Annotated in this window: 51 protein-coding genes, 1 pseudogene and 1 riboswitch (1 of these 53 running past the window's edge); of the genes and pseudogenes, 27 read left to right on the forward strand and 25 right to left on the reverse strand. The window is 69.4% G+C overall.

Translation table 11 applies throughout. The annotated features are described in order from the left end of the window. Positions 1-211: 211 nt before the first annotated feature. Positions 212-514, reverse strand: a complete 303-nt coding sequence (locus ACZ7SW_RS36760) for a YciI family protein (protein ID WP_470234974.1) — start codon at positions 512-514, stop codon at positions 212-214. Positions 515-691: 177 nt separating this feature from the next. On the opposite strand from ACZ7SW_RS36760, the gene trpS reads away from it, so the two are divergent. Then, positions 692-1657 carry a tryptophan--tRNA ligase gene (trpS, locus tag ACZ7SW_RS36765; RefSeq protein WP_470234975.1) on the forward strand — a complete coding sequence of 322 codons (966 nt, stop codon included), beginning with the start codon at positions 692-694 and terminating at the stop codon, positions 1655-1657. Between the two features lie 21 nt (positions 1658-1678). Here the strand turns inward: trpS and ACZ7SW_RS36770 are convergent, their stop codons facing one another. Genes ACZ7SW_RS36770 through ACZ7SW_RS36780 form a run of 3 tightly spaced genes read right to left on the reverse strand, consistent with a single transcriptional unit; the run spans position 1679 to position 4136 of the window. Continuing rightward, positions 1679-2080 (reverse strand): (deoxy)nucleoside triphosphate pyrophosphohydrolase, encoded by a 402-nt coding sequence (locus ACZ7SW_RS36770; protein WP_470234976.1) that lies wholly within the window; start codon positions 2078-2080, stop codon positions 1679-1681. A gap of 23 nt (positions 2081-2103) precedes the next feature. After that, a complete protein-coding gene (locus ACZ7SW_RS36775; RefSeq protein ID WP_470234977.1) occupies positions 2104-3429 on the reverse strand; it encodes a sensor histidine kinase in 1326 nt (441 codons plus the stop codon). After that, on the reverse strand, positions 3426-4136 hold the full coding sequence (locus ACZ7SW_RS36780) for a response regulator transcription factor (RefSeq protein WP_470234978.1): 711 nt from the start codon (positions 4134-4136) through the stop codon (positions 3426-3428). The genes ACZ7SW_RS36775 and ACZ7SW_RS36780 overlap by 4 nt, the downstream gene beginning before the upstream one ends. 145 nt (positions 4137-4281) lie before the next feature. Here ACZ7SW_RS36780 and ACZ7SW_RS36785 point away from each other — a divergent pair, with 145 nt between their 5' ends. The 3 genes from ACZ7SW_RS36785 (at position 4282) to ACZ7SW_RS36795 (ending at position 7360) form a co-directional block, all read left to right on the forward strand. Next, positions 4282-5370: a LolA family protein gene (locus ACZ7SW_RS36785; RefSeq protein ID WP_470234979.1), complete on the forward strand. Its 1089-nt coding sequence runs from the start codon at positions 4282-4284 to the stop codon at positions 5368-5370. Continuing rightward, on the forward strand, positions 5367-6371 hold the full coding sequence (locus tag ACZ7SW_RS36790) for an ABC transporter ATP-binding protein (protein WP_470234980.1): 1005 nt from the start codon (positions 5367-5369) through the stop codon (positions 6369-6371). The genes ACZ7SW_RS36785 and ACZ7SW_RS36790 overlap by 4 nt, the downstream gene beginning before the upstream one ends. Before the next feature lie 110 nt (positions 6372-6481). Then, a complete protein-coding gene (locus tag ACZ7SW_RS36795) occupies positions 6482-7360 on the forward strand; it encodes an ABC transporter permease (protein ID WP_470234981.1) in 879 nt (292 codons plus the stop codon). Positions 7361-7369: 9 nt separating this feature from the next. On the opposite strand, the gene ACZ7SW_RS36800 is transcribed toward ACZ7SW_RS36795, so the two are convergent. The 3 genes from ACZ7SW_RS36800 to ACZ7SW_RS36810 are packed head-to-tail and all read right to left on the reverse strand — an operon-like array spanning position 7370 to position 11054. After that, the gene (locus tag ACZ7SW_RS36800) at positions 7370-8374 is read right to left on the reverse strand and encodes an ABC transporter ATP-binding protein (RefSeq protein WP_470234982.1); all 1005 of its coding nucleotides are present in this window, start codon (positions 8372-8374) and stop codon (positions 7370-7372) included. Continuing rightward, positions 8374-10011 carry an ABC transporter permease gene (locus ACZ7SW_RS36805; protein WP_470234983.1) on the reverse strand — a complete coding sequence of 546 codons (1638 nt, stop codon included), beginning with the start codon at positions 10009-10011 and terminating at the stop codon, positions 8374-8376. The genes ACZ7SW_RS36800 and ACZ7SW_RS36805 overlap by 1 nt, the downstream gene beginning before the upstream one ends. Beyond that, positions 9987-11054: a thiamine ABC transporter substrate-binding protein gene (locus ACZ7SW_RS36810; RefSeq protein WP_470235071.1), complete on the reverse strand. Its 1068-nt coding sequence runs from the start codon at positions 11052-11054 to the stop codon at positions 9987-9989. The genes ACZ7SW_RS36805 and ACZ7SW_RS36810 overlap by 25 nt, the downstream gene beginning before the upstream one ends. A 31-nt stretch (positions 11055-11085) precedes the next feature. Continuing rightward, a riboswitch (TPP riboswitch) is annotated at positions 11086-11197 on the reverse strand. 24 nt (positions 11198-11221) lie between these two features. On the opposite strand from ACZ7SW_RS36810, the gene ACZ7SW_RS36815 reads away from it, so the two are divergent. Continuing rightward, on the forward strand, positions 11222-11512 hold the full coding sequence (locus tag ACZ7SW_RS36815; protein ID WP_470234984.1) for a 4a-hydroxytetrahydrobiopterin dehydratase: 291 nt from the start codon (positions 11222-11224) through the stop codon (positions 11510-11512). Positions 11513-11893: 381 nt separating this feature from the next. On the opposite strand, the gene ACZ7SW_RS36820 is transcribed toward ACZ7SW_RS36815, so the two are convergent. From ACZ7SW_RS36820 to ACZ7SW_RS36830, 3 genes are all read right to left on the reverse strand, one after another. Continuing rightward, positions 11894-12319 (reverse strand): DUF3592 domain-containing protein, encoded by a 426-nt coding sequence (locus ACZ7SW_RS36820; RefSeq protein ID WP_470234985.1) that lies wholly within the window; start codon positions 12317-12319, stop codon positions 11894-11896. 68 nt (positions 12320-12387) lie between these two features. After that, positions 12388-13071 carry a hypothetical protein gene (locus ACZ7SW_RS36825; RefSeq protein ID WP_470234986.1) on the reverse strand — a complete coding sequence of 228 codons (684 nt, stop codon included), beginning with the start codon at positions 13069-13071 and terminating at the stop codon, positions 12388-12390. 93 nt (positions 13072-13164) lie between these two features. Next, positions 13165-14142 (reverse strand): GlxA family transcriptional regulator, encoded by a 978-nt coding sequence (locus ACZ7SW_RS36830; RefSeq protein WP_470234987.1) that lies wholly within the window; start codon positions 14140-14142, stop codon positions 13165-13167. Between the two features lie 103 nt (positions 14143-14245). Between ACZ7SW_RS36830 and ACZ7SW_RS36835 the strand changes: the two genes are divergently transcribed. After that, positions 14246-14839: an isochorismatase family protein gene (locus tag ACZ7SW_RS36835; protein ID WP_470234988.1), complete on the forward strand. Its 594-nt coding sequence runs from the start codon at positions 14246-14248 to the stop codon at positions 14837-14839. Here ACZ7SW_RS36835 and ACZ7SW_RS36840 read toward each other — a convergent pair. After that, complete coding sequence (locus ACZ7SW_RS36840; RefSeq protein ID WP_470234989.1) at positions 14833-15405, reverse strand: hypothetical protein; 573 nt, start codon at positions 15403-15405, stop codon at positions 14833-14835. The two genes, ACZ7SW_RS36835 and ACZ7SW_RS36840, sit on opposite strands and share 7 nt — an antisense overlap. 143 nt (positions 15406-15548) lie before the next feature. Next, the gene (gene ychF / locus ACZ7SW_RS36845; RefSeq protein ID WP_470234990.1) at positions 15549-16631 is read right to left on the reverse strand and encodes a redox-regulated ATPase YchF; all 1083 of its coding nucleotides are present in this window, start codon (positions 16629-16631) and stop codon (positions 15549-15551) included. Between the two features lie 115 nt (positions 16632-16746). On the opposite strand from ychF, the gene ACZ7SW_RS36850 reads away from it, so the two are divergent. After that, the gene (locus ACZ7SW_RS36850) at positions 16747-18156 is read left to right on the forward strand and encodes a DNA-3-methyladenine glycosylase 2 family protein (protein ID WP_470234991.1); all 1410 of its coding nucleotides are present in this window, start codon (positions 16747-16749) and stop codon (positions 18154-18156) included. 13 nt (positions 18157-18169) lie between these two features. Further along, positions 18170-18673, forward strand: a complete 504-nt coding sequence (locus tag ACZ7SW_RS36855; RefSeq protein ID WP_470234992.1) for a methylated-DNA--[protein]-cysteine S-methyltransferase — start codon at positions 18170-18172, stop codon at positions 18671-18673. An 864-nt stretch (positions 18674-19537) separates the two neighbouring features. On the opposite strand, the gene ACZ7SW_RS36860 is transcribed toward ACZ7SW_RS36855, so the two are convergent. Together ACZ7SW_RS36860 and ACZ7SW_RS36865 are read right to left on the reverse strand one after the other, a co-directional pair. Beyond that, a complete protein-coding gene (locus ACZ7SW_RS36860) occupies positions 19538-22501 on the reverse strand; it encodes an AAA family ATPase (protein WP_470234993.1) in 2964 nt (987 codons plus the stop codon). Further along, positions 22498-23652, reverse strand: a complete 1155-nt coding sequence (locus ACZ7SW_RS36865) for an exonuclease SbcCD subunit D (RefSeq protein ID WP_470234994.1) — start codon at positions 23650-23652, stop codon at positions 22498-22500. Before ACZ7SW_RS36865 ends, ACZ7SW_RS36860 begins: the two co-directional genes overlap by 4 nt. 229 nt (positions 23653-23881) lie before the next feature. On the opposite strand from ACZ7SW_RS36865, the gene rmuC reads away from it, so the two are divergent. Both rmuC and ACZ7SW_RS36875 read left to right on the forward strand, forming a co-directional pair. Continuing rightward, on the forward strand, positions 23882-24796 hold the full coding sequence (rmuC, locus tag ACZ7SW_RS36870) for a DNA recombination protein RmuC (protein ID WP_470234995.1): 915 nt from the start codon (positions 23882-23884) through the stop codon (positions 24794-24796). Positions 24797-25868: 1072 nt separating this feature from the next. Next, positions 25869-26759 (forward strand): DUF6542 domain-containing protein, encoded by an 891-nt coding sequence (locus ACZ7SW_RS36875; protein ID WP_470234996.1) that lies wholly within the window; start codon positions 25869-25871, stop codon positions 26757-26759. 216 nt (positions 26760-26975) lie between these two features. On the opposite strand, the gene ACZ7SW_RS36880 is transcribed toward ACZ7SW_RS36875, so the two are convergent. Further along, positions 26976-27986, reverse strand: a complete 1011-nt coding sequence (locus ACZ7SW_RS36880; protein ID WP_470234997.1) for a 4-hydroxy-3-methylbut-2-enyl diphosphate reductase — start codon at positions 27984-27986, stop codon at positions 26976-26978. A 150-nt stretch (positions 27987-28136) separates the two neighbouring features. On the opposite strand from ACZ7SW_RS36880, the gene ACZ7SW_RS36885 reads away from it, so the two are divergent. From ACZ7SW_RS36885 to ACZ7SW_RS36910, 6 genes are all read left to right on the forward strand, one after another. Next, positions 28137-28769 (forward strand): lipid droplet-associated protein, encoded by a 633-nt coding sequence (locus ACZ7SW_RS36885; RefSeq protein ID WP_470234998.1) that lies wholly within the window; start codon positions 28137-28139, stop codon positions 28767-28769. Then, complete coding sequence (gene xseA, locus ACZ7SW_RS36890; RefSeq protein ID WP_470234999.1) at positions 28766-30031, forward strand: exodeoxyribonuclease VII large subunit; 1266 nt, start codon at positions 28766-28768, stop codon at positions 30029-30031. Before ACZ7SW_RS36885 ends, xseA begins: the two co-directional genes overlap by 4 nt. Continuing rightward, positions 30031-30420: a hypothetical protein gene (locus tag ACZ7SW_RS36895; protein WP_470235072.1), complete on the forward strand. Its 390-nt coding sequence runs from the start codon at positions 30031-30033 to the stop codon at positions 30418-30420. Before xseA ends, ACZ7SW_RS36895 begins: the two co-directional genes overlap by 1 nt. 302 nt (positions 30421-30722) lie before the next feature. Further along, entirely contained in the window at positions 30723-30947 is a 225-nt protein-coding gene (locus ACZ7SW_RS36900) for an exodeoxyribonuclease VII small subunit (RefSeq protein WP_020664931.1), read from the forward strand. Between the two features lie 89 nt (positions 30948-31036). Beyond that, positions 31037-32095, forward strand: coding sequence for a class II fructose-bisphosphatase (glpX, locus tag ACZ7SW_RS36905; protein WP_378400880.1), 1059 nt, complete (start codon positions 31037-31039; stop codon positions 32093-32095). 18 nt (positions 32096-32113) lie between these two features. Continuing rightward, positions 32114-32866 (forward strand): S1 family peptidase, encoded by a 753-nt coding sequence (locus tag ACZ7SW_RS36910; RefSeq protein ID WP_470235000.1) that lies wholly within the window; start codon positions 32114-32116, stop codon positions 32864-32866. A gap of 1 nt (position 32867) precedes the next feature. Here the strand turns inward: ACZ7SW_RS36910 and ACZ7SW_RS36915 are convergent, their stop codons facing one another. Beyond that, positions 32868-33251 carry a nucleotidyltransferase domain-containing protein gene (locus tag ACZ7SW_RS36915; RefSeq protein WP_470235001.1) on the reverse strand — a complete coding sequence of 128 codons (384 nt, stop codon included), beginning with the start codon at positions 33249-33251 and terminating at the stop codon, positions 32868-32870. A gap of 16 nt (positions 33252-33267) precedes the next feature. Next, entirely contained in the window at positions 33268-34239 is a 972-nt protein-coding gene (locus ACZ7SW_RS36920) for an NAD(P)/FAD-dependent oxidoreductase (protein WP_470235002.1), read from the reverse strand. A 112-nt stretch (positions 34240-34351) separates the two neighbouring features. Here ACZ7SW_RS36920 and ACZ7SW_RS36925 point away from each other — a divergent pair, with 112 nt between their 5' ends. Next, positions 34352-35749 (forward strand): class II fumarate hydratase, encoded by a 1398-nt coding sequence (locus ACZ7SW_RS36925; protein WP_470235003.1) that lies wholly within the window; start codon positions 34352-34354, stop codon positions 35747-35749. Between the two features lie 3 nt (positions 35750-35752). Here ACZ7SW_RS36925 and ACZ7SW_RS36930 read toward each other — a convergent pair whose 3' ends face one another. Then, on the reverse strand, positions 35753-36652 hold the full coding sequence (locus tag ACZ7SW_RS36930; RefSeq protein WP_470235004.1) for a DMT family transporter: 900 nt from the start codon (positions 36650-36652) through the stop codon (positions 35753-35755). 88 nt (positions 36653-36740) lie between these two features. Between ACZ7SW_RS36930 and pdxR the strand changes: the two genes are divergently transcribed. The 5 genes from pdxR (at position 36741) to ACZ7SW_RS36955 (ending at position 43858) form a co-directional block, all read left to right on the forward strand. After that, complete coding sequence (pdxR, locus tag ACZ7SW_RS36935; RefSeq protein WP_470235005.1) at positions 36741-38102, forward strand: MocR-like pyridoxine biosynthesis transcription factor PdxR; 1362 nt, start codon at positions 36741-36743, stop codon at positions 38100-38102. Between the two features lie 90 nt (positions 38103-38192). Then, a complete protein-coding gene (locus ACZ7SW_RS36940) occupies positions 38193-39872 on the forward strand; it encodes a PstS family phosphate ABC transporter substrate-binding protein (RefSeq protein ID WP_470235006.1) in 1680 nt (559 codons plus the stop codon). 69 nt (positions 39873-39941) lie between these two features. Then, entirely contained in the window at positions 39942-41618 is a 1677-nt protein-coding gene (locus ACZ7SW_RS36945; protein ID WP_470235007.1) for an ATP-dependent DNA ligase, read from the forward strand. Between the two features lie 154 nt (positions 41619-41772). After that, the gene (locus tag ACZ7SW_RS36950; RefSeq protein ID WP_470235008.1) at positions 41773-43074 is read left to right on the forward strand and encodes a S53 family peptidase; all 1302 of its coding nucleotides are present in this window, start codon (positions 41773-41775) and stop codon (positions 43072-43074) included. Positions 43075-43210: 136 nt separating this feature from the next. Continuing rightward, positions 43211-43858: a Pr6Pr family membrane protein gene (locus tag ACZ7SW_RS36955; RefSeq protein ID WP_470235009.1), complete on the forward strand. Its 648-nt coding sequence runs from the start codon at positions 43211-43213 to the stop codon at positions 43856-43858. Here the strand turns inward: ACZ7SW_RS36955 and ACZ7SW_RS36960 are convergent. Next, positions 43818-45038, reverse strand: coding sequence for an NADH:flavin oxidoreductase/NADH oxidase family protein (locus ACZ7SW_RS36960; RefSeq protein ID WP_470235010.1), 1221 nt, complete (start codon positions 45036-45038; stop codon positions 43818-43820). The genes ACZ7SW_RS36955 and ACZ7SW_RS36960 overlap by 41 nt on opposite strands. A 94-nt stretch (positions 45039-45132) precedes the next feature. Between ACZ7SW_RS36960 and ACZ7SW_RS36965 the strand changes: the two genes are divergently transcribed. Continuing rightward, a complete protein-coding gene (locus tag ACZ7SW_RS36965) occupies positions 45133-45756 on the forward strand; it encodes an MBL fold metallo-hydrolase (RefSeq protein WP_470235011.1) in 624 nt (207 codons plus the stop codon). Positions 45757-46506: 750 nt separating this feature from the next. Here the strand turns inward: ACZ7SW_RS36965 and ACZ7SW_RS36970 are convergent. Beyond that, positions 46507-46974, reverse strand: a complete 468-nt coding sequence (locus tag ACZ7SW_RS36970; protein ID WP_470235012.1) for a DUF309 domain-containing protein — start codon at positions 46972-46974, stop codon at positions 46507-46509. 67 nt (positions 46975-47041) lie between these two features. Between ACZ7SW_RS36970 and guaB1 the strand changes: the two genes are divergently transcribed. Beyond that, a complete protein-coding gene (gene guaB1, locus ACZ7SW_RS36975) occupies positions 47042-48481 on the forward strand; it encodes a GMP reductase (RefSeq protein ID WP_470235013.1) in 1440 nt (479 codons plus the stop codon). A 376-nt stretch (positions 48482-48857) separates the two neighbouring features. Here guaB1 and ACZ7SW_RS36980 read toward each other — a convergent pair whose 3' ends face one another. Then, a complete protein-coding gene (locus ACZ7SW_RS36980; RefSeq protein WP_452077072.1) occupies positions 48858-50144 on the reverse strand; it encodes a PhoH family protein in 1287 nt (428 codons plus the stop codon). Positions 50145-50879: 735 nt separating this feature from the next. Between ACZ7SW_RS36980 and ACZ7SW_RS36985 the strand changes: the two genes are divergently transcribed. Further along, positions 50880-51128 (forward strand): hypothetical protein, encoded by a 249-nt coding sequence (locus ACZ7SW_RS36985; RefSeq protein WP_037367894.1) that lies wholly within the window; start codon positions 50880-50882, stop codon positions 51126-51128. Between the two features lie 106 nt (positions 51129-51234). Here the strand turns inward: ACZ7SW_RS36985 and ACZ7SW_RS36990 are convergent, their stop codons facing one another. After that, a complete protein-coding gene (locus ACZ7SW_RS36990) occupies positions 51235-51993 on the reverse strand; it encodes an isoprenyl transferase (RefSeq protein WP_470235073.1) in 759 nt (252 codons plus the stop codon). A 102-nt stretch (positions 51994-52095) separates the two neighbouring features. Here ACZ7SW_RS36990 and trhA point away from each other — a divergent pair, with 102 nt between their 5' ends. Both trhA and ACZ7SW_RS37000 read left to right on the forward strand, forming a co-directional pair. After that, positions 52096-52773 (forward strand): PAQR family membrane homeostasis protein TrhA, encoded by a 678-nt coding sequence (gene trhA / locus ACZ7SW_RS36995; RefSeq protein WP_470235074.1) that lies wholly within the window; start codon positions 52096-52098, stop codon positions 52771-52773. 209 nt (positions 52774-52982) lie between these two features. Further along, a pseudogene (locus ACZ7SW_RS37000) lies at positions 52983-53078 on the forward strand (DUF6959 family protein); the annotation flags it as partial. 98 nt (positions 53079-53176) lie between these two features. Here the strand turns inward: ACZ7SW_RS37000 and ACZ7SW_RS37005 are convergent. From ACZ7SW_RS37005 to ACZ7SW_RS37015, 3 genes are all read right to left on the reverse strand, one after another. Beyond that, positions 53177-55072 (reverse strand): acyl-CoA dehydrogenase family protein, encoded by a 1896-nt coding sequence (locus ACZ7SW_RS37005; protein ID WP_470235014.1) that lies wholly within the window; start codon positions 55070-55072, stop codon positions 53177-53179. Positions 55073-55130: 58 nt separating this feature from the next. Then, positions 55131-55685: a hypothetical protein gene (locus ACZ7SW_RS37010; RefSeq protein WP_470235015.1), complete on the reverse strand. Its 555-nt coding sequence runs from the start codon at positions 55683-55685 to the stop codon at positions 55131-55133. Between the two features lie 94 nt (positions 55686-55779). Then, positions 55780-57053: the 3' portion of a thioredoxin domain-containing protein gene (locus ACZ7SW_RS37015; protein ID WP_470235016.1), read on the reverse strand. It continues 715 nt past the right edge of the window; the window shows 1274 of its 1989 coding nt (coding positions 716-1989); the start codon falls outside the window, past its right edge; its stop codon occupies positions 55780-55782.

Consider the following 57053-nt stretch of genomic DNA (forward strand, 5'->3'; position numbering starts at 1 on the left):
AAACGGGGTTGGAGGACGGTTGGGGGGGGGTTGGAAAAGGAGGAAAAGGCTCGGGAAAAACCCCCCCAAGACCGCATTTTGGCTTCGTATCGGGGTGCGGGGGTGGTGTGGGTGCCTCGCTGGGTGGGTGCGTTGGTGCGGGTTTTGCCGTGGTCCGTGAAGGGGGCTTTGAGGGAATCGTCGTCTCTTGGGGGTTCTCTTACGGAATTCGCTAGTTGTTGTCCAGGAGTTCGTTCACCAGGTTTAGTTCTGGGGACGTGCGGGTGGGCTGGAAGTGGATGACTTCGTAGGTGGCCAGCTGGCCGACCGCGAAGGGGTCGGTGGCGAGGATCGCGTCCAGTTGCGCGCGGTCCATGGGGCGGGTGATCACTACGCCGCCGGTTCGGGGTTTTTGGCCTCCCGAGGCCAGGAAGTGGCCGTCTTCGTACTGCTTCGTCAGCCACTCGTTGTGGGCTGGGAGGGCGCGGTCGATTTCCTCTAGCGGAACGATGTACGTGAGCACGACGACGAACATGGATCGAACCGTAGTCCGGTGCTAGGCTCGCCGCATGCGTTTCCAGAGCACTCAGTGGTGGCCGCTTCTTGGCGGCCCTGAAGCTCTGCGCTGAAAAACCAGCGAAGGCCGCCCGGTGGGCGGCTTTTTTTGTGTCCGCTTCCGGTAGGCCGATCGTCCTAGGGAGAGGAAAATCCAATGGTCCAGCTGTCCGGCATCACCCCGTCCGGTCACGTTCAGCTCGGCAACCACCTCGGCGCGTTGCGGCGGTGGGCCGCTGAGGGCGGGGCGGACGATCTGTACTTCGTTTCCGATCTCCATGCGATGACCACCTCGCACAATCCGGCGAAGTTGCGGTCGCTGGCGACTGAACAGCTCGCGGTGCTGGTGGCCGCCGGGATCGCGCCGGAGCGGGTGTTCGTTCAATCTGATCTTGCTCGGGAGCTGGGGGCGTTGACCTGGGTGCTGGAGTGCACCTGCTCTTACGGCGAGGCGGCGCGGATGATCCAGTTCAAGGAGAAATCCAAAGGGCAGGCCGGGGTACGGCTCAGTTTGCTGACTTATCCGGTGTTGATGGCCGCCGACATTCTGTTACAGGGCGCGGACGAGGTTCCGGTCGGCGAGGATCAGCGGCAGCACGTCGAATTGGCTCGCACGCTTGCCCGTCGGTTCAACTCCACTTACGGCGAGGTGTTCGTCGTGCCGGAGGCTACGTTGCCGCCGGCGGGGGCGCGGGTGAAGGATCTGGCGGAGCCGACGCGGAAGATGTCCAAGTCCGCGCAGAATTCCGTTGGCGTGGTGTTCGTGCTGGACGAACCGGAGCAGATTCGGCGGAAGATCCGCAAGGCTCGTACAGACGGGGATTCGGTGCCGGTGTACGACCCGGAAAATCGGCCGGGGATCTCGAATTTGCTGGAGATCCTGGCTGCTTGCGTGGGCGGTGAGCCCGCGGAGCTGGCGGAGAAGTATCCGTCGTACGGCGTGCTCAAGGACACAGTCGCCGATGCGGTGATCGAGGAGTTGCGGCCGGTGCGGGAAGGCACGCGCGCGTTGCTCGACGACGTCGCCGAGCTGGAGCGGGTTCGCAAGGCGGGCGCGGAGCGGGCGATCGATCGCAGTTCGCACCGGGTTTCGTCGGCGCTGCGGATGGTCGGGGCTGCTTGAAGGGCCTCGTGAGTGCTGGTTCTACTGGGGATCAGCACTCACGAGGGCATGCAGTGCGGGCAGCAGGTCCCGGTCGGCGGGGAGCCAGTCCAAGTCGTTCAGTTCGTCGTGTCCGACCCAGCGCAGCGCGGTGTGTTCGACCGCACGCGGTTCGTCGCCGGGGGACAGCAGCGCGGCGGAGTACACGCGCAGCACTTTTCCGCCCGGCAGAGGGATTTCCGGGCCGACCCGGTCGCCGACGGTGACCACCACGTCCAGTTCCTCGTGGCATTCCCTGGCCAGCGCGAAGGCCTCGGTCTCGCCCTCTTCGACGCGCCCGCCCGGCAGTTCCCACTGGCCCGCGTGATGCGGCGGCCAAGCCCGTTGCTGGGCAAGAAGCTTGCCGTCGCGCACCAGTGCCGCCCCGACGATGACCGCGTCCATGCGCCCAGTCTCCCCCACCGGATTCACCGGTCCGCCCCCGCCCGCCAGGTGACCTCGAACCGGGCACCGCCGTCAGGGGACTCGCCTACCCGGACCTGACCGCCTCGGCGGCGGACGGTTTCGGCGACCATCGCCAGGCCGAGGCCGGTTCCGCCGGACGAGCGCGCCCGGTCGTCGGACACTCGGTAGAACCGGTCGAACACCTTGCTCCGGTGCTCGGGCGCGATGCCCGGACCGTCGTCGTCCACCACGACCCGGACCTTCGACCGCGAGGCCAGCACCGACACCACGATCTGCCCGGACGCGTACCGGCAGGCGTTGCGCAGCAGGTTGTCCAGCACCAGTTCGACCTCCTGGTGCGCCGCCGACGCCCAGGCCTGCGCCACCGCGCTGCTCACCCGCGTATCCGGCGTCCCGGACGGCAGCCGGCGGACGGCCGCGCGAACCTCGGACACCACCTCGACCGGTTCCGCTGGCGGCACCTCGCCGGCGTCGGAGCGAGCCAGCGCGAGCAGGCCGTCGAGCAAGCCGGACAGCCGTTCGGACTCCTCGAGGATGTCCGAGAGCGTCTCCTGCGACAGCTCCGGATCCGGATTCGTGACCGCCACCTCGGCCTGCACCCGGATCGACGCGACCGGCGAACGCAGCTCGTGCGCCGCGTCGCCAGTGAACCTGCGCAGCCGCTGGCTGACCTCTTCCTGGCGTTCGAGCAGCGCGTTGAATTCCTCGGCGAGCGCGCGCATTTCGTCGTGGGATGTCGGCAGCGGCAGCCGCGAACCCGGCGGCAGCGCGCGCACCAGTCCGCGCATCCGCGCCACCGGCCGCAGCGCGAGCCGCACGACCAGCCAGGTCGCCAGGCCCGCCACCAGCGCGCCGACCAGCGCGACCACGACCAGCCACAGCCCGCCGTAATGCACCGCGGCGGCGAACCCGACCAGCCCGGCCCCGGCGACGACCAGCCGCTGGCTGCCGTTCGGCGTGCTGACCACCTGGCCGCGCCAGCGCGATCCGTCGGACTGCACCGGCATGCCCGCCTTGAGCTGCGAGACCTCCTGGTCGGTCAGCTTCGGCCGTGCCTGGCCGTCCACCGGGGCCCCGGAAATGTCCAGCACCCGCACCGAAACCGGATCCGCCGAGGTCAGCGACGTCCCGCCGGAGACCGCGCTGGCCGCCGGGACGAGCGCGGAGGCCAGCTCCTTGTCGACCGAATCGGTGAGCAGCGGGTCGAGCTTGTTCGCCGCCAGCGCGGCGAGGCCGAGCAGGCAGCCCAGGGTGATCGCCGCGGCCAGCACGGTGATCCGGACCTGCAGCGACCGGCCGCTCCACCAGGACGACGGCGAGCCGGTCACCTGACCTCGTCGAGCTGGTCGTCGGAGGCGAGATAACCGTGCCCGCGCACCGTCCGCAGCAGCGAACCCGCGCCGACCGCGTCGAGCTTGCGCCGCACGTAACCCACATACACCTCAACGAGATTCCGCGTGACCGCCTGCTCCTCGCCCCACACCGCGCGCAGCAGTTCGTCCTTCGTCACGACCGTCCCGGCGCGACCGACGAGCACTTCCAGCAACCCGAATTCGCGCGGGCTCAACGGCACTTCCCGACCGTCCCAGCGCACCTGCCGCAGCGCCCGGTCGACCTCCAGCGCACCGAGTTTCAGCGCGCCGCGCGACGCGTCCGGTCCAGCCCGGCGCAGCACCGCCCGCACCTGCGCGACCAGCACGACGAACGAGAACGGCTTCACGAGGTAACCGTCGGCGCCGAGGTCGAGGCCGTCGGCCTGGTCGATCTCTCCGTCCTTCGCGGACACCAGCAGCACCGGCGTGGTCACGTTCTCCGCGCGCAGCCGTTCCAGCACGCGATAGCCGGACAAACCAGGCAGCATGATGTCCAGCAGCACGACGTCGAACGAACCGGTGCGCGCGAGCTGCAACCCGGTCGGCCCGTCCGCGGCGGTGACCACGTCCATGTCCTCCGCGCGCAGGCCGCGCTGCAGCGCCTTGCGCACACCAGGTTCGTCGTCGACCACCAGCACCCGAGGTTTCACGATCCTCATCATGACCGGTTCGCGCAGTTGACGCGCGTACTCTCAGTGCCATCTCAGCTGAGCGGGCCGAACATTCAGGGGTATCTCAGCGTCGGCAGGGGAACGTCTGCACCGGGAGCCGGGCCCGCCAAAGCCCGGGAACACAGGGAGAGACGAGATGGATCCGAAGAAGAAGGCCATCACCGCGGCCGTCGTCGGCACCGCGCTCGGCGTGGGCGGACTGGTCGTGGTGGCGATGCCCGCTTCGGCGGGGGACGCGCCGAAGCTGCCGCAGGTCAGCGCGGAGGACCTGGTCCAGTCCGTGCTGACCGCCAAGCCGGCGGCGTTCGACGGCACGGTGACCGTGAGCAACGACCTCGGCCTGCCGAGCATGGCGGGGAGCGCGATCCCGGGGGCGGGCGCGCTGGGCATCGACTCGGCGCAGGTGTTCAGCGACGGGACGGGCAAGGCGAAGGTGTCGCTCACCAAGGGGCAGACGCAGGAGACGTTCATCCACAACGGCAACACCGTGTGGGACTACGACTCCAAGACCAACAGCGCGACGAAGACCACGATCCCGGCCGACGTCGCGACCAAGCACAACTCGGTCGAGGGCAAGGCCGCCGACCCGTCCGCCGCGGCGAAGGAACTGCTCGCCAAGGTGCGCGAGAGCAGCGACGTCGCGGTCGACGGCACGGCGACGGTCGCGGACCGGCCCGCGTACGAACTGGTCCTCACCCCGAAGCCGACCGAACGCACGCTGCTGCGCGAGATCCGCGTCGCGGTCGACTCGCAGACCCGGCTGCCGCTGCGGCTTTCGGTGCTGAGCAACGGAACCACCGCCCCGGCGCTGGAGCTGGCGTTCAGCAAGATCGAGTTCGGCGACCAGTCCGCGGACCTGTTCGCCTTCACCCCGCCCAAGGGCGCGAAGGTGACCGAGAAGCAGGCCAAGATCGACGAGCGCGACAAGGCGCTCGCGAACGAAGCCATGCAGGCCACCAAGTTCGTCGGGGACGGCTGGGACACCGTGGTCACCGGCAAGGTGCCCGCGGACCTGATGAAGCCGAAGCAGGCGCAGGGCGAGGACAAGCAGGGCGCCGACCCGCAGAAGCTGCTGAGCCGGTTCGCCAAGCGGGTCAACGGCCCGTGGGGCAGTGGCTATCTCTTCACCACCAAGGTGGGCGGCGCGGTACTGACCGACGACGGCCGGTTCGCCGCCGGCGCGGTCCCGGAGCAGGTGCTCTACGAAGCGCTGGGCGCCAAGTGACCAGCACCGCGGTCGAAACCGGGGCGGGCATCTCGGACGAGGTGCCCGCCCCGGCGGTCCCGCTGGCCGCGCGCACCCGAGGGTTGCGCAAGGTCTACCGCAGCACGGTCGCGGTGGACCACGTGGACTTGGACGTGCCCCAGGGCGCCGTGCTCGGCATGCTCGGCCCCAACGGCTCGGGCAAGACGACCACGATCCGGATGCTGCTCGGGCTCGTCCGCCCGACCGAGGGCGAGGTCGAACTGCTCGGCCGGAAGATGCCGGAGGAATCCGCGCACGCGCTGCCGGACGTCGGCGCGCTGGTCGAGGGCCCGGGTTTCCACCCGTTCCTCTCCGGCCGCGACAACCTGCTGCGGTTCGCCGCCGCGGAACCCCGGCTCGCGTCGTCCGCGATCCCCGGCGCGGTCGACGCCGCGCTGGACCGGGTCGGGCTGTCGGTCGCCGCGCGCCGCCGGTACAAGGGCTATTCGCTCGGCATGAAACAGCGGCTCGGCTTGGCGAGCGCGTTGCTGGTGCCGCGCCGGATGGTCGTGCTCGACGAACCCACCAACGGTCTGGATCCGGCGGGTACCAGGGAGATTCGCCGTATCGTCGCCGATCTGCACGCGGACGGCGTGACCGTCGTGGTTTCGTCGCATCTGCTCGCCGAGGTCGAAGCGACCTGCACGCACGTGGCGGTGCTGCAGTCCGGCACCGTGGTCGCCCAGGGCGAACTGGCGGACCTGCTGGAATCGGGGAACGCCGCGCTGCTGGTGCGCACCCCGGACGCCGAGCAGGCGGTGGAAACGTTGCGGGAGCACCGGATCGGGGCCCGGCTGACGCCGGAGGGCATCCGCGCCGACCTCACCGCGACGCCCGCGCCCCGGGTGCTGCAGGTGCTCGTGCAAGCGGGGGTCGAGGTGCACGAGGCGACCCGGGCGCGGACCGGGCTGGAAGACCTGTTCGCGCGGCTGACCGAAGGGGAATCGGCGGCAGGCGACGAATCCGAGGGGGACTCATGACTACCGCCGACGTACTTTTTCCCGCGGAGGCGAAATGACTACCGCCGACGTACTTCTTCCCGCGGAGGCGAAATGACTACCGCCGACGTACTTCTTCCCGCGGAGGCGAAATGACTACCGCCGCTGTTTCGGTGCCGGTGAGCCGGACCGGACACGACACGGTGCCGCTGCCCCGGCTGATCGGCGCGGAGCTGCGCTGGATCTTCCGCAGGCCGCGCACGCTCGCCGTGCTGGGGCTGCTCGCGCTGGTGCCGATCGTCGTCGGGATCGGGCTCACGCTGGTCGGCCAGAACTCCGGGAGCGACGCGCCGGACAACAGCGGCGGCGCGCTGCTGGCGTCGGCGGTGAACAACGCGTTCGTGCTGCCGATCGCCGCGATGGTCATGACTCTCACGCTGCTGCTGCCGCTCGCCTCCGCGATGGCGGGGGCGGACGCGATCGCCGGCGAAGCCGCGCACGGCACGCTGCGCGGCTGGCTCATCGCGCCGGTGAGCCGGGGACGGCTGCTGACGGTCAAGGCGTTCGGCGTGGCGACGGTGTCCGTGGTCGCGGTGCTCGCGATGTGCGTGACCGGCGTGGCCACCGGATTGGTCATCAACGGCACGGATTCGCTGTTCACGCTGTCGGGCACCACGCTGTCGCTCGGCGAGGCGCTGCTGCGGATCCTGCTCGTCGGCGGATGGATCGTGCTGCAGCTGTGGGCGGTCGGCGCGGTCGCGCTCGCGGTGTCGAGCTGGACGGAACACCCGATGCTCGTGGTCGCCTCGGTGCTGGCCGGGAACATCGTGTTCACCATCCTCGGCTTCCTGACCTCGCTGAAGTGGCTGCACCCGTTCCTGCTCACGGAGGGCTGGACGCTGGCCCCGGCCGCCGTCCTGCAGGACCCGATGATGCTGACGAGGCTCGGCGAGGGCGCGGTCCGGGCGGCCTGCTACATCGTGGTGGGGCTTTCGCTCGCCTACGGACGGCTCGCCACCCGAGACGGCTGACCTGGGGGTTCAGCCCACCACGGCGATCCCGTCCGGATCCGGCTGGAGCCGGACGGGGTCGCCCGCCCGGAAGTCCGCTCCGGCCGGGGCGATCGCGTCCACAGTGGACTTCCCGCACCGGACGACGAGCCGCAGATGCTCCCGGCGGTGCACCGCGGCGGTGACCTCGCCGGGTATGCCTTCGTTCGACACCTTCAAGCCGTGCGGGCGCAGCCCGAGCCTGACCGGGCCGTCGTCCACTCCCAGCTCAACGGTGCCGAACTCGGTCCGCACCACGCCGTCGACCGCGGTGCCGTCCAGGAACGTAGTAACGCCAAGGAATCGCGCCACGTCTTCGTCCAAGGGCTTGTTCCACACCGACCGGACCGCGCCCTCCTGCCGGATTTTCCCGGCGTCGAGCACCGCGACGCGATCGGCGAGCGTGAACGCTTCCTCCTGATCGTGCGTCACCAGCAGCGCGGTGATCTTGCTGCGCCGCAACAGATCCGCCAGGTCGATGGCCAGTTGCTCGCGCAGTCCAGCGTCCAATCCGGACAGTGGCTCGTCCAGCAGCAGCAAGCGCGGTTCCGGGGCCAGCGCACGAGCCAACGCCACCCGCTGCGCCTGCCCGCCGGACAGCTCGGTCACCCGCCGCCGTTCGTAGCCTTCCAGGCCGACCAGCTTCAGCAGCTCCTCGACGCGCGCCGCGTGCCGTTCGCGAGGAACCCCGTGCATCCGCAGGCCGAACGCGATGTTCGCGGCGACGTCGCGGTGCGGGAACAGCTGTCCGTCCTGGAACACCAGACCGAATTCGCGCTTGTGCACCGGCACCGCGGCGAGGTCAGTGCCGTCCCAGGACACCGAGCCGGACGAAACCGGCTCCAGCCCGGTGATCGCGCGCAGCAATGTCGATTTGCCCGAGCCGGACGGCCCGAGCAACGCGAGCACCTCGCCGTCGGCGATGTCCAGCTTCGCGTCGCGGACCGCGGCAAACGATCCATAATGGACAGTCAAATCCCGTACCGTGAGCGCCATCAGAACTCCCCGACTGTGCTGCGGCCGCGGACCGAGCCGAACCGGTCGATCAGCGCCACCGCCACCACAGTCACCACCATGAGCAGGGCGCACGCGGCGTACGCCATCTGGTTGTTCAGCTCCCCCGGCCTGCTGATCAGCGTCGCGACGGCCACCGGAAGCGTCGGCGCGTCCGGCCGGGCGAGGAAGCTGGTCGCGCCGAACTCGCCGAGCGCGACGACGTACCCGAAGCCCGCCGCGGCCACCACCGACCGGGCGACCAGCGGAAAGTCGATCTCCCGCCACACCCGCGCCGGGCTCGCGCCGAGCGTCGCGGCGGCCTGGCGCAGCCGGACGTCGACCGCGCGCAGCACCGGCAGGATCATCCGCACCACCAGCGGCATGATCACCAGCGCTTGAGCGAACGGCACGAGCAGCGGCGACGTGCGGAGGTCGCCGGGCAACGCGTCGAGCGTCACGAGATAGCCGAAGCCGACGGTCACCGCTGAGACGCCTAGCGGCAGCATCAACGCGACGTCCATGGTTTCACCCATCCCGCGCGCGAGCCCTCCCGGCGAACGGCGGAGCGCCACCAGCACCACACTCGCGACCAGTCCGACGGCCATCGCCAAGAGCGTCGCATCAGTGGCTGCGGCGAGCGAATTCTGCGCCGCGATCCAGCCGGACACCTGCAGCGCGCCGTTCTGCCCCACGGTGTTCAGCGCGCGGTACCCGGCGAGGCTCCATCCGTCCGAAGTGGACACTGACTCGAGGAGCAGCGAGACGATCGGCGTCAGCAACAGGCCGAGCACTACGGCCGCAGCACCGACTGTCCACCACTCCCCGCCTCGCGGCCGACGCGCCGTGACCTGCGCGGACCGCAGCTTCACCGCGTTCTCCCGCTTCCGGCGTGCCACCGCGCCAAGCACCAGCGCGGCGACCACAGCCGCGAACTGGATCAACGACAGCGCAGCCGCACCGGATAGGTCGAGCAGGTCGACCGTGCGGAGGTAAATCTCGGTCTCCAGCGTCCGGTAGCTACCGCCGCCGAGGATCAGCACCACACCGAAACTGGTGGCGCAGAACAGAAACACCACCGCGGCAGCAGACGCGACAGCCGGGCCGAGCGCAGGCAACGTCACCGACCGGAACGCCCGCCACGGCGAGGCACCGAGCGCCCGCGCCGCCTCGGTCGCGCGCGGATCGAGATGCGCCCACAACCCGGCGACCGTGCGCGCGACGACCGCGACGTTGAAGAACGCGTTGGCCAGCACGAGCGGCAGCACGCCGCCGTCCGGCCAGATCGCCCGGAACGCCAGGCCGACGACGACCGTCGGCAGCACGAACGGAACCAGCACGATCGTCCGCGCCAAGCCGACACCCGGCAGCCGGACGCGGGCGAGCAGATACGCCACCGGCAGCCCGGCGAGCACCGCGACCACCGTCGACGCGGCCGCACTGGCCAGCGTGAACCCGGCTAGCCGCCACGTCTGCGGATCGCCGAGGACAGTGTCGACGCCGCCCGCGGAAAACCCCCGGCCGACGATCGCGACGACCGGCCAGGCGAAGAACACCACCAGGAACGCGACCGGCAGCAAGCCGAGCAGCGTGAGCCCGATGGTGCGCGCGGGGATCACGCGCCCATGAGCGAGCGCCATTCCCCGATCCACTTCTCCCGGCCCGCCTGCACCTTGTCCGCGGGCATGGTGGCCGGCGTCTGCGGCTGCGGTGCCGCGGTGGCCCAGCCCGCGGGCAGTTCGACGCCCTGGCGCGCGGGGTAGACGTACATGTTGGCCGCGACCGTCGTCTGGAACTGCTGCGACAGCAGGAAGTCGACGACCTTCTGGGCCTGCGGGAGCTGCTTGCCGTTGGTGAGCACGCCCGCGTACTCGACCTGGCGGAAGCAGGTGTCGAGCAGCGCCTTGGTGCGCGGCTTGCCGTCCTCGCCGAGCTCCGCGGCCGGCGACGAGGCATAGGACACGACGATCGGCCGCGGGCCCTTGCCCGACGAACCGGAGAAGTCCTTGGTGTAGGCCTCCTCCCAGCCGCTGACGGTCTTGATGCCGTTGTCCTTAAGCTTCTGCCAGTAGCCCTGCCAGCCGTTCTCGCCGTACTTCGCGACCGTGCCGAGCAGGAAGGCCAGCCCCGGCGACGCGGTGGCCGGGCTCTCCGCGACGGTCAGGTCCTTGTACTTGGGGTCGGCGAGGTCGTCGTAGGTCTTCGGCTCCGGGAGGCCCTTGCTCGCGAAGTAGGCCGGGTCGATGTTCACGCAGACGTCGCCGAGGTCGACCGCCGCCAGCCGGTGCTGCGGGTCGACGGAGTAACGCTGTGGGCCGCGGTCGGCCTCCGGGCTGGTGTAGGGCTGGAAGACGCCCTCGCTGAGCGCGCGCGAGGCGAAGGTGTTGTCGACGCCGTACGCGACATCGCCGATCGGGCTGCCCTTGGTGAGCACGAGCTTGTTGGTGAGCGCGCCGGCGTCGCCGGACTTGAGGATCTTGAGCTTGATCCCGGACTGGCGCTGGAACGCGTCGAGCACGTCCTGCGGGGCGGCGAACGAATCGTGCGTGACCAGCGTGACGGTCGGCGTCTGCTGGTCAGAGCTCGCGGACGACCCGCCGGAGTCGCCGCTGGAGAGCGAGCAGGCGCTGGCGAGCACCGAGACTCCTGCGAGACAGGCCACCGTGCGGACGGTCCGCGACATCATTCTTCCCCTCCTGCACTGCGCCGGATGAGGGAGAGCGATACGGCCTCCCTACGCCGGCATGATCCGGATCCAGGTGCGAACGGTCGCGGGTGCGAGGCCCGCCTCTCAGCCCGGCGTACCGGACTCCCGTGGCAATGCCGCAGCGTAGCCGACACCATGGAGTGATGACTCAGCTATTGAACGACTCGGCGGTGGAGCAGGCCCTCGGCGGCGTTCCGGAGTGGCGGCGCGAGGACGGCACCATCGTGCGGACGGTCGAACTCCCGTCCTTCCCGGCGGCGATCGAGGTGGTGGACCGGGTAGCCGAACTCGCCGAGGAGGCCGACCACCATCCCGACATCGACATCCGCTGGCGCACCCTGACCTTCCGCCTCAGCACCCACTATCTGGGCGGCCTGACCGAACGCGACTTCGCGCTCGCCGGGCAGATCGACGAGGTGCTGGCGGCCCGCTGACCAGGTGTGACGTCCGCAACCCTGGCATAACGAGCGACCCTTTCGCGCGTCTCCCGGACAGACGCGATGAGAGGAGGCCGGGATGGTCCAGGCACTCGTGGTGGGGATGGGTTCGTTCGGCCTGATGGTGGCCGCCGCGGGCGGGGTGCTGTGGCACACCGCGCGCAATCGGCGTGACCTTGATCACAAGCGGTAACAGTGAGCTAGATCAAGGCGCTATCCCAGCGGTAATCGTCGGCACTCGCCCCGCTAGGACCCGCCATGAACAGCACATCCGCCCAGCTCACCGCCGCACAGCGCACGTGGGTCGCGGCGTTCTCGACCGCCGTCGTCCTGCTGTCGATGATCGTGCTCGGCCTGCTCGGCTGAGCCCCGGCCGGTTCACGGCAGCGGGAACATCCGGATGAAGAAGAACATGCCGATCCCGATGAGCCCGATCACGATCGACGCGCAGCCGACCAACCCCATCCGGACCGGCCCTTCCGGGACCGACTCCGCCGGGTTCCCGGGGTTCACCGCCACCTGAAGCGTCGCGTTCCGCCGCGGCTCGCTCCAGCCGACCGTCTCGGACTTGCCGCCGTGGACCTGGCCGTCCGGCCCGCGGTACTCGTACCTCGGGTAGTAGACCGTCCGGCTGTCGAGATCGGCCCCGCCGCGGCGCCGGTCGTACCCGGTCACCACCGCCTGGGTCCGCGGCCACGACGCCAGCCCTTTCTTGCGGCGGCTGGCTTTTCTCAGCTGGATCGAGGAACTCACCACGAGGGCGACCATGAATGCGCCCCACAGGGCATAGAGAACGATACGCACCGGGGCATCTTCGCCGGATAATCGGCGCGAGCGGGACGTTTCCCCGAAATTGCCCCTCGCGGGTCAGGTCACAGCTCGCCGGGAGGCGGGGCCGGGACCCGGTGGTGCCACTTCGCGTGCTCGACCCAGCCCGGCGGCAGCCACTGCCCGGTGACGAGCTGCGGATGCCGGGGATGCACCGCGTTCGCCCACGTCACGAAGAGCAGCTCGGCCCACTCCGACTGGATCAGCCAGGACACCGGGCCGCTTTCGCCGTTCCCCGTCACGTGCACGACGCCCGGGGCGACCATCTCCGCACCGGTGACGCCCGCCCAGTGCCACGCGTTCACCTGCGGCGTATGGAGATGGAATCCGTGCTCGCTCAGGTACAGCGCGCCGTGCGCGATCGGCACCCAGCGCGGGACCGCGGCCGCTGCCGCCGCCCGCCGTGCTCGTGACTTAGCGATCGCCCCGCCCGCCAGCGAACCGACCACCAGCCCGGCGCCGAGCGCCCCCGTACCGAACACGAACGGGGTCGACACGCTCCAGCTCCCGTCCCCGAGCGCCCGGAAGTCCGAGACCACGACCGACCCGGTCGCCCAGAACCGCTCCCCGGCCACGTTCCGCCCCGGAAACGGCGCGAGCACTTCCTCGACCTGGCCGAGATCGGCGTCGGCCGCCATCAGCGCCGCCAGGTGACAGGTGTAGCCCAGCACGTCGTCGCGGTAGGTCCACGGCGGCGCTGCCATCGGGGACGGCTGGTTCCGCGTCATTCAAACCCCCTCGAATGCGGGGACGATCGTAGCGGAAAGCACCGTCTGAATCCGGGCGGGCCGGGGCGCCTGGTTAGTGAGTGGAATATTCCTTCAATTGATCCGGAATCGTTCCCGGTACTCGCTGGGCGTCGTCTTTAAAGTCCGCCGAAAAGAGCGGTTCAGCGTCGAAACTGTGCCGAATCCGCATACTCCGGCAATTCTGGACAACGTTTCATCAGTCGTCTCCAGCCGATGCCGCGCCGCCTCGACCCGCGCGCGCTCGACGTACGCGGCGGGCGTCATCCCCAGCTCCGCCTTGAACACCCGCGTGATCTGCCGGTCCGTCACATGGGCGTGCGCCGCAAGGTCGGCAACCGTCAACGGATCCGCCAAATTCGCCGCGATATGGTGCCGCAACTCGTCGACCCGCCGAGTCGCGGACGCAGGCTCCACCGACACGCTGAATTGACTCTGCCCGCCCGGCCGGCGCAGGAACATGACGAGCTGGCGAGCCACCCGGGAAGCCAGTTCCGGACCGAAATCGTCAGCCACCAGCGCCAATGCGAGATCAAGACAGGCGCTGAGCCCGGCCCCGGTCCACACCGTGCCGTCGCGAATGAAGATCGGGTCCGCGTCGACGGTCACCTCGGGATACTCCTCGGCCAACTGCCGAGCCGTCGACCAGTGCGTAGTGGCGCGTTTCCCGTCAAGCAGCCCGGCCGCGGCGAGAATATGAGCACCGACGCAGACCGACGCCACCCGTCGCGTATGCCCAGCCAGGCGGCGGACCTCTTCGACCACCGCGGGGTCGCACCGGGCGATGATCTCCCCGTTCTCCCCGGTCACCACCGCACCCGGCACGACCAGGGTGTCGATCGGCTTCCCGGCCAGCTCCGCGAAGGTCACGTCCGGCAGCACACGCACCCCCGCGGAGGTGGTCACCGGCTCCAGCGTCGCGGCCGCGAGCACGACCCGGTAGCCAGTCGGATGCTCCATCTCCCGCTGCAGCAAGGAAAACACCTCGGCGGGCCCGGTCACGTCGAGCAGGTCGATCCGATCGAACAGAACGACCACCATCAGCCTCTTCATCGCACCTCCCCATGTCGGTTTCTGCGTCTTGCATGTCATTGCCGACATCCGGTGCCGAGTCTAGCGTCGATCGTGCGGAACAAAAACGAGAGGAAATCCGAACATGGCGAGGAAAACGCTGCGAGAGTTGAACGGTCTCGACCAGACCCCGGCGACGCTGGCCGATGCGACGCTGATCATGGTCGACTACCAGAACACCTACACCCGCGGCGTGATGGAACTGGAAGGCTGGCAACCAGCCCTGACCGCCGCGCGGGCCCTACTCGCCCAAGCGCGCGCCGCCGGAACGACCGTGATCCACGTAGTCAACGACGGCGGCGAGGGCACGCTGTACGACATCCGCGCCGAGATCGGCAGCATCCACCCGGATGTCGCCCCCATCGAGGGAGAGCCGGTCGTCGTGAAGGGCGCGCCGAACTCCTTTGTGGAGACCGACCTGGGCTCGCGGGTTGACGAAGCCGGGCACAAGGACGTGGTGATCGCCGGGTTCATGACCAACATGTGCGTCACGTTCACCACCGAGGGAGCGTTTCTGCGTGGCAACCACCCGACCGTCGTCGCCGATGCCTGCGCGACCCGTCCGTTGCCGACGCTCTCCGGGGAAGTGAGCGCTGCGCAGCTGCACCACAGCGCTTTGGCGACTATCGGCGATCTTTACGGGGTGGTGGTGCCGAGCGTCGCAGAGCTTCGTCAGTAATCGATGAATCCCGCGACGACCTCGCGCACAACCCCGCCCGGTCCCGGGGTGCCGTAGAAGTAGACCGACCCGTATCCCCAGAGGTATTCGTCGATCAGGTCTTCGAGTTCGCCGTCGACCGGCCAGCCCTCTTCGTTGACCTGAAAGAGAAACTGATGCCCGTCGGCGCGAACGGCGTCGGCGTAGCCGGGTTCGTTTTGAATCAGCGCCGGTTCGTCCCCGAACTGGACGAGCGCGATCGCGTCCTCCGCCGCGGGCATCTCGACGAGCGCCGCCGAGCGAAGCCCGGGCCACCCGAGATCGGCTCGCTCGCCGCGCGGTGAGGGCGCGTGTACCAGCGCGCGCATCGCCATGTCCGGGTATTCGAGGTCGCTGTCACCGATGTCGAATCCGCTGCGCAGCAGTACCGACACCTCGCTGCCGGGTGCCCACGGGGGTGCGGGGACAGTCAGCACGTAGCGATGGGTCGCGAGAAGCGGATGCGCCTCAACAGCAACCGGCGGCGCTCCGCCTAGGCGGCCCCCGTCCTCGCGATCAGGCAGGGACGGGGTGAAGAGCACGGGCATAGGCGGATCATACGAACTCGGACCGACAAACGGGCTTGCCGGACGAAGTTCGAGGCGCACCACCTCGCGCCGGATCTTCGCCGTGCCCGAGCCTCCCCGGCGATCCGTCGAAGACCGGGGAAGCCCCTCAGCTGCGAAACCGGTCAGACGTTGAAGCGGAACTCCACCACGTCGCCATCGGCCATCACGTAGTCCTTGCCCTCCATGCGAACCTTGCCCGCCGAGCGCGCGGCCGCCATCGAACCCGCCTCGACCAGGTCCGCGAAGGACACGATCTCCGCCTTGATGAAGCCGCGTTCGAAGTCCGTGTGGATCACGCCAGCGGCCTGCGGGGCGGTCGCGCCCTGCGGGATCGTCCAGGCGCGGGATTCCTTCGGGCCGGCCGTGAGGTACGTCTGCAGGCCGAGCGTGTGGAAGCCCGCGCGAGCCAGCGCGTTCAGGCCCGGCTCCAGCTGGCCGACCGACTCCAGCAGCTCGCGCACGGACTCCTCGTCGTCCAGCTCCAGCAGCTCGGCTTCGACCTTCGCGTCGAGGAACACCGCGTCCGCCGGGGCGACGAGCTTCGCCAGCTCCTCGCGGCGCGCGTCGTCGGTCAGCACGGCCTCGTCGGCGTTGAAGACGTACAGGAACGGCTTCGTCGTGAGCAGGCTCAGCTCGCGCAGCGCCTCGCCGTCGATGTCCTTCTGTGCCTGGAACAGCGTGCGCCCGGAGTCGAGGATCTCCTTGGCCTTCTGGGCGTTTTCGAGGGCCGGCCGCGCTTCCTTCTTGGTGCGCGCCTCTTTCTCGAGCCGCGGCAGCGCCTTTTCGAGCGTCTGCAGGTCGGCGAGGATCAGCTCGGTGTTGATCGTCTCGATGTCGGACATCGGGTCGATCCGGCCGTCGACGTGCACCACGTCCGGGTCGTCGAACACGCGGATGACCTGGCAGATCGCGTTGGCCTCGCGGATGTTCGCGAGGAACTTGTTGCCGAGCCCCGCGCCCTCGGACGCGCCCTTCACGATGCCCGCGATGTCCACAAAGGACACCACGGCGGGCACGGTCTTCTCCGACGAGAAGATCTCGGCCAGCTGGTCCAGCCGCGGGTCCGGCAGCGGCACGACGCCGACGTTGGGCTCGATCGTGGCGAACGGGTAGTTCGCGGCGAGCACGTCGTTGCGCGTCAGCGCGTTGAACAGGGTGGACTTGCCAACGTTGGGCAGGCCGACGATACCGAGGGTGAGACTCACGGCCGGTAAGTCTACGTGCTGGGCGGAGACCCTCGCCGACCCCGGTGAGCGCGGCCGCATCGTCGTGTCGGTTTTCCGCCAGTCAGGGCTCTCACCTGCTGGCATCATCGACGGCATGGCTACCTCGACCATCCCGATCTGGCGCGACACCGAGCGCTGCTACCGCGCGGTGACCGCCCGCGACCAGCGGTTCGATGGCCAGTTCATCATGGCTGTGCGCACCACCGGCATCTACTGCCGCCCGTCCTGCCCGGCGCTCACGCCGAAGGCGCAGAACGTCCGCTTCTACCCCACATCGGCAGCCGCGCAGGCTGGTGGTTTCCGCGCGTGCCGCCGCTGCCTGCCGGACGCGGTCCCGGGTTCGCCGGACTGGAACGTGCGCGCCGACCTGGCCGCCCGTGCGATGCGGTTGATCTCGGACGGCCTGGTCGAGCGCGAGGGTGTGCCCGGCCTGGCCCGTCAGCTCGGCTATTCGGAACGTCAGCTCGGCCGCGTGTTGACAGCCGAGCTGGGGGCAGGCCCGATCCGCCTCGCCCGAGCACATCGAGCCCACTCGGCGCGGCTGCTGATCGAGATGTCGCAACTGCCGCTCACCGACGTCGCGTTCGCGGCCGGGTTCTCCAGCATCCGGCAGTTCAACGAGACGATCCGCGAGGTGTTCGCGACGACTCCGTCGCAGCTGCGCGCAGCCTCGCTTCGCCGCGGAAACCGCAACGAACCCAGCGGCGCGACGCGGCTCAGCCTTCGTCTGCCGTTCCGTGCTCCGTTCGACGCGGCGGGCGTGCTGAACTACCACGCCTCACGGGCGCTGCCGGGCATCGAAGCCGTCTCGGAGGACGGCTACGGCCGCACCTTGCGCCTGTCGCACGGCCCGGCGTCGGTGTGGGTCAGCCCGCGCGCTGGCTACGTGCAGTGCGACCTGGCGCTCTCGGACCTGCGCGACCTCAGCAGCGCCGTCAGCCGGGTACGGCGGCTGTTGGACCTGGACGCCGACCCGGAGGCCGTCTCGCGCGTCCTGTCCGCCGACGAGGCGCTGGCCCCGCTGGTCGCCGCCACCCCGGGCATCCGCGTGCCAGGCGCTGTGGACGGCCCGGAAGTCCTGCTCCGCGCTCTGCTCGGCGAGGACGTGGCCGACGTCGTTCGGCTTGGCGAGCCAGTCCCGCCCGCCGACCCGCCGATGGACTCCCTGACGACCCTCTTCCCCACTCCGTCCGCCATCGCCGAGGCCGACGTGAAACCGCTGGTCAAGCAGGTCGCCGCCGCGATCGTCGCCGGTGAACTGGACCCGCACGTTGGCCGCGACGCCGACGAACTGCGCACCGAAATGCTCACGGCCGGCGTCGATCCGGCCACCGCCGACTACGTCGTGATGCGCTTGCTGGGCGCTCCCGACGTCCTGTTGACCACTGATCCAGCCGTCCGCCGCAGCGCGGCCGAGCTGGGCATCGACCTGACGACGTCCGCGCGCGGCTGGCAGCCGTGGAGTTCGTACGCCAGCCGGTATCTCAGTTCCCGAACCTCTTGAGGAGACTTGCCCCGTGCACACCGCCTTTTGGTCCACTTTGGACACCAAGATCGGCCCGTTCACCGCAGTGGTGGCGGGCGACGGCGCAGTACTGGCCTCCGGCTGGACCGGCGACGTCGCCGAGCTGACGCCGCTCATCTCGCCGTCCCTGGCCCCGACGACTCTGACCGAACGCCGCGACCTGGGCCTAGTGACAGCCGCGATCCGCAGCTACCACGGCGGCGACCTCGACGCCGTCGCCGACATCGAGGTGCGGCAACGCTCAGGCCCGTTCCGCGAGCACGCGTGGGAGATGCTGCGCAAGGTCCAGGCAGGAAGCCCGCTGAGCTATGCGGAGTACGCCACCCTCTCGGGAAACCCCTCCGCAGTCCGCGCGGCAGCGAGCGCCTGCGCCCGCAACGCCGCGGCCCTGTTCGTGCCTTGCCACCGAGTCGTCCGCACCGGCGGAGCGATCGGCAACTTCCGCTGGGGCGTGAACGCTAAGCGGTGGCTCCTGCACCACGAAGAGTCCGCCTGACGGCTCGACGCGGGGCCAAGGTGGCCGGGGCCGACTCTGCGAGCGTGCTGAGGCGGCCGGGCCGAGACAGCGAGCGTGGCTGACGCGGCCGGACCCAGGGAGCGAGCGTGGGTGAGGTAGCCGGGCCAGGGCAACACGCGTGGCTGACGCGACTGGGCCGAGACGGCGAGCGTGGGTGGGTGAGGTGACCCGGCTGGACAGTCGCTGAACGTTCAGGCCGAGACGGCGAGTGTGGCGGAGGTGACCGGCCGGAGTGGCGACCGTCGCTGGGCGATCAGGCCAAGATAGCGAGCCTGATGGGGCGGGCTAGGCCGGTCGCCGTCTCGGCCACCATCCCCGCCAACCGCACTCCCAGCTCGGCCCGCCGCGACAGTCAGCCCGCCGACAGCACTCTCAACTCGGCCCGCCGCGACACTCAGCCCGCCAACCGCACTCTCAGCTCAGCTCGCCGCAGCGCTCAGCCCGCCAACCGCACTCCCAGCTCAGCCCGCCACAGCACTCAGCCCGCCAACCGCACTCCCAGCTCAGCCCGCCACAGCACTCAGCCCGCCAACAACACTCCCAAATCAGCCCGCCACAACGCTCAGCCCGCCACCGCAACAGTCGTCTGCCACCGCGCCCAGTCCGCTCACCGGCAAGCAACACCCGGCTAAACAAGCTCTTGCACGAGGAGCGTGCTCCGGCACCGCGACCCGACCGTCGCGACCAGCCAGCCGCCACCGTCGCTCGCGTCCAGCCACGCCATCCGGCCGTCAAGCCACCCGGCCGACTAGCCAGCACAGCCGTCAGGCCACCCAGCCAGTCCAGCGGCAACTCGGCCCGGGAGCCCCAGCCGTCACCCGGCGCGGGCCCGCCCTGATCTCATCAAGCCATCTGCAGCTCCACTCTCGAGCCGGTGCGGGACTTCCGCACCCGCAGCCGCGTGGGGATGCGCTGGCGGAGTTCCTCGACGTGCGACACCAGGCCCACCACGCGGCCGCCAGCGCGGAGTTCGTCGAGGATGTTCATCACCACGTCCAGCGTTTCGGCGTCCAGGGTGCCGAAACCCTCGTCCACGAAGAGGGTGTCGAGCAGCGCACCTCCGGTTTCGCCTGCCACCACGTCGGCAAGGCCCAACGCCAGCGAGAGCGACGCGAGGAACGACTCGCCGCCCGACAGCGTCTTCGCTGGGCGCACCGCGCCGGAATAGTCGTCCAGCACGTCGAGGCCAAGGCCGCCCCTCGTGCCGCGTGCGCCGGCCGCGTCCGTGTGCACGAAGGAGTAGCGGCCCTGGCTCATGGTCCGCAGTCGCGCGGTCGCTGCGAGCGCGACCTCTTCCAACCGAGCCGCCAGGACATACGAACGCAGCGACATCTTCCGCGCGTTCTGCCCTCGCCCGTTGACCACTTCGGACAGCGCCCGAAGTTCGGCCTGTTCCTCCTCTAACGGCCGCAGCTCCGACAGCGCCTTGCCCAATCGTCCGGCCAGCTTCACCAGTTCGCGGTGTTGCGCCGAAACCGCTTGCTGCGCGGCAAAAGCGGTGTCCGCACGAGCACGCGTCTCCTTCGCCCGCTCGGCCAGCGGCGCGACGTCCACCGTGTCTTCCGGCGAGATTCCGAACAGTTCCGGTTGCGCGAGCATCTCCCGCGCACCGGCGGTCATCGCTTCCGCCTCGGCGAGGCCCTGTTCGAGCTTCGCGACCTGCTCGTCGCTTCGGACGGCCGCGCGCATTTCCTCGAGGGTCGCGAACCCCTTGGCATGCAACGAGATCTCGACCAGATCCCGCTGTTCCGTGAGCCGGGACTCCGCTCCGGACACCGCGGCGTGCGCCTCCGCTGCCAGGTCGAGCGCTCCGGCGAACGTGAGCAGGTGCTGTCGTCGGGCGGGGACGTCCGGGAATTCTCCTCGGCCCGCGACCAGTCGCTGTTCGCGCTCGGCCATCCGCTCATCCAAGGCGCGGATCTCGCTGTTCGCCTCGGTGACCGTCTGCTCGGCGAGGCGACGCTGTGCCGTCAGTTGCTCGGCACCGCGCTCCAGTTCGACGACCTTCCCGGCCAGCTGGTCCTTGCGCTGCGCCTTCCCGGAGAGTTCCGCGACGACCGTCCGGGCTTCGGCCAGTGCGGTCGCGATCTCCTCCGCGGTGCGTCCGTCCAACCGTTCCCGCAAGGAGACGACCCGCGCCTTGGCCTCTTCCAACGCGGACACGACCCGCTGACGCAACGCCGACGCCTTCTGTTCGGCTTCTTCGGCCGCGCGTTCTTCGGCCGCGTCGACCAACGGCGCATCATGGTTCGCCGGTGCCGGATGTTCGGCCGACCCGCACACCGGACACGCCGCCCCATCGGCCAAGCCAGCAGCCAACTCGGCTGCCATGCCGTCGAGACGCCGTTCCCGGAGGTCGAGCCGACGTTGCCGAGTCGTCTGGTGCTCGTCGACCACTTCGCGCAGTTTCGCTTCGCCACGTTCGACCCTGGCTTCAGCTGGGGGCAACTCCTCGGCCGCGCGAGTGAGCGCCGTCAGCTCGTCGACGCGGGATTTGGCACCGTCCAGCTTCGCCGCCGCTTCCCCTGCCACTGTCGCTTCGGTACGCGCAGCGGCGATGAGACCGGGCAACTTGTCCAGCCGCTCCGCAAGACCGGCAACCTGCTCGGCGGCTTTCTTCGCGACTTTCTGCCGCTCCGCACGGCGTTGTTCGTCGCTCTTCTGCTGGGTCGCTTCCGCGGCCAACTCGGCGAGCGCGCCCGCCTCCTCGCGAACGGAGCCCGCGCGCTCGCGAAGGTCGGCGACAGCAAGCCCGACCGCATCGAAACCTAGGTCGGCGACGTCCCGGATCCGGTCGGCCACCAGCACTTGCGCTTCGCCGAGTTCGGCCGTGCGCCGGTCCATCAACTCGGCTTCCGGCACCACCGCGGCAGCGCGCCGAGCCGCCGCGATCTCTTCCGTCCACTCGGCACGTTCAGTCGCCTGCTCGGCGATCTGCGTCAGCCGGGTGTGCGCGGTGCGGACCCGGCGGATCTTGTCCGCGTCTTCTTCGGCTTCGCGAAGCGCGACCTCAGCGGACTTCGCCGCCGAACGTGCTTGCGCTGCCTCGGTTTCCGCCGCCTCGGCTCGGGCAGCGATCTCGGTCAGGACCGCCTCGACCCACTCCGGCTGCCCCTCCTCCGGCGGTTCCTGCTGCGCTTCCTGCGCGTAGCGGGCGAGCAGTTCACGGACCTCCTGCTGCCGCTTTTCCAGCGCACGGCCGCGTTCCGCGCGAAGGTCCGCGAACCAGCGTTCGACGTCGGAGAACCGCTCGGTGCCGAAAAGCCGCTCCAGCAGCTTCTCGCGCTCCGTGGTGTCGCTGCGGAGGAACTTCGCGAATTCTCCTTGCGGCAACAGCACAACCTGGAAGAACTGCGCCGCCGTCATGCCCAGCAACCGCTCGACGGTGCGCGCCACCTCGTCGATGCGGATGCTTCCGTCCGGCGGCAGCCCGGCAGGCGGTTCACCGACCCAGGTCAGCGAAACCCGGGCCTGCTGCGTGGTGAATCCGTCGCCGCGTTTCTTCGGCCGCTGATACTCCGGACCGCGCACGATCCGCAGCCGCTGACCCTGCACGGTCAGCTCCAGCACGACCTCAGTCCGCCGATCGGGTTCGGCGAGATCGCACCGCAACCGCTTGACGTCGCCGCGCGCGCCCGGAACCACGCCGAACAACGCGAACGCGATCGCGTCGAGCAGCGTGGTCTTGCCCGCACCGGTATCGCCGTGGAGAAGGAACAGACCGTCGGCGCCGAGGGCGTCGAAGTCCACCACCTCTCGGCCCGCGTAGGGGCCGAAGGCTTCCACCTCCAGCAGATGCAGTCTCACAGCTTCTCCACCGCCGCCCGGTTCGCTGCTTCGAGCGCCAGGTGCACCAGCCGCTCCTCGCGTTCTGTCGGCGGAGCGCCGCGGCAGTCGTCGAGGAAACTGCGCGCGATCTCGATGTCACTGCGCCCGCGGACCGCCTCGGCGTACTTCAGCTCGGTGCCGGCGGCCCCGCCGTCGGGTCGCCAATCCATGTGCACCGCATAGGGAAAACGGTCCTGCAGCAACCGCATCGCATCGATCGGGCGGACCCGGTCAGTGACGGTGACCGAGAGGAAATGCTCGCGCCACTGCTCGTGCTCTGGGTCTTCGAGCAATGCGGCGAGTTCGCCGGAGAGGGTCGCGAGCGGACGCGGCACGGGCAGCTCGTGCCGGCGAACCTCGGCCAGACCGGTCGCGTCGAGATCCACGAACCACACCGATTTCCGTTGCCGCGCTTCGGAAAACGAGTACGCCAGCGGACTTCCGGAGTACCGGAGGTGCTCCGCGAGCGTCTGCGGACCGTGCAAGTGGCCGAGCGCGACATAGTCCACGCCGCCGAACACCGAGCCAGGCACCTGCTCGACTCCGCCGACCGCGATGGTGCGTTCCGATTCGCTGGCCTCGCCGCCGGTGACGAAAGCGTGCGCCAGCACTATGGATCGCGTTCCCGGACGACTGGCCAAGTCGTCGCGCACCCGCCGCATCGCCTCGCCGAGCACGCCGGTGTGGCCGCGCGCCTCCGGCACGCCCAACGCGTGCCGCGACGGCTCGGGTTCGAGATACGGGATGCCGTAGAACGCGACCGCACCGTGTTCGTCGTGCAGCACAACGGGTTCCGCGATGCCTTCGACGGTCGCGCGGACATGCAACCCGCCCGCCGCCGCGAATTCGGCGAACGCGCCGAGCCGCGCGGCCGAATCGTGGTTGCCCGGCGTGATCACGAGTTCCGCGCCGGCCCGGCGGATGCGGGTCATCGCGGCCGTGGCGACGCGGACAGCTTCGGCGGACGGCACCGCTCGGTCGTAGATGTCACCGGCCACCACCACGACGTCGACCGACTCGCGGTCGACGAGTTCGGCGATGTGCGTGAGGGCGGCCTCCTGTTCGGTGAGCAGATCGGCGCCGTGGAACGTGCGGCCGATGTGCCAATCAGAGGTATGGAGGACTCTCACGGCGACCACGTTAGGAGCAGACCCCGACGAAATCCCGCAGGCACGCCGTTGCCCCACTCGAACGTGTGTACGAAGCCGATCAGGTCCACTGCGGACACGCCCACCACTGAATCTGCAAAGTCGCAGGTCAGCTACGCAGCGCGACCGTGGGTGCCGGTTTTTGTCGGTGTGGTCCGCCATGATGTCTCGCGTCCGGACACCCGACGGACCCGACGGAGAGGAGGACCGGGTGGAGACGGTGATCACCACCGCGGCCATCGTGCTCGCGCTGCTCCTGTGCGTCGCGGTCGTCGTGCTTTGGCGGCTGTACAACGACGGAATGCGCCGGGCCGACGCGGCCGCGCGGCTCGTGGCGGCGGAGCGCGCGAAAGGCGACCAGCAGCAACTCGCGCTGCGCCGGTACGAGGTGGCGTTCGCGTCGATCCACGGCCGCGGCGAACTCGGCGAACAGGTGCTCGTGGAAACCGCGCGCGCACTCGGACTGCGGGAGGGACTGCACTTCACCCTGCAGACCGATCTGGGCGGCGGCGGAAGCGCGAAGCCCGACCTGGTGCTGAATGTCGGCGGAGGCCGGGCAGTGCCGGTCGACGCGAAGGCGAGCATGGCCATCTGGGCGGAGGCGGTCGAGACCGACGACCCGGAAGAACGGCTCGACGCGCTGCGCGTCCACGTCCGGCAGCTGCGTTCCCGCGCGGCGGAGCTGGCGGGCAAGGGCTACCAGCGCTGGGCGGACGCGATCTACGGCACCGTCATGTTCGTCCCGTCCGACGCGGCCGTGGTCGCCGCTCTCGACACCGATCCCGAACTGCTGCGCTGGCTGATCGACCGCCGCGTATTCCTGTGTGGCCCCACGGGATTCGGGGTGCTCGCGTCGGCGGCGCTGTTCGCCGCCAGCGACCGGGCGCTCGTCGAGGACGTCGAGCAAGTGCGCGCGGGCGCCGCCGCCGCACATCGGGCCGCGGGCAACGCGGTCGAAGCGCTGAATCTGTCCTCAACGCACCTTCAGCGTTTTGTCTCGGCCCGCCGTCGGGAACTCGAGGCACTGGAGTCGTTCCGGGCGTCGGTCGCGCCGCTCACCGACGCGTCGGGCAGTCCGGCACCGGTGCCGCAGCTTCGGAAGGGAGACGAGGTGGCAGCTGGTTGAGGTCGCGGCGTGATGGCCGCGGGCTCGACAGCCGCGATGGGACGATCGGCGGCGTGCTCTCGTGGGGTGTGTCTGGCTGCGGGGCTTGGCGGGTGCGAGTGTGACTGCACGTTTCCAAACGGCTCGGCGCTAGGCAGGCACGGTTCGACAGCTCGGCCCTAGGCAGGCACGGCCCGGCTGCTCGGCCCCAGACAGGGGCTGCTCGGCCTTAGGCAGGTACGGCTCGACTGCTCGCCGCTAGGCGGACGCGGTTCGGCTGCTCGGCCTCAGGCAAACGTCGTTCGGCTGCTCGGCCCCAGGCAGACGTCGTTCGGCTGCTCGGCCCCAGGGCAGGCACGATCCTGCCGAGCGGGTCCCTGCAGCGCGATCCGGTGGAGCGATCCGGTGGAGTGAGCCTGGGCAGCGGGACCGGCCTGGACGTCGTGGCGTCGCCCGGCTCGAACGTTGCCGTGAGCGGCAGCGCATCGCGGTGACGCGGCAGGCGTCCAAGGTGAGCTGACCGCTCTCCTCTCGAGCGGGCGGTCCGCGATCATGCGTCGGCGGTCAAGGCGGCGACATGGTCCGGGCGGTCACGGCCCACCGGCGACGGCGGGCAGCGGCGGGCACCTGCAACGCGCGTCGGACGGGCGAGCACCGGAGTCCGGATTGCCCAGAACGAACGGCGAAGTCCAGGTTGGACACCGCCGTCGCAGCGAGCGAAAGGGCAGGGTTCCGACGTCGCGCGGGCAGGATCCGGGCGCTCAGGCGGTTCGCGGGAACGTCAATTCCCGGTCAAGTTCCAGAACGGCGAATGTTCCGGAACGGGACCGGCGGTGCCGCCGTTGCCGTGGGCGGCTCGTGCCCTAGCCTGGGGTCAGCGCAGGGCCGGGAATCGGGCAGCCAGACCGTACCGTCGGTATCACCGCTGGTCAGAGGTCTGGTCCACTGGTTCCCTGTCCGGCAGAGCGGGACGGGCAGGCCGTACCGCGAGTACCGCTCGACCGAACGAAATGTCATGCGGTCGAGTGGCTGCTTCGTGCTGTCCTCGGCAGTGCCAACAAGATCGTGACAAGTACGGGCTACGGTGTGCCTCGTGACCGCGATACGCGATCGCCAGAGCGATCCTGATGCCGATGACGCCCCCGTGCCGTGGGACGAGCGTCTCGTCGTCGGCACGAGGCGCGGCCTCCCCTGGTGGGCGGCTGTGCTCGTGGGCTTCGGCTTGGCAGTGCTCGGCGCCATCATCGACGAGAAGTCCACCGGCAGCCTCGGTTTTGTTTTCAAGGCGGGCTACTTCCTCGGGGCCGTGATCGCGGTCGGCGCGGTGCAAAGACGCGGGCTGTTCGGTCCGATGGTGCAGCCGCCGCTGGTGCTCGCCGTCACCGTGCCGGGCGTCGTGCTGCTGACCGGCGGGGGTCCGGAGGCCAGCGACACTCTGTCGAAGCTGCTCAACATCGGCACTCCGCTGATCAAGGGCTTCCCGACGATGGCGGTCACCACCGGCGTCACGTTGCTCTTCGGCTTCTTCCGGATCTACCGCGAACGCGACCCGGACGCGCCCGTCAAAATCAAAGACAGCAAGCTGCCGCGCACTCGGGACGAGGACGACGACAAGGCCGCGAGCCGTCCGCGCTCGCGGCCGCCCGCCAGCCGCACCGGGCAGACGCCGCCTCCGGGCAACCGTCGTCGGCCGCCGCGGGATGTCGACGCTCCTCCGCCGCGACGTCCGCGTCCGCCGTCCGACCCGGGTGCCCGTCCTCGGCGCGAGCCGATGGACCCGAACGCTCCGCGCGGTGGCCGTAAGCCGCCGCCAGAGGGGCGTCGTCCCCGGCCGCCGGAAGGAGATCCGCGCCGCCGGGATCCGCGGGGCGATGCGCCGCCGCCGCGTCGTCGGCCGCGCGGGGACGAACCGCCGCCCGGGCGTCCGCGTCCGCCTCGCCGGGAACCGCCGCGCCGCCAGCGTCCTTGGGACGACGAGGGCTGACCCAAGGCGGAATACGCGTACCACGCCAGACAGCACAAGCAAACGACAAAGGCCGCCGACCCCTTAACTGGGGATCGGCGGCCTTTTCGTTGTGGCACAAAGAATTTCTAACCTCAGGCCGACAGCGGCGAGGGTCCTGGCGGCTTCCTCAGCGCGCCAAACACTCCGTCACGGCAGGCCCGAGAAGAGGCGAGACTCCCCACCCAACAGCACCCGTCAGGATTCGGACTTAACAGCCTTCCGAAGCTCCTTAGGCAACGCGAACGCGATCTTCTCGTTGGCCGTGGTCACCTCGTCCACCTGCCCGTACCCGCGCTCGGCCAGCCACTTCAGCAGGTCCATCACCAGGATGTCCGGCACCGAGGCCCCCGACGTCACGCCGACCGTCGAAACCCCCTCCAGCCACGACTCGTCGACCTCCGAGGCGAAGTCGATCAGGTGCGAAGCCGACGCTCCGGCCTTCAGCGCGACCTCCACCAGCCGCTTCGAGTTCGACGAGTTCTTCGAGCCGACCACCAGCACCAGGTCGCACTCCGGGGCCATCGCCTTGACCGCGACCTGGCGGTTGGTGGTGGCGTAGCAGATGTCGTCGCTGGGCGGGTCGGCTAAGGTCGGGAAGCGGTCGCGCAACTGGTCGACGCGCTCCATCGTCTCGTCCACCGACAGCGTGGTCTGCGACAGCCAGATCACCTTCGACGGATCGCGCACGTTGACCTTGTCGACGTCCTCGGGCTTGTCGACCAGCTGCACCTTGTCCGGTGCCTCGCCGGCCGTCCCCTCGACCTCCTCGTGGCCCTCGTGGCCGATCAACAGGATGTCGTAGTCGTCCTTGGCGAACCGGTTGACCTCTTTGTGCACCTTGGTGACCAGCGGGCAGGTCGCGTCGATGGTGCGCAGGTTCCGTTCCTCGGCCTCGGCGTGCACCGCGGGCGAGACGCCGTGCGCGGAGAACACCACGAGCGCGCCCTCGGGCACCTCGGACGTCTCGTCGACGAAAATCACGCCGCGATCGCGCAGGGTCTCGACGACGTGCCGGTTGTGCACGATTTCCTTGCGCACGTACACCGGCGGCCCATACAGCTCGAGCGCCTTCTCGACGGCGACGACCGCGCGGTCAACGCCGGCGCAGTACCCGCGCGGCTTCGCGAGCAGCACGCGTTTGGCGGCGCCGGACCGGGAGATCGTCGGGGTACCGGCGGGTTCGGTTCCGGGACTCGCAGAAGTCATGCCCCCAGGGTACGGGCAGTGCCGAAGCCGGGTCGAAGTCCTCGTTCGGATGATGACGGCGGCCATTCAGGCTGTGCCGGGCGTCACGTCCGGCGCCTCTGGCCACCCGTTCGGTTGGGCAGGACGGCCCTGATACGGCACGCTGGACCCATGAAGCCACTCCCGCTCCCCCTCCGGGTCGCCGCGGGCCTCGCCGTCACCACCGCCGAGCGGGTTCGTGAGCTCCCGAAGCAGCTCACCGGCCTGCCGGTCACCGTCGTGAGCCAGGTACTGCAGCTGTCCATGCGCGTCCAGCAGCAGGTCACCGAGCTGGCCATCAAGGGCGACGACGCGCTGTCGATGCTGCGTCCCGTCGAGGACACGCCCAGCTGGGCCACGTTCGACGAGGACGCCGTGCCCGAATTCACTCCGCCCCGGCCGACGCTCGTGCCGGTCGACGATCTGCCCGAGCCGCGCACGAACGGCCACCGAACGCAGCCGCCGGACCTCGCCGCGGAAAGCATCGACGACCCGTGGGTCGAGGAGACCCGCGCGCTCGCCGAGGAGCACTCCGAGGGCGAGAACGACAGCTCCGGTCCGGCCGGCCTCGGCAATTACGACGAGCTGACGTTGCCGCAGCTGCGCGCTCGGCTGCGCCGGCTGACCGTGCCGCAGCTGGAAGAACTGCTGGAGTACGAGAAGGCCAACGCCGACCGCGCGTCGTTCGTCGGCATGCTCGCGCGGCGGATCGGCAACGCCCGCAAGGCCGAGGAACAGCCGGGCGACCCCGCGGAAGGCCTGTGAGCAACGACCCCGCCACCAGCGCGGAGAACCCCTGGCCCGTCCGCACCGTCGCGCGCAAGATCGGCGACTGGGTCCACCGGCTCGGCGACGTCTGGGTCGAAGGCCAGGTCACGCAGATGAACGCGCGGCCGGGCACGCAGACCGCGTTCCTGACCCTGCGCGACCCGTCCGCGGACGTCTCGATGTCCGTCACCTGTCCGATGTGGCTGGTGCGCGAACTGCCGACGCCGCTGCGCGAAGGCGACCGAGTGGTCATCCACGCCAAGCCGTCGTTCTTCTTCGGCCGCGGCACGCTGAGCCTGCGCGCGGACCAGATCCGCGCGGTCGGCATCGGCGAACTGCTCGCGCGGATCGAGCGGCTCCGCAAGCTGCTGGCCGCCGAAGGCATGTTCGCTCGCGAGCGGAAGCGGCCGATTCCCTTTCTGCCCAAGGGAATCGGGCTGATCACCGGACGCGCCTCGGCGGCCGAGCGGGACGTGCTGGTGAACGCGCAGGCACGCTGGCCGCACGTGTTGTTCAAGGTGCTGAACACCGCCGTGCAGGGTTCGCAAGCCGTCCCGCAGATCCTCCGCGCACTGTCCATATTGGACAAAGATCCGGACATCGACGTAATCGTCATCGCCCGGGGCGGCGGCAGCGTCGAGGATCTGCTGCCGTTTTCCGACGAAGCGCTGTGCCGGGCGGTCGCGGCCGCTGGCACGCCGATCGTCAGCGCCATCGGGCACGAGCCGGACACTCCCCTGCTCGACCACGTCGCCGACCTGCGCTGTTCCACCCCCACTGACGCGAGCAAACGCATCGTGCCGGACGTCCGCGAGGAGACTGCGCGAGTGCGGCAGATGCGCGACCGCGGCCGTCGCGCGCTGCACGGCTGGGTCGACCGGGAGACGCGGCTGCTGACCCAGCTGCGCAGCCGTCCGTCGCTGGCCGATCCGCTGGGTCCGATCGAGCGCCGGCTCAGCGACGTCGAGATGCACCGCGAACGCGGCCGTCGCGCGATGCTCGGCCTGCTCGCCAAGGACCAGGCCGAGGTCGCGAACGCGCGGGGCAAACTGGCCGCGCTCGGCCCGGCGGCCACGATGGCGCGCGGATACGCCGTCGTCCAGTTCACTGATTCCGCGGGCAACCTCCACGTGCTCCGCTCCGTCTCCCAGATCGAGGACGGAGCGCAGCTGCGCGTACGGGTCGCCGACGGGGCGGTCCAAGCGGTGGCCGAATCCGTCGAGCCGACGACCCCCGTACCGGAAGGAGACCGGCCGTGATGCACCGGGCCCCGGCGTTCCTCCCGCTCACGGTGGACGCCGCCGCCCGGCTCAACGCCGGTCTCCTGCTGCGGCAGGCCCTGGTCACCGACCGCGCCGCCGACGAATGCTGGACAACGCTGCTCGCGGGCTGCGGCACCGCGGCTCGGCGAGGGTTGGCTCCGCAGCTCCGGCGACTGTCCGAGGCGACGTCCGAGCACGTCGGCGTCCGGTGGTGGTTCGCCGAAGGGACCGGCCACCGGCGACGGGTGGCGAGCGCACAGGAGAACCTCGAGGACGCCATCGCGGACGGTGACGGGCAGGAGTTCGCGCTGGCCTTCGTCGGGTACGACCACGCGATGGCCAGCGCGGTGGTCGCTTGCCCGCAGCGGGCCCGATCGCCCCGCTAGTAACGGCAAGTCACCCGGTGTAACAACCCGGGTGATCAGCACGTCTATTCGCTCATTCACGACGAAGAGAGCTGTCCGCAGCCCACTCCAGATCGGCCGCCGACGTTCCCAGCGCCGAACGGTACGGCGTGCCACTTCGGCAACAACAACCGCGGCACGGCATGGAAGAACGCGGACGAGGCCGAGCACGGCGGCTGGCAGCTGACGCTCGCAGGCTGACCGAGCGTCCCCGGCTCACCCGGAATGTCGGCCGGACGCGGTAGTCTGCGCGAACAGCCCCGTGCACCACAAGGTCGGAGAACGTGAGCGAAGCAGACACCGCCGGACTCGGTTACGAGCAGGCCCGCGATCAGCTCGTCGAGGTCGTGAAGGAGCTGGAAGCCGGCGGCCTTTCCCTGGAACAGTCGCTCGAACTCTGGGAAAAGGGCGAACAGCTCGCCAAGGTGTGCGAACGGCATCTGGAAGGCGCCCGCGAGCGGATCGAGGCCGCGCTGGCCTCGGTGGAGACCGACGACGACACAGAGTGACGTGCACCATGCGTTGCTGAATCGGTCAGGTGGTCTAGGGATCTGACAGACTGGGCACCCGCTGACGAACCGTGTTCCGGGAGGCCACCATGACCACCGCCAGTGACCGCAGCCGACGCGAAGCGCCTGATCGCAACCTCGCCATGGAACTGGTGCGGGTGACCGAGGCAGCCGCGATGGCAGCCGGCCGCTGGGTCGGCCGAGGCGACAAGATCGGCGGCGACGGGGCCGCCGTCGACGCGATGCGCCAGCTCGTCTCCACCGTCTCGATGCGCGGCGTCGTCGTCATCGGCGAGGGCGAGAAGGACGAAGCGCCGATGCTGTTCAACGGCGAAGAAGTCGGCAACGGCGACGGCCCGGACTGCGACGTCGCGGTCGACCCGGTCGACGGCACCACGCTCATGGCGAAGGGCATGCCGAACGCGCTGGCCGTGCTCGCCGTCGCCGAGCGCGGCGCGATGTTCGACCCGTCCGCGGTGTTCTACATGGAGAAGCTGGCCGTCGGCCCGGACGCGGCGGGCAAGGTGGACATCTCCGCCCCGGTCGCGGAGAACATCCGACGGGTGGCCAAGGCGAAGAACTCCAGCGTCAGCGACGTGACGGTCTGCATCCTCGACCGGCCGCGCCACGATCAGCTGGTCAAGGAGGTCCGCGAGGCGGGAGCCCGGATCCGGTTCATCTCCGACGGCGACGTCGCGGGCGCGATCGCCGCGGCGAGGCCGACCACCGGCGTCGACATGCTGCTCGGCATCGGCGGCACGCCCGAGGGCATCATCGCCGCCTGCGCGATGAAGTGCCTCGGCGGCGAACTGCAGGGCCGGCTGTGGCCGAAGGACGACGCGGAGCGCGAGAAGGCGCTCGCCGCGGGCCACGACCTAGACCGGATCCTGCTGAACGACGACCTGGTCACCGGCGACAACGTGTTCTTCTGCGCGACCGGCGTGACCGACGGCGACCTGCTGCGCGGCGTCCACTATCGGGCGGGTGGCGCGACGACGCAGTCGATCGTCATGCGGTCCAAGTCCGGGACGGTCAGAATGATCGACGGCTACCACCGGCTCGAGAAGCTGCGGGCGTACTCGTCCGTCAACTTCGACGGCAACCTCGACCTCGACGAGGACGAGCGCGCGGTGCCTCCGCTTCCCTGATCTGCCAAGGAGTTCCCGGTGTCGAAACGGTTGTTCGCGCTGGCGCTGACTGTCCTCGCCGGAGTCGCGCTCAACACCGGGAGCTCGACGGCGGCACCTTCGATCGTCGGCGGAACCGACGCGGACCAGCCGTACCCGTTCGCGGTGTCCCTGCACACCTCGGGCGGCGCGCTGTTCTGCGGCGGTTCGCTGCTCACGCCGACCTGGGTGGTCACCGCGGCGCATTGCCTGTCCGCGAAGGACCCGGCGACGATCGGCTTGCGCGTCGGCAGCAACGACGCCGATCAGGGCGGGGAAACGCCGAAAGCGGCGGAATTCGTGCTGCACCCGCATTTCAACGCCGACACGCAAACCGGCGACGTCGGCCTGATCCGGCTGACCGCGCCGGTGAAGGCCGCGCCGATCGCGATCGGCGGCTCGGCCGTGCCGGGCACGGACGTCCGGGTAATCGGCTGGGGCCAGACGTGCGCGACGCCGAATTGCGGCCCGGTCGCGAAGTCGCTGCGCCAGCTCGACACGCAGCTGGTGCCGGGCGCGAAATGCACGTCGACGTTCGACGGAACGTCCGAGCTGTGCACGGAAAGCCCCGGCGGATCCGGTTCGTGCTACGGCGATTCCGGCGGCCCGGAACTGATCCGCGACGGCGACCGGTGGGTGCTGGCCGGAATGGTCAGCCGCCCGGGCAACCGCTCGTCGACGTGCGGATCGGCTCCTTCGATCGCGACGTCGGCGGTGGCGTATCAGCCTTGGCTGGCGGAGAAAACCGGCTGATTCACCCGCTCTTGCCCTCAGGTATCGAACGAAGCCGATCGAGGGCGACATCGATCGTTTCGCCCTTTTTCCACAGCAACGTCATCGGCACGCCTTCGTGACTCTCCCGGCCATAAATGATCGAGATGCTTCTAGCGTTCCCTTTCATTGCCCTATTGATAACCGTAAACGGGTTCTTCCCATACGACATGCAGTGGACAAAGTGGCTGGACCATCTCATATCCCGGTTGAAGTCGACTATGACATCGACCTCTCCTAGCTCCGCCGCACCTCGCGCATACGAGCCGAAGACGTAGACGGCTTCCACGAGACGCACCGGCCACTCGTCTCCACCCACTCGTCTCAGCAATTCCTCCAGCAGGGCAGTCGCTCTGCTCCTCTTCACCGATCCCCCTACGGCATCACTCGACGTTGCTCGAATGCCCCGGGAACAAATGCGCCTCCGGATTCAACGCCACCGCGATATTGTTCACCGCCGTAGCCGCCTCCCCGAACCCGGTCGCGATCAGCTTCACCTTTCCCGGATACGCCGCCACATCCCCCGCCGCGTAAACGCGTGGCCGAGCCGTCGCCATGGTCGAGTCCACCGAAATCGCCCGGTGATCGATTTCCAATCCCCAGCTCTCGATCGGCCCCAAATCCGCCGTGAAACCCAACGCCGCGACCACCGCGTCCGCGCGCAGTTGTTCTTCCGCCCCGCCCTTCACTGCCACGTCAACCGCCGTCAAGGAACCGTCCGGAGCTTCGACGAACCGGGACACCTCCGCATCGGTCACCAACCGCACGCCCAGCTCCCGCACCTGCCGCACGATCGATTCCGCGGCCCGGAACTTCGCGCGGCGGTGCACGAGCGTCACGCTCGCCGCGACCGGATACAGCGCCAGGCACCAGTCGAACGCCGAATCCCCGCCGCCGACCACAACGACGTGCTGGCCCTCGTGCGCCGCGAGCGACGGGACGAAATGGACCATCCCCCGGCCTAGCCAGCCGTCTCCAGCGGGCAGCGGACGCGGCGTGAACTCGCCGATGCCCGCCGTGATCAGCACCGCGCCCGCGCGCAGCACCTCGCCGCCGTCGAGGGTCAGTTCCAGGCCGCCTTCGACGCTCTCCAGCTTCTCCGCTTTACGGCCGAGCAGATAGTCCGGCTTCCACGGCGCGACCTGGTCCACCAGGCCCTGCACCAGATCCCGGCCGCGGACCGCGGCGAACCCGCCGACGTCGTAGATCATCTTCTCCGGGTACATCGCGGTGACCTGGCCGCCCGGTTCGGGCAGCGAATCGACGACGGCCATCGACAGGCCGCGGAATCCCGCGTAGTAGGCGGCGAAGAGGCCGGTGGGACCGGCTCCGATGACGACGAGGTCGTAATCCATGAGGCTCGCTCCATGCCAGTGGTGGGTGGCGGTGATCGAGAACACAACCGAGCGTACCGGGGTGGGCGACAACACCCGGCCGGATGCGGGATTCGGGGCCAGAATCGGGGGTATGGCTGAACAGGAATACCGGATCGAACACGACACGATGGGTGAGGTCCGCGTCCCGGTCGACGCGCTCTACCGCGCGCAGACGCAGCGTGCCGTCGAGAACTTCCCCATCTCCGGCCGCGGTCTCGAGCGCGCCCAGATCCGCGCGCTGGGCCTGTTGAAGGCCGCCGCCGCCCGCGTGAACGCGCGTCTCGGCGTCCTGGACGCCGACGTCGCCGACGCGATCGCCAAGGCCGCCGACGAGGTCGCCGAGGGCAAGCACGACGAGCACTTCCCGATCGACGTCTTCCAGACCGGTTCGGGCACGTCGTCCAACATGAACGCGAACGAGGTCATCGCGACGCTGGCCACCCGCGCGCTCGGCCGCGACGTGCACCCGAACGACCACGTCAACGCGTCGCAGTCCTCGAACGACACGTTCCCGACGACGATCCACGTCGCCGCCACCGAGGCCGTTCTCACCGACGTCGTCCCGGCACTGGAGCGCCTCGCCGGCGCGATCGAGGCGCGCGCCGAGGAGTGGCAGGACGTCGTCAAGTCCGGCCGCACGCACCTGATGGACGCCGTGCCGATCACGCTCGGCCAGGAAGCGGGCGCGTGGGCCGCGCAGATCCGCTTCGGCATCGAGCGGCTGCAGTCCGGCCTGCCGCGTCTGGGCGAACTGCCGATCGGCGGCACCGCGGTCGGCTCCGGCCTGAACGCGCCCGAAGGCTTCGGCGCGGCAGTGTCGGCCGAACTGGCGCAGCTCACCGGGTTGCCGCTCACCGAGGCACGCAACCACTTCGAGGCACAGGCGACGCAGGACAGCGTGGTCGAGACCTCCGGGCACCTGCGCACGGTCGCGGTGTCGCTGAACAAGATCGCGAACGACCTGCGCTGGCTGGGTTCCGGCCCGCGCACCGGGCTGGCCGAGCTGGCGCTGCCGGACCTTCAGCCGGGTTCGTCGATCATGCCGGGCAAGGTCAACCCGGTCATCCCGGAGGCGACGCTGCAGGTCGTCGCGCAGGTCGTCGGCAACGACGCGGCGGTCGCGTTCGCCGGTGCGGCGGGCAACTTCCAGCTCAACGTGAACCTGCCGGTCATCGCGCGCAACGTGCTCGAATCGGCGCGGCTGCTCGCGGCCGTCTCGCGGCTGCTGGCGGACAAGGTGTTCGCCGGGGTCACCGCGAACGTCGAGCGGGCGCGGCAGTACGCCGAGGGGTCGCCGTCGATCGTCACGCCGCTCAACAAGTACATCGGCTACGAGGAAGCGGCCGCGGTGGCGAAGCAGGCGCTCAAGGAGCTCAAGACGATCCGCGAGGTCGTGCTGGAGCGCGGGTACGTCCGCGACGGCAAGCTCACTGAAGCGCAGCTCGACGAGGCACTCGACGTGCTGCGGATGGCACGCGGCGGCAAGTAGCGCTCAGCCGACCGTTGCGGCTCGTTCGGACACTTCCGGGCGAGCCGCTGCGCGTTTCCACAGTCCACATGCGACTCCCGCTGCAACTAAGGTGACGCCGGCCAGATCCTTCAGCTCGAACCGTTGCGCGCCGATCAGCACCGCCACGGTCAATCCGGCCACCGGCATCAGCCCGATCAGCACACCCGCCCGATCCGCGCCCAGCCCCACGACGCAGCTGTACCAGAGCACGAAAGCCACCGCGGTCACCACGACGGCCAGCAACAGCAACGCGACGAGTTCGCGCGTGTTCGGCCACCGCCAGGCTCCAGCCGGATCGACCACCGTCCCGACCACGGCACCGCTTGCCGCAGCGGTGAAACAGCCCCACGTGGAGGTGCCCAACGGCCCGAGCCGGCGCAGCAATCCCACCGCGAGCAGGGTGAACGACGCTTCGCACAACATCGCCAGCGCGGCCAGCAACAACCCTGGCGCGGAAGCGGATCCGCCGCCGGACAGCACCACGATGCCGAGCCCAGCCAGTACCGACCCGACGACCGGAGCGGCGGACGGACGGCGACCGTCGAGCATGGGCGCGATCAGCGCGAGCACGAGCGGGCTGGCTCCGAGAAACGCCGCTACCGCACTGGGTTCCGCGTAGCGCTGGGCCAGCAGCAGACAGGCCTGAAACCCGATCATCCCGGTCGCGGCGAGGCCGAGCAGCGTCGGCAGATCGCCGAGTTTCGGCCGCGGCAGCGGGCTGCGCGTGACCTTCGCCCAGCCCAGCAGCAGAAGGCCGCCGAGCGCGTACCGCAACGCCTGCCCGGTGATCACCGGATATCCGTCCAGCATGCCGGTGACCGGCACCGATCCGCCGACCAGCACCGCCCCGGCCACCCCTGAAAGCACCATCGACCGTTTCACGCCGCTCAGTCTTCAGCCACGAGTGGTCTATTCAGAAGGACCACTCAGCTCTGGCCTAACTGGACCACTTCGCCGTACTGTCGTGGCCGTGGAAACGATCCGCGAACTGCTGCTGCCCGCCACCACCGGAGGACGCCGAGGTCGCGCTGTCGAGGCCGCGTTGCGCGACGCGATCCGCACCGGACGGCTGGCTGTCGGCACCCGGCTGCCGTCGAGCCGCGATCTCGCGCGTCAGCTCGGGGTCGCACGCGGAACCGTCACCGCACTGTACGAGCAGCTCACCGCCGAGGGCTATCTGCTCAGCAAGCACGGCTCGGGCACGCGGGTCGCACCGATCGACGGTCCCGCGCCGAATCCTCAGGTCTGTGCGGAGAAATCGCCGACGTGGGAGTTCGATCTGCGTCCTGGGCTGCCCGCGTTGTCGGCCTTCCCACGGGCCGAATGGCTTGCGGCGGAACGAGAAGCCCTGAACGCGACGCCCGATCTCGGCCTCGGCTACCCCGATCCGACCGGCCATCCGGCGTTGCGCGCGGAACTGGCGGCTTACCTCGGGCGAGTCCGGGCGCTGCCAACGAATCCGGACGACATCGTGATCACCAGCGGGGCGGCAGAGGCGTTGTCGCTGCTGGCCGATGCCTTGCCGGACCAGCGCATCGCCGTCGAAGACCCGAGCCATCACGGCCAAGCGAACCTCCTGCGCGACCACGGGCTCCGTCCGATCGGCATTCCGGTCGACGACAAGGGCATCAACGTCGACGCACTGTCCACTTCAGACTGTTCCGTCGCGCTGGTGACCGCCGCGCACCAGTTTCCGCTCGGTGTCGCACTGCATCCGGAACGCCGTCGGCAGCTGTTGTCCTGGGCGGCGGAAACCGGCGGGCTCATCCTGGAAGACGACTACGACGCCGAGCATCGCTACGACCGTCCCGCGCTGGGCGCGATGCGCGCGCTCGCGCCCGACCACGTCGCCTACATCGGCAGTGTCAGCAAAGTGCTCGCGCCAGCGTTGCGGATCGGCTGGCTCATTCCGCCGCGCCGACTGCGCGACGCCGTGGCCAGGGTCAAGGAAATGCACGACCTCGGTTGCCCGCCGCTCCCACAGGCCGCGCTCGCGCATCTGATCGCCACCGGCGGGTACGACCGGCATCTGCGCCGCACCCGACGTCTTTACCGCGCTCGTCGTGACGCGCTGATCGAAGCCCTGACCCAGCGTCTTCCACAGTGGCGGCCGGTCGGGATCGCCGCCGGGCTGCACCTGGTCGTCCGGCTCCCGGACGGCACCGATGACGTGCGGCTGCAGGAAAAACTCGCCGCGGCAGGCGTGCACGCCCCCGCCTTGTCGACTTATTCCCATACCGCGGCGGGATATCCGGGCCTCGTGCTCGGGTACGCCGCGCTCCCGCCGGACCGGCTCCGCGCCGCCGTGGAGCGGATCGCGTCGGCCGGTTGAACCGCCGGTGAACACCTGGTGCACCGGGGAGGGGTCCCGCAGCTGACGCTTAGGGTGGACATTCTCGGGAGCGGGGGCAGGGGGATCACCGTGAGCTTCGGGGAAATAGTGCGCACACTCGCCGACGTGCTCACGTCCAGCCGCGGCATCGTGCCCATCGCCGTCGTCGCGGGCGCGACAATCCTCGCCCCGTTCATCGACCGCTACGTGATCCGCCGCAGGCGCGTCATCTACCGGGAACTCTACAACTCCAAAATCGGCCTCAATCCAGTGACGCTCAGCGACTCGGACAACGGTGCGATGCAAGCGGATCCGGAACTCGTGCGCACCGTGCAGCTGCTGGAACCGCTCAGTGTCGTCGTGATCCGCATCCGCAACACCGGCAGCTTCGACATCGGCCCGGACGACTGGGAACACCCGCTGCAGTTCACCTTCGGCCGGAGGGTGGTCTGGGACGCGCGCGTGTCCGACGCCAAGGACGGTTTGCGTGATGTGGTCCGGAACGGACTTGAATTCTTTACTCATGACCAGCCTACGCCTGATCCCGGGACCGCGCGACTGTCCGGAGTGCGGGCATTGCTGCCGCAGCGGTTGTCCGCGCTGCTGCGGCAAACCGACTCCACGGCCGTACCCGCGCCGCAATGGCACGGCGTCCGTCTTCAACAGCTTTCGCTGAAGCGGCGGGAAAAGTTCAAACTCGTCGTCGTGCTGCGCGAGCCGGACGACTGGCGAGGCGGCCCGCTGTCGAAGGAACTGGACGTCACCGGACGGCTCAGCGGCGGCCGGATCAAAGACGAACGCAAACAGCGCTGGTTGTCGTGGCCGATCGTCACGGTAGCGATCGGAGTGCTGCTGACCGGGGCCTTGCTGAGCATGCTCCTCGTCGCCGTGTCGCGCGGGTCCGAACCTGGCTGCGGCAAAGGATCCCTTGCGGTGCACGGATCCAGTGCGTTCGCGCGGATCATGAACAGTGTCGCGGACGAGTACCAGCGGCTGTGTCCCGGTGCGACGATCACGACGCAGGCAGTCGGGAGCGTGTCCGCCGTGCGCGAACTGGGGCCGTTGCCCGCAGAGCAAAAGGACAGCTTGGCTGTACTGTCCGACGGCAAGGCTTCCAACGCTGGGCTGGATCTGGTCACGCAACCGGTCGCGGTGCTCGTGTACAGCCTGGTAGTGAACAAAGCCGTTGGCACCGACCACCTGAGCGGCGAGCAGGTCCGCGGCATCTTCAGCGGGAAGTACACCAACTGGACGCAGCTGCGCGAGGGCCCGTCGATTCCGATCCGGGTCGTCGGCCGAGGGCAGGAATCGGGCACGCGCAAGACTTTCGAGGAGAAAATACTGGGCACGGCCGAGCCGGGGCTGTCGTCGGACGACTGCCGGACGCCGACCCGCGACCCGCACGCCGCGGTGGTGCGCTGCGAACGCGGCACGACCGACGAACTGCTGCGCGCCGTCGGCGACACGCCTGGTGCGATCGGCTACGCGGACGTGCCCGCGGCCAAGATCGCAGCGGCTGGGGGCCGGGTCGCCATGGCGAAGCTCGACGACCGCTACCCCGACGTGACCAGTATCGACGCCGGTTATCGCTTCTGGACGGTGGAGTACCTCTACACCAAAGGCGTGCCGGAGAACGATTCCCTGCTGAAGCAGTTCATCGACTACCTGCGCAGCAGTACGGCGCGGGCGGAACTGCAGGACGCAGGGTACACGCCGTGTGTGACGAAACAGGGCCTGCTGGATCAGTACTGCACTCGTCCGGATGCCTGACCAGCTCTTTTTCACCCGGTCGAGGCTGAGGCGGGAGTTTTTGTCGGTGGCGGGGGTGATGATGGCCGGGTGTTGTTCACCGACCTCGTCACCGCCTCCGCCGAACTGGCGGCCACGCGGTCACGGAAAACGAAGATCGCCGTGCTGGCTGATTTGCTGCGCACGGCCGAACCCGGAGAACTGCCCGCGGTGATCGCGTATCTCACCGGGCAGACGGCGCAGGACCGGCTCGGAGCCGGCTGGCGCACGCTCGCCGACCTCGCCGTCGAACCCGCGGCCGTGCCTGCCGTCTCCGTGGCCGAGGTCGAAGTCGCGCTCGCCGACGTCGCGGCCGCGGCGGGCGCGGGTTCGGTGAAGCGACGGGCGGAGGTGCTCACGGCGTTGTTCTCCCGGCTGACGCGGGCCGAGCAGGAGTTCGTGTTCCGGCTCATCACCGGGGAGCTGCGGCAGGGCGCGCTGGAAGGCGTGATGGTCGACGCGATCGCGGCGGCGGCCGAGGTGGGCCTCGACCAGGTGCGGCGTGCGTTCATGCTGTCCGGGCGGCTGCCGGTCACCGGACAGGCGGCGCTGACCGGGGGCGCGGCGGCGCTCGCGGAATTCGGGCTGGAGCTGGGCCGCCCGGTCCGGCCGATGCTCGCGTCGCCGGCGGAATCGCTGGAGGAAGCCGTGGCGGAGCACGGGAACGCGATCGTCGAGTACAAAATGGACGGTGCGCGGATCCAGGTGCACCGGCAGGGTTCGGAAGTGCACGTGTACACCCGCACGCTGCGGGAAATCACCGGCAGCGTAGCCGAATTGGTCGAGCTGGTGCGGGCGCTGCCGTGTGAATCGGTAGTGCTGGACGGCGAAACCCTCGCGCTCACCGACGACGGGCGGCCGCGGCCGTTCCAGGAAACGATGAGCCGGTTCGGCAGCACGCGGGACGAACAGGTGCGGGCGTTGCTGCTGCGGCCGTACTTCTTCGACTGCCTGCATCTGGACGGGGTCGATCTGCTCGACGCGCCGTTGTCCGAACGCAACGAGGCGCTGCGCCGGGTGGCGGGCGAGCACGTGATCCCCGGCTCGCTCCGGCCGGAATCACCGGCCGCGGTGCTCGACGCGGCGATGGACGCCGGGCACGAGGGCGTGATGGTGAAGGACCTCGATTCGATCTACGCGGCCGGGCGGCGCGGGCGGGCGTGGCTGAAGGTGAAACCGGTGCACACCATCGATCTGGTGGTGCTGGCGGCGGAATGGGGACATGGGAGGCGCACCGGGAAACTGTCGAATCTGCACCTCGGCGCGCGCGATCCGGACGGCGGGCCGCCGATCATGGTGGGCAAGACGTTCAAGGGCCTCACCGACGAGCTGCTGGCCTGGCAGACCGAGCGGTTCCAGGAGATCGAGACGCACCGCGACCAGTGGACCGTCCACGTACGACCGGAAATGGTGGTCGAGATCGAACTGGACGGGGCTCAGGTCAGCACGCGGTATCCGGGCGGGCTGGCGCTGCGGTTCGCCCGGGTGGTGCGGTATCGGCCGGACAAGGAACCCGGCGAGGCGGACACCATCGACACCGTCCGGGGGCTGCTGCGCGGCAGCCGTCCGGCGGAGCAGCCCCGCGCGGAGGGAAGTGCTGGATCCGCGGGTGGGCCGAGTCCCGCAGCTCAGCCTGAGTCCACGAAGCAGCCGAGTTCCGCGGCGCAGGCTGATTCCACGGCGTCCAGCCTCGAAGAACAGCCCGGTTCCGAGGAGGCGTCCGGATGATCGCCCCGCACGCCCTCCGGATGAGTGGGCATATTACGGACATCGGACAGTTTTCCCCGCCGTACTCAGGAAAACGCCCGACGAAAGTTGATGTCGCACCCGTGGCCGCGTACCCGAGAGTGGGAGCACTGGCCTGTGTCGATGGGAGAACAGCATGACGTTCCGGGTGAAATCAGCTGTCCGGGGATTCGGGCGGCCGATGACCCTGCTGGCGGGCGTGGCGCTCGCCGCGACGGTGGTGGCCGCACCGGCCAGTGCCGCGCCAGCGCCGCCGCAGCCTTCCCGGCACCACTTCTCGGCTGCCGCGCAGTCGTTCGTCGGCGCGACCACCGTGAGCGAGCGGGTGGCGCGGCTCAACGCGGCGATGGCCAAGCTGCCGAAGGAAAGCGGTGCGTACAACGCCACGAAGCTGTGGAACCAGGGCATCACCGGCGCCGGGTCCACCGTGGCCACGCTGGTGTCGTTCGGCGACGACAAAGTCAAGCAGGTGCTGGACGAGTATTCGCGGCAGCACGGCCTGCCTCCGGCGAACGTCGAGGTGCTGCAGCCCTCCGGCGCGGTGCCCGCGTGCACCGACCCGGGGGTGGACACCGCCGCCTGCCAGTCGTGGGGCGGGGAAACCGACCTCGACGTCACGATGATGCACGCGATGGCCCCGGCCGCGAAGATCGTCGTCGCGGCCACTCCGGTCGCCGAGACGCAGGGCTTCGCCGGGTTGCCGGAAATGATGCACGCCGTCGACTACCTGACTGAGCACCGCGTCGCCGACGTGGTCTCGATGAGCTTCGGCACCACCGAGGAGAACTTCCCGTCCTTCGAGTCGATCAAGACCCTCGACCCGGCGCTGGAGCGGGCGAGCAAGGCGGGCGTCACGCTGGTGGCGTCGTCCGGCGATGACGGGCCGACCGGGTCGTACCTGCAGGGCCCAGGCAAGTACCCGTACCGCGTGGCGAGCTGGCCTGCCAGCGACCCGAACGTCACCACGCTCGGCGGCACCCAACTGCACTTGGACGCGAACGGCGTCCGCACCAAGCCCGACGACCTGGTCAACGCGGCGGACAACGGATTCAGCGAGGGCGCGGGCCTGTCGAAGGCGTACGCACGACCGTCCTGGCAGAGCCGCGTCAAGAAGATCACCGGCAGCACGATGCGGGCGTACCCGGACATCAGCATGGAAGGCGTCCAGGGGACGTCGCAGTCGGCACCGTTGTTCGCGGGCGTGCTGGCGTTGGCGGTGCAGGCCAACCACGGCCGGCTGGGCCAGATCAACCCGGCGCTGTACTCGAAACTGGGTCCGAAGGGCACCGCGGCCGGGATCGTCGACGTCACCAAGGGCGACAACAGCCAGTACGACGTCGAAGGCTTCAAGGCCGGTCCGGGTTACGACATCGCGAGCGGCTGGGGCACGGTCGACGCGTCGGTCTTCGTGCCTGCTCTGGTGAAGGCGGTGCGGTGATGCGGTAGTCAGCGACCGAGCACTGCCTCCGGCGGGCAGGTGCCACTCGGCCTGGACAAGTTTCACCCGGCCCGGCGCGATCGATCCTGGTCGTGTCGGGCCGGGCGGACCAGGCCGGAGACGTACTGTCAGCGACATGTCGTCGAAAGCGCTGGCCCGGCTGTGGTTCGGGGTGACCGCGGTCGTCGTGCTGGCCGCGCTCGTGATCCAGATCGTCGCGCTGGTGCCGCCGCAGGGACGGTACGTCAGCTTCGGCGGACGGGTGGCGAACCTGTTCACCTATTTCACGATCATCTCGAACGTTCTCGTCCTCGTCACCAGCGCGGCTTTCGCTCGCGGACGCGGCACCTCGCCGCTGATGCGCGTGCTGTGGCTCGACGCGCTGGTCGGGATCGTGGTCACCGGCGTGGTCTACCAGGTCGCGCTCGCGGGGCTGTACGAACTGCACGGGCTCAGCCTCGCCGCGGACATCCTGCTGCACCGCGTCACGCCGGTGCTGTGCGTGCTCGGCTGGCTGATCTTCGCTCCGCGGGTGCTGGAATGGCGCACTGTCTGGTGGTCGCTCGTCTATCCCTTGGTGTGGCTGGCTTTCACTCTCGTCCGCGGTGCGATCGACGGCTACTACCCGTACCCGTTCGTCAACGCCGACGACCTCGGTTACGGGCAGGTCGCGCTGAACTGCCTGCTCATCGGCGTCTTCTTCATCGTGCTCGCCAGCGGTGCCCGGGTCGCCGACCAGCGGCTCACGCGCGCACCCGCCGAAACGCGTTCAGCGGATCGCTGAGCCCGGCCTGCGCGAGCGCCCGCCACGCGCCGCGCTTCAGATCCACCGGCTTGCCCGCGGCGACGCGATGCATCTGCTGGGTGTGCCACTGAATCTCGAGCAGGCTGTCGGCGAGCCGGATTCCCGTGTGCGGGCACCGCCGTTCGGCTCGCACGTCCTCGCCCGCGAGCAGCCGTCCCGGCAGACCGGGGTCCACAGTGAACGGACGGCCGATCCCGATCACGTCCAGCGCACCGGATTCCAGCGCCTCCGCCATCCCGGCCGCCGTGGCGAACCCGCCGGTTACCATCAGCGCGACCTCGCTGATCTGCCGGGCTTTCGCCGCGTAGTCAAGGAAATACGCTTCCCGCCGCTGCGTGCTCGCCCGGCCGGACCCCATCATCACGGCCCGCTCGTACGTGCCGCCGGAGATCTCCAGCAGGTCGATCCCGGCCTCGCCCAGTGCGCGAACCACCTGCAGCGACTCGTCCTCGTCGAAGCCGCCGCGCTGGAAGTCAGCGCTGTTGAGCTTCACCGAGACCGGCACCCGATCCCCCACCGCGCCCCGAACCGCGCGCACCACCTCAAGCAGGAAGCGGCTGCGGTCGCGCCCCCACTCGTCGTCGCGGCGATTCACCAGCGGCGACAGGAACTGCGAAATCAGGTACCCGTGCGCACCATGGATCTGGATCCCGCCGAACCCGGCGTCGACAAACGTCCGCGCCGACGCCGCGAACCTCGCCACCACCGCTTCGATCTCGTCCCCGGTCAACGCCCGCGGCGCGGCGAACGCCGTCCGCACCCCTCGGTCGCCGAACGGCACCGCCGACGGCGCGACCGGCTGCCGGGACAAGTACCGAGGACTCTGCCGACCGGGATGGTTGAGCTGCACCCACAACTGCGCGTCGGTCCCGTCCACCGACCGCGCCCACGACCGGTACGCGGCCGGATCGGGCGTGGCCGGAACCGCGACGTTGCGCGGTTCGCCGAGCGCGGTGGGATCGACCATCACGTTGCCGGTCACCAGCAGGCCAGCGCCCCCGCGTGCCCACGTCCGGTACAGCCTCGCGAGCTCCCCGGACGGCGCGTTGCGACGGTCGCCAAGCTGCTCGCTCAGCGCCGACTTCGCGATGCGATGCGGCAGCACGGCCCCGCACTGCAGTTTGAGCGGTTCGGCGAGCAGATCCCGGGGGTCGGTCATGAGCAGTCCCGTCGTCGCGGCTAACTTACCGCGAGTAAGAATACTCGAAAGTAAGTATCGGCGGTATGCCTCGCGGGCCACTAGGGTCTGCGGCATGACGGCCATAGTGCAGAACCTGGTCACGTCGGGCGTGTTCGAACTCGACGGCGGCAGCTGGGACGTGGACAACAACGTCTGGATCGTGGGCGACGGCGCCGAGGTGATCGTGATCGACGCCGCGCACGACGCGGACGCCATCGCGGACGTGGTCGGAGACCGCACGGTCCGCGCGATCGTCTGCACCCACGCGCACAACGACCACGTCAACGCCGCCCCCGCGCTGGCGGAGCGCACCGGCGCGCCGATCCTGCTGCACCCGGCCGACCGCGTCGTGTGGGACCTGACCCACCCGGACCGCGCCCCCGACGGCGACTTGGCCGACGGACAGGTCATCACCGTCGCCGGCACCGACCTCACCGTGCTGCACACCCCCGGCCACGCCCCCGGCGCAATCTGCCTGCACAGCCCCGACCTGGAAGTCCTCTTCACCGGAGACACCCTGTTCCACGGCGGCCCCGGCGCGACCGGCCGGTCGTACTCCGACTACCCGACCATCGTGAAATCCATCCGCGACCGCCTCTTCCCCCTCCCCGACGCGACGATCGTCCGCACCGGCCACGGCGAGGCGACGACCGTCGGGAAGGAAAAAGCGGGATCAGCGGACTGGCCTCCGGCTTAGCCGAGCGCCGACTCACCGCGGCACCGTCCGGCACGCGGCCGGTTCCGCGGTGCGGTCGTAGCGCGTCGGCTCGCCGCCTGACCGCTCCGAATCTCGCCAGGCCGCGTCAGCTCGCTGCCTGATCGCCCTGAACTCTCGCCAGTGCGTCGGCTTGCTGCCTAACCGCCCTAAATCTCGCCAGGCAGGTCGGCTCGCTGCCCGACCGCCCTGAATCTCGGCAGGCGCGTCGGCTCGCTGCCTAACCGCCCTAAATCTCGTGAGGCGGGCCAGCAAGGTCGCTGGTTCGTCTGACGAGTCTGGCAACCGGCCGCCGAGGCCGGTCCGCAAACGCTTGCGCCCGGCCGGGCCAGGCAGTTCGCTGTTCTTCGCTGGATCTGCACGCCGCCCGCCGGATAAGACCACGGCCCGGCCGCCACATCGATCAACGCGTTTCAGCCCTGCGGCCGAAGCCTCGCCTGTCCCAGGGGCCATGCGCTTCCCGCCGCAACCCCAGCATCAATCCCGATGCCGAAGGCTCGTCCGCCCCAGCGCCAGGCACTTCCCGCCGCAACCCGCAGTACCAATCCCGGCGCCGAAGGCTCGCCTGCCCAGCGCCAGGCACTTCCTGCGGCAACCACCCAGCACCAATCCCGCCTCGGAGGCCGCGCCGTCCCCAGCAACGCCGCGAAACCGCGGCCGCAGCCAAGCAGCCCAGCCAGCCGAACCAGAAACCCCGCCTCAGCAGCTCGCCAGACCAACCCCGAACCCCCGCTACCGGGCCAGCCGAGGAACCTCCGGCACCACTCGAACCCGCTCCCGAGCTTCCCCCGCAAGCGCTTGCGCCCATTCCTGCAACCCGGCCACGTCCACCCCGAACGGAGGCTCCTCCCGGAACGGCGCGATGTTCTCCGCCCCGCGCTCCAGCAGCGCGACCGCCCCGTTCCCATTCCCCCGCAACGCGTGCGTCAGCCCCACCGCCAGTTGCGCCAAGCCGCGCCACAGCTCTTGCTCCGGCCCGTCCGTCGCCTTCCAGGCGTCCTCGAACACCTCGTGCGCGTGGAACGGGCGGCCGGCGTCCAGCAGGTCCTGCGCCTCCGCCAGGGTCTCCGCCGGGGTGCGCTGCACGCCTTCGGGCTGGCGCGGCACGCCGTCGGACCCATAGGGCAGCGGGCGGCCCAGGCCATCACGCGGGCGAGCGTTGCGGGCCCGCCCCTGGTCGTCGCGATCACGGCTGTCCACCCGGCCATTGTCCCACGTGCCACGCCGGGTTAGCGTCTCGCGCGCGAGCCACGTAGCCTGGTGACTCGTGCGCTTTCTGGATGGGCACGTGCCCGCTCACGACCTGACCTACGACGACGTGTTCCTGCTGCCGAACCGTTCGGACGTGGAGTCCCGTTTCGGCGTCGACTTGTCCACTGTGGACGGCACTGGCGCGACGATCCCCTTGGTGGTGGCCAACATGACGGCCGTCGCCGGGCGGCGGATGGCCGAGACGGTCGCTCGGCGCGGCGGGCTCGTCGTGCTTCCGCAGGACGTCGACACCGAGGCAGTGGCCGAAATCGTCTCCTGGGTGAAGTCCCGCCACACCGTCTGGGACACGCCGCTGGTCCTCACCGGCGGCGACGCGGTGGCCGACGCCCTCAACCTCGTGCACAAGCGAGCACACGGCGCGGTTGTCGTCGTCGACGGTGACGGCAAGCCGGTCGGTGTCGTCGACGAGGCCGCCTGCGCTGGTGTCGACCGCTTCGCGCGGCTGGCCGACGTCGCCGAGCCGGCTGTCGTCGCCGTGCCGCTGGACACGCCGCCGCGCGAGGTTTTCGAACTCCTGCACAGCCACGGTGGACGGCTCGCCCTCGGCCTCGACGCCGACGGTCGCCTCGCCGGTGTTCTCACCGCAGTGGGCGCGCTGCGCTCGGAGATCTACACCCCGGCCGCCGACGCTCAGGGCAAGCTGCGCGTCGCCGCCGCGGTCGGCGTGAACGGAGACGTCGCGGCGAAGGCCGAAGCGGTGCTAGCCGCGGGCGTCGACACGCTGGTCGTCGACACCGCGCACGGGCACCAGGAAAAGATGATCGCCGCGCTCAAGGCGGTCCGTTCGGTGTCGCCGAAGGTGCCGATCGTGGCGGGGAACGTCGTGACCGCCGAGGGCACTCGCGACCTCATCCACGCGGGCGCGGACGTCATCAAGGTCGGCGTCGGCCCCGGCGCGATGTGCACGACGCGAATGATGACCGGCGTCGGCCGCCCGCAGTTCTCCGCCGTCGCGGAATGCTCGGCTGCCGCCCGCGAACTGGGCAAACACGTATGGGCCGACGGCGGGGTGCGGCACCCGCGGGACGTCGCGCTGGCGCTGGCCGCGGGCGCGTCCGCGGCGATGGTCGGCTCGTGGTTCGCCGGCACCCACGAATCGCCCGGCGACCTGCGGTACGACGAGCAGGGCCGTCCGTACAAGGAGTCGTTCGGGATGGCGTCGAAGCGCGCCGTCGGGGCCCGCACGCGCACGGACAACGTCTTCGACCGCGCGCGCAAGGCGCTGTTCGAAGAGGGCATCTCCACGTCGCGGATGGCGCTGGACCCGACCCGGCCCGGCGTCGAGGACCTGATCGACTCGATCTGCTCGGGTGTGCGCTCTTCCTGCACGTACGCGGGCGCGCGCACGCTGGAGGAGTTCCACGAGCGCGCCGTGCTGGGCGTGCAGTCCGCGGCTGGTTTCGCCGAGGGACGCCCGCTGCCTTCCGGCTGGTGACACGTCAGCTCGCCGCGTCCGATCCCGGGTGCGGCGAGCTGCTTACCGGCCAGGCAGATGTGATCCCGAGGCAGTACTCCTCAGAACCTGGGCAGCCGCGTCCCGAAGTCGTATTCGAACGACAGCGTGCGTCGAGGGCCTTCAGAGTCTTCGGGCGAAGTCAGCTCGGCCTCAGCCAGGGGCTCGCAGACAAGACTCGGCTCCGCCACGCCACCACTCGCGCCACGTGACCTCGACCCAGGCGATTTCACGAATGCAGCCTTCCGATCCTCGAACAGGTCCGGTAGGCACGTTCCGCATCCGTCCTGCCAGTGCAGATCCCGTGAAGGGCGGCCCACCGCGGTCGCCGCGGCAGGCCGCCCTTCACGGATCTAGGTCAGCCGTGGTCTTCCAGCATCTCGGTCACCAGCGCCGCGATCGGCGAGCGCTCCGATCGGGTCAGGGTGACGTGCGCGAACAGCGGGTGCCCCTTCAGCTTCTCGATCACCGCCGAGACGCCGTCGTGCCGTCCGACGCGCAGGTTGTCGCGCTGGGCGACGTCGTGCGTGAGCACCACCCGCGACGCCGAGCCGAGCCGGGAAAGCACGGTCAGCAGCACATTGCGTTCCAGCGATTGCGCCTCGTCCACGATCACGAAAGTGTCGTGCAGCGAACGGCCCCGGATGTGCGTCAGCGGCAGCACTTCGAGCATGCCGCGGTCGAACACCTCGTCCAGCACGTCCTGGCTGACCAGCGCGCCGAGCGTGTCGAACACCGCCTGCGCCCACGGCTGCATCTTCTCGCTCTCGGACCCCGGCAGATAGCCGAGATCCTGGCCGCCGACCGCGTAGACCGGGCGGAACACCACGACCTTGCGGTGCTGCTGGCGTTCCATCACCGCCTCCAGGCCCGCGCACAGCGCCAGCGCCGACTTGCCGGTGCCTGCCCTCCCGCCGAGCGAGACGATGCCGACGTCGGAGTCCAGCAGCAGGTCGAGTGCCACGCGCTGCTCCGCCGAACGGCCGTGCAGGCCGAACGCCTCGCGGTCGCCGCGCACCAGCCGCACCCGCTTGTCCGCCGTGACCCGGCCGAGCGCGCTGGAACTGCCCGCCAGCAACCGCAGTCCGGTGTGGCACGGCAGTTCGCCCACCTCGCCGAGTCCGAACTCCGCCGGGTCCGCCGAACCGCCCGAGAAGAGCGTGTCGATCAGCTCCTGGGGAGCGTCCACGTCCGCCATGCCCGTCCAGCCCGACGGCGTGACCTCCTGCGCCCGGTACTCGTCCGCGGTGAGCCCGACCGCACCCGCTTTGACCCGCAGCGGGATGTCCTTCGTCACCAGGGTGACCGCCGGCTGCTCCGTCGCGAGGTTGAGCGCGCACGCGAGGATGCGGTGGTCGTTCGAGTCGGTGCGGAAGCCCACCGGGAGCACGGACGGATCGGTGTGGTTCAGCTCCACCTGCAGGGTGCCGCCCTGGTCGCCGATCGGGATCGGGGCGTCGAGCCTGCCGTGCTTGAGCCGGAGATCGTCCAGCAGCCGGAGGGATTCCCTGGCGAACCAGCCCAGTTCGGAGTGGTGGCGCTTGGCCTCCAGTTCGCTGATGACGACCAGCGGGAGGACCACCGCGTGTTCGGCGAACCGGGTGACCGCCCACGGGTCGGAGAGCAGCACCGACGTGTCGAGCACATAAGTGATGCGTGGGGATTCGGGCGAGATCGAGGCTTTCTCCGGCGCCGGGGCACCGGTCGAAGAACGGCCTGAGGCCTTGCGGGGTGAACGCTGCGCAGTCACGACGGCATCTCCCTCGAGGGCGTGTGCACCCCACGCCCGCACTCGCTGGGCCGGGCACCTCCCTGGTTGGGTCCGCACTCCCTGACGCTGGATGCGTCAGGCGGCACGGCCACGAGGGCCGGGTGCCGGCCCCCTCGTGCATCTCGTGGGCGGCTGAGCCGCCCCCTCGATCAACGCCACGACCAGGGCCTCCCGCGAGAACCCGCACGGAACGCGAGTCCTCTATTCCGGAAGGTACCTACGTCCGCCGCGTCGTGCAGGCAGCCACACAGGTGATTCGCCGATTCGTCATCCGACCGTCGGTCGCTCGAAACAGAGTGTCCACAGTGCTCACTCAGCGTCACCGGGTCCGGCGATCAGGGGGTCGCACAGATGGATGATCATGGAAAATTGATCACCGAGTGCAGGCAATTCCCAGGTAAAGGGCCTTGTACCACGGGCCAGACCAGAATGCATTTCGCGTCCTGGACACTGAACCGGTCCGAGTGAACTGGGCCTTCAAGCCCTCACACAATGGGCGTACGCACCATTCACTAGAGGCCATTCGGGGGTAATTTCCTTACTGCGGGACACACCACCGGAACACTCCGGTGCCCCGAATCCCAGTATCTCTACCTAGGAGTGTGCGAAGTGCTGAAGAAGGCTGGAATTGTCGCCGGTGCGGCCGCGGGTCTGATGATGATCGGCGGGACGGCGTTCGCCTCCCCGGCCGCGACCCAGGGCGCCCCGGACCCGACGTTCGGCGACGCCTACGCCACCTTCATCGAGGGCGGCGGCGCGCTGGGCTACGGTGCCGCTTCGCTGGTCGCGGGTGCCTACACCGGCATCGCGCTGACCCCGGCGCTGGTGGCCCACTCGATGGAGCACCACCACGGCTGAGCCGTCTTGACGCGAAGGCCCCGGAGCCCGGCTCCGGGGCCTTCGCGGCGTTTGCGGCCCGGGTGACCGGCCCGGCTGGGTGGGTCCGCCGGGCCGGTTCGCCGCCTCAGGCGCCGAACCGGCGGTGCCGCCAGGCGTAGTCGCGCATCGCGCGAAGAAAGTCGACGCGCCGGAATGCCGGCCAGTAAGCCTCGGTGAACCAGAATTCCGAATGCGCGGACTGCCAGAGCAGAAATCCGGAAAGCCGCTGTTCACCGGACGTTCGGATAATCAGATCCGGATCCGGCTGGCCGGAAGTGTAGAGATGTTCCGAGATGTGGTCGACGTCGAGGATTTTCGCGAGTTCGCGAATCGAAGTGCCCTCGTCGGCGTGCTGGAGGAGAAGTTTGCGGACTGCGTCGGCGATCTCCTGCCGTCCGCCGTAGCCGACCGCGATGTTCACCTCCATGCCCGAGTGGTTCTCGGTCCGCGCCGCGGCGGCGGTGAGCTTCTGCGCCACCTCGAGCGGCAGCAGGTCGAGCGCGCCGACGATGCGCAGCCGCCACGGCACCTCGGCACCGGCGAGCTCGTCAGTGACGTCGGTGATGATTTTCAGCAGCGGCGTGAGCTCGTCCGGATCCCGGTTGAGGTTGTCGGTGGAGAGCAGCCACATCGTCACGACCTCGACCTCGGCCTCCTGGCACCAGCTGAGGAAGTCGGCGATCTTCTTGGCCCCGGCGCGGTGCCCGTCGGCCACGTCGGTGAACCCGGCCTCGCGGGCCCAGCGGCGATTGCCGTCGAGCATGATCGCGATATGCCGAGGATGACGGCCTGCCGACTGCTGGATCAGGCGGCGGCTGTAGACGCTGTATACGACGTCGGACATGAAGGACCGGAGGCTCACGTCGCCCGAGCGTACGCACCCCTCGGTTAAAGGTGTGACGCGCCACGGAGGCTGGCGAAAAACCTACGGTCCCGTAACCTTGGGCTGGTGAGTGTGAAGATCGATCCCCCGCCTGTCCCCGAGGACACTCGGCCCCGGCTGCGCGGCCACATCCACTTCTGGTCGTTCTTCGGCGCTGTCGCCGCGGCCGCCACGCTGATCAGCCTCGCCGCTTCGACGGTTTCGCCGGTAGCCGCACTAGCGACGTCCGTGTACGGCCTCACCGTACTGGGCTTGTTCGGCGTGAGCGCGCTGTATCACCGCAGGCTGTGGAGCCCGCGCGCGTACAAGTGGATGAAGCGCGCCGACCATTCGATGATTTTCCTCTTCATCGCCGGCACGTACACGCCGTTCACCCTGCTGGCCATGTCGAAGCCGACCGGATACATCGTCCTGGGCATCGTCTGGGGCGGCGCGGTCCTCGGCGTGGCGATGAAGATGCTGTGGCCGCACGCCCCGCGCTGGCTAGGGGTGCCGATCTACATCGCGCTGGGTTGGGTCGCGGTGTTCGTCCTGCCGGAACTGCTGACCCATGCCGGGGTCGCGGCTTTGGTGCTGCTTTGCGTGGGTGGGCTATTTTATACCGTTGGGGCGGTTTTCTACGCGGTGAAGTGGCCGAATTACTGGCCGGAGACGTTCGGGTACCACGAGTTCTTCCACGCGTGCACTGTGTTGGCGGCGGTGTCGCATTACATCGCGATCTGGTTGGCGATGTACGCCTAGCTGCGGGTTTGTTTCTCAGGCCGTCTCCATGCCGTCACGCTGCCTGGAGACGGCCTGAGTCGTTTCCGGCAACTCCCGCGGTTCATCAAGGCCACCGCAGCCAAGGCATCGGCCGGAGCGAAGATCCGGCTGGCGTTCGGTGACCCTGGCTTCGTATCGGGATGAAGGGGTAGGTCCGCTGGACCGTCTCCAGGCCGTCGCAGGTCGAACTGTTCACCGATCCGGGCAATAACGCGGTCGTCAGAATGCCGGGCCGCGAGTTCCCCGGAGTCCTGATCCGGAGCGACAGCCTGTCGATCCTGCTCGACAACTACTGCACCGCACTCCGCGCACACGACCTGCCAGCGCCGTTCGCGCGACGGCGAGCCTGGCCTGACTGCGCCGACTGGTTCCAAGCACCAGTTCAGCCGTTCAGCATCGGCGCTGCCAAGAACTGCTCCGGAACCGCGAACCCATCCACCAACGTCCGCGCATGCGGCCGCAAAGCCACGCACAGTGCGTTAACCGCCGCAGTCACCGCCTTGGAGCGACTCGCGGAGATTCGGCCGTGCTCCAAGAACCAGCCGCGGTCGGCTTCGATCGTTGACAGCGCGTACAGGTCGCACACCCGCGAGAGAAGCGCAGCCGCATCCTCGCCGGGACAGGCGGCGACAGCGCGGGCGAAGGCGTCGAGAATCAACCGGTCCACGTGTACGCGGCCGGCGAGCAGCACATGGTCCTGTACGGAGTTGAAGACACCGAAGGGATCCGAAGCAGCCCCGCGAAGACGGTTAGCCACGCCGCTCAGCACATGCTCTTCACGGTCCTCGAAGAGACGCTGTTGCCACTCACGGTCGAAGAGCACCGTAGCGTCGTCGGACTCGGTGAGACGGTCCAGGAATCGCCAAGCGGCTGAGCGTTCCTTGACTGTGTCCACCAGTTGCTCAGCGACGAACCGGGCCGTCGCCAGGGGGCTGAGGTCCTCGAAGTGTTCCTTGTACTGCGTCAGCAAACCCTTCGCCACCAGCTGCGACAACACAGTGTTGTCGCCTTCGAAGGTGGTGAAGACGTCGGTGTCGGCCTTCAAACCGGCCAGCAAGTTCTCCGCGAGGTATCCACTGCCGCCGCAGGCTTCGCGGGCCGTTTGGATGGTCGCGGTCGCGTGCCAGGTGTTCGCGGCTTTAAGACCGGCGGCTCGGGACTCCAGTTCGCGCTGCTCTTCCTCCGGCGCATCGGACGCGATGTCGTGCAGGGCGGCGACCAGTTCCTCCTGCGCGAAGTGCAAGGCGTAGGTCTTCGCCAGAGCAGGCAGCAGTTTCCGTTGGTGTCCCAGGTAATCGAGGATGACGACCTCGTCGCCGTCTGGGCGCTGGAACTGCCGACGCTGGTCGCCGTAGCGGATTGCCAGCGTCAGGGCGCGTTGGGTGGCGCATCCGGCGCTGCCGCCGACGCTCACGCGGCCGCGGATGAGCGTGCCCAGCATCGTGAAGAACCGGCGGCCGTCGCTTTCGATCGGGCTCGTGTAGGTGCCGTCCTCGGCTACGTCGCCGAAGCGGTTCAGCAGCGCTTCCCTTGGCACCCGGACCTGGTCGAAGGTCAACCGTCCATTGTCGACGCCGTTCAGGCCCGCCTTTACGCCGCAGTCGGCGATCGTGACGCCCGGGGCCGGAGCACCGGAATCGTCGCGGATCGGGACCAGGAACGCATGTACGCCACGGGATTCGCCGCCGGTGATCAGTTGCGCGAAGACCGCCGCGAGCTGTCCGTCGCGGGCCGCGTTGCCGATGTATTCCTTGGTGGCACCGGGATCTGGGCTGTGCACGACGAATTCCTGCGCCAAAGGGTCGTACGTCGCGGTGGTGTGCAGGTGCTGGACATCCGAACCGTGGCCGTGCTCGGTCATCGCGAAGCAGCCGAGCAGGTCCAGATTCATGATGCGGCGCAAGTATTTCTCGTGGTGCGACGCGGTGCCGAGCAGCTGCACCGCGCCGCCGAACAGGCCCCACTGCACCCCGGCCTTGACCATCAGCGACAGGTCGCCGTAGCCGAGCATCTCGAACGACATCACCGACCCGCCGACGTCGCTCAGCCCGCCGTACGCGGCGTCGAAGCCCAGCGCGGGACGGTCCGTTTCCGCGAGTTTCCGCAGCTGGTCCAGCACCTGGACGCGATGTGCCTCGACGTCGAGACCGATCGTGTCACGGAACTTCTCCGTGCTCATCTGCGCGCGCACGTCGCGCTTCAACCCGGCCCAGCGTCCATCGAGGACGGCGGTCAACGCGTCCGGATCCACTTTCGCGGGCACAGCAGGGACGTCCACGGTTCCTCCGATACAGCAGGCTGCCACCAGCCTGCCGCAGCGGAGGATCTTCCGCAGCTCAGCCCAAGTCGGGCCCCTTCGACCGCAGGTCGTCGACCTTGGTCAGCGCCTCGCGCAACTCGGTCAGCCATGTGTCCGCGTGCTCACCGACCAGCCGCACCGCCCAGGCCAGCGCCTCGGACCGCGACCGCGCGACGCCGGCGTCCACGAGTGTGTCGAGGACCAGCCGTTCGGGTTGCCGCAGCCGGGTCATCACCGGCACCGACAGCGTCGTGAAGTGCGCCGTCGTGCCGCCCAGCTTCGCGCCCCACGCCACCTTGCGCTGGTAGCGATGCTCGGCCTGCCGGGCGATTTCGATGCGCTCGTCGCGGGTTTCCTCGCGGAACCGGCTGATCCGCCCGTCCTCGGCGGCCGCGCGGGCCGCGTCGTCGGCGTAATCGCCGGTCAGCGCGGGCAGTTCGCCCACGATCAGGATCTCTTCGCGGTCCACGGTGATTGCCGGGTCGCCGGTGAACCAGCCGTCCGGGAGCCGTCCGCCGAACCACGCCGCCGCGTCCTCCGCCGACGGTGCCTCGGCCTGCTGCCAGCCCCGGCCTTTCCAACCTCGCCCCATGACGTCCACCATCCTTGATTACATGATTACGTCACTACTGAAGCTACGCCGATTCCACGCGGCCGGGTACCGCGTTCACCAGGGGCGGAATTCGTCAGAGCTGGGCGATGAGGTGCTCCGCCGCGGTCACCGGACGCTCGCAGACGTAGCCACGGCAGACGTACGCCGCTGCCTCGCCGTCGACCAGCGGACGGTCGGCCAGCAGTGGGACGCCGACCGCGTCCGGCTCGCCGCCGAGCACGATGCCGCCGCCATGGATGTGCTGCGCAGCGGCGGTGACCAGCTCCGCACGGTCCGCGCCGACGACCGCGACCTGCACCGGTCCGGACTGCGCTGCCTCCGCCACGGACAACCAGTGCCCGGCGAAGCGCGGAACCCGCGCGGCGAGCAGGCCGACGCGACGCAACGCGAGTTCAGCAGCGTCGCGGTAACGCGCCGCTTGATCCGGTCCGGCCAGCGCGGACGCCGTGAGCAGCGCACCGGCCAGCGCTGAGGCACCGGACGGGCTCGCGTTGTCCGTCGGATCGGACGGGCGCTGCACGAGGACTTCCGCGTCGTCGGCAGTGTCGTGATACGCACCCGGCGCGGAGTCCGACGCGAAATGCGCCAGGGCGACGTCGAGCAGCCGGCTCGCTTCGGTGAGCCAGCGAGGTTCGCCGGTGGCCTGATGGAGGGCGAGAAGGCCGTCGGCGAGGCAGGCGTAATCCTCCAGCACGCCGACCGGGGTCCCGACCGCGCCGTCCCGCGAACTGCGGCGGAGGCGTCCGTCTACGAGGTGCAGGTCCAGCAGCAGCGACGCCGCGTTGCGGGCCAGCTCAATCCACTGTGGACGTTCCAGCGCGACACCCGCTTCGGCCAGCGCGGAAATCGCGAGGCCGTTCCACGCGGCGACAACCTTGTCGTCCCGTCCCGGTTGCGGACGCTCCGCCCGCGCTTCGAGCAACGCTTGCCGGACGCGCTCGAATCGGTCGAAATCATCCGGATCGGTCCGCAATTGAAGGGTCGACGCGCCTTCTTCAAACGTGCCCTCTTCGGTGACGCTGAAAAGTTCAGCCGCCCACGGGCCGTCCTCGCCGAGCACCTCGTTGAGCTGCGCGGGAGTCCACACATACGTGAGCCCCTCGACGCCTTCGGTGTCCGCATCGAGCGAAGCCGCGAAACCTCCTTGCGGCGTAAGAAGATCGTGCTCGAGGAACCGGACGATCCCCTCTGTTACCCGTCGCGCCGACTCAGAACCACGGCGCGCGAGATGCGCGTACACTCGCAGTAGCAAAGCATTGTCATACAACATTTTCTCGAAGTGGGGAACGATCCACTCCGCGTCCACGGAGTAGCGCGCGAACCCGCCGCCCAGCTGATCGTGGATGC

The organism is Amycolatopsis sp. NPDC114484 (assembly GCF_055633755.1).

Excerpts from the sequence above, each read along its gene's own strand:
- ACZ7SW_RS36760 (WP_470234974.1), bottom strand. The coding sequence starts at position 514 with ATGTTCGTCGTCGTGCTCACGTACATCGTTCCGCTAGAGGAAATCGAC.
- trpS (WP_470234975.1), top strand. The coding sequence starts at position 692 with ATGGTCCAGCTGTCCGGCATCACCCCGTCCGGTCACGTTCAGCTCGGC.
- ACZ7SW_RS36770 (WP_470234976.1), bottom strand. The coding sequence starts at position 2,080 with ATGGACGCGGTCATCGTCGGGGCGGCACTGGTGCGCGACGGCAAGCTT.
- ACZ7SW_RS36780 (WP_470234978.1), bottom strand. The coding sequence starts at position 4,136 with ATGATGAGGATCGTGAAACCTCGGGTGCTGGTGGTCGACGACGAACCT.
- ACZ7SW_RS36785 (WP_470234979.1), top strand. The coding sequence starts at position 4,282 with ATGGATCCGAAGAAGAAGGCCATCACCGCGGCCGTCGTCGGCACCGCG.
- ACZ7SW_RS36795 (WP_470234981.1), top strand. The coding sequence starts at position 6,482 with ATGACTACCGCCGCTGTTTCGGTGCCGGTGAGCCGGACCGGACACGAC.
- ACZ7SW_RS36800 (WP_470234982.1), bottom strand. The coding sequence starts at position 8,374 with ATGGCGCTCACGGTACGGGATTTGACTGTCCATTATGGATCGTTTGCC.
- ACZ7SW_RS36805 (WP_470234983.1), bottom strand. The coding sequence starts at position 10,011 with ATGGCGCTCGCTCATGGGCGCGTGATCCCCGCGCGCACCATCGGGCTC.
- ACZ7SW_RS36810 (WP_470235071.1), bottom strand. The coding sequence starts at position 11,054 with ATGTCGCGGACCGTCCGCACGGTGGCCTGTCTCGCAGGAGTCTCGGTG.
- ACZ7SW_RS36815 (WP_470234984.1), top strand. The coding sequence starts at position 11,222 with ATGACTCAGCTATTGAACGACTCGGCGGTGGAGCAGGCCCTCGGCGGC.
- ACZ7SW_RS36825 (WP_470234986.1), bottom strand. The coding sequence starts at position 13,071 with ATGACGCGGAACCAGCCGTCCCCGATGGCAGCGCCGCCGTGGACCTAC.
- ACZ7SW_RS36830 (WP_470234987.1), bottom strand. The coding sequence starts at position 14,142 with ATGAAGAGGCTGATGGTGGTCGTTCTGTTCGATCGGATCGACCTGCTC.
- ACZ7SW_RS36835 (WP_470234988.1), top strand. The coding sequence starts at position 14,246 with ATGGCGAGGAAAACGCTGCGAGAGTTGAACGGTCTCGACCAGACCCCG.
- ACZ7SW_RS36840 (WP_470234989.1), bottom strand. The coding sequence starts at position 15,405 with ATGCCCGTGCTCTTCACCCCGTCCCTGCCTGATCGCGAGGACGGGGGC.
- ACZ7SW_RS36850 (WP_470234991.1), top strand. The coding sequence starts at position 16,747 with ATGGCTACCTCGACCATCCCGATCTGGCGCGACACCGAGCGCTGCTAC.
- ACZ7SW_RS36880 (WP_470234997.1), bottom strand. The coding sequence starts at position 27,986 with ATGACTTCTGCGAGTCCCGGAACCGAACCCGCCGGTACCCCGACGATC.
- ACZ7SW_RS36885 (WP_470234998.1), top strand. The coding sequence starts at position 28,137 with ATGAAGCCACTCCCGCTCCCCCTCCGGGTCGCCGCGGGCCTCGCCGTC.
- ACZ7SW_RS36895 (WP_470235072.1), top strand. The coding sequence starts at position 30,031 with ATGCACCGGGCCCCGGCGTTCCTCCCGCTCACGGTGGACGCCGCCGCC.
- glpX (WP_378400880.1), top strand. The coding sequence starts at position 31,037 with ATGACCACCGCCAGTGACCGCAGCCGACGCGAAGCGCCTGATCGCAAC.
- ACZ7SW_RS36920 (WP_470235002.1), bottom strand. The coding sequence starts at position 34,239 with ATGGATTACGACCTCGTCGTCATCGGAGCCGGTCCCACCGGCCTCTTC.
- ACZ7SW_RS36925 (WP_470235003.1), top strand. The coding sequence starts at position 34,352 with ATGGCTGAACAGGAATACCGGATCGAACACGACACGATGGGTGAGGTC.
- ACZ7SW_RS36950 (WP_470235008.1), top strand. The coding sequence starts at position 41,773 with ATGACGTTCCGGGTGAAATCAGCTGTCCGGGGATTCGGGCGGCCGATG.
- ACZ7SW_RS36955 (WP_470235009.1), top strand. The coding sequence starts at position 43,211 with ATGTCGTCGAAAGCGCTGGCCCGGCTGTGGTTCGGGGTGACCGCGGTC.
- ACZ7SW_RS36960 (WP_470235010.1), bottom strand. The coding sequence starts at position 45,038 with ATGACCGACCCCCGGGATCTGCTCGCCGAACCGCTCAAACTGCAGTGC.
- ACZ7SW_RS36965 (WP_470235011.1), top strand. The coding sequence starts at position 45,133 with ATGACGGCCATAGTGCAGAACCTGGTCACGTCGGGCGTGTTCGAACTC.
- ACZ7SW_RS36990 (WP_470235073.1), bottom strand. The coding sequence starts at position 51,993 with ATGTCCGACGTCGTATACAGCGTCTACAGCCGCCGCCTGATCCAGCAG.
- ACZ7SW_RS37010 (WP_470235015.1), bottom strand. The coding sequence starts at position 55,685 with ATGGGGCGAGGTTGGAAAGGCCGGGGCTGGCAGCAGGCCGAGGCACCG.